Genomic DNA, 55,818 nt, shown 5'->3' on the forward strand with positions numbered 1-55,818 from the left:
ATGCTGACCTGAAGGGCATCAACATCAAGCTTGCTTTCAGATATCTCTGCCTGAGACTTTTCGCAATCTTGTTTAATTGATTCAATTTGGTCGAAAGACTGGGCGGATTCTTCGAGCTTTTGGGCGATTGAGGCGCTGGACTCGTCAATTTTACTAGTGGCTAGCTGGGCTTCTGCGATCGTTTCTTTCATCACTTCAAGCTCAGACTCCACCAAACTCTTAGTGTTTCTTAGCCGCTCAATCTCAGAGGCTAGGTCAAGAGCTTTTCGTTGCAGATGGTCCACATGATCTTCAAATGCAACCCTGCGCTCGTCCGAGTCGCGGACTCCATAGGCTCTTATTAGGGGTTTGATCTGCTCCAACACCGTCGCAGCGCTCGTCAGGTCCAAGTTCTTACAGTGATTTAGAAGATTGGCCAGATTCGAGTTGATCGAGCTTCGCTCTGAGTTGGTTGATTTCTTTAAAAATTTTGCTGGCGCGGAGCAGAGTGTTTGGAGATCTATCAAGATTGAATCTATGCCGCCAACAATTGACTTGGCCGTATATTCTGACTCAGCACCAACACGTTGCGTTCCGAAATCATGAGTGCGCATCCTTTTCAATGCTTTTTTTATCTCAGATGAGTGTTCCTTCATCTGGTTTATCGACTTAATTTCCATTTCAATCAAGGCCGAATATGTTTGGTATGTGTGGTTTTTTGCCTACATTGATCTTTAGGCTGTTCTGCTATGTTAGAAGAAAGGGGGCGGAGTGAATTTTCTATGTATTCATCCAGTTCCCCGACATTTCGGAAACTGGCTACAGCCCAGGAAGTTTTCGCCAGTTTGGCGGTTGGTCCGCTGTACTAAGTCGCTGCCGCACCGCTGGCAAACGGAAGCCTCAACGCGCGCAGCCGCAGTCGGTGCCTCAAAGGCAACCATCGCCGGATTAACACGTGGTGTCACCGACACAGGTGCAGCCCCAGCCTGCCGCTGTACCACCCGGATCATCTCCAGCAGCCGTATGCCACTAACCAACTCAATCGGTTTGCCTTGGGCGAAGCGCTCAGCGTCTTTGGTGTAGCTGCCGATGCAGACGATCTTCACTGCGTGGGCGTGGTGATGGGCGAGCAGGCCGGCCATTTCGCGCACGACGCTGACGCCGATTTGCTGGCGCTTCCATTGCTTGCATTGCACCAGCGTGCGACGGCCGTCCTTGCGCAGGATGAGGTCGATGCCGCCATCGGCACCGCCCAGGCCGGTTTCCTCCACGGCATAGCCCTGGCGGCGGAAGGCTTCGCCCACCAGCAGTTCGAACTGGCGCCAGCCGCCTTGGCTGAGGCTTTCCAGATCGGTGCGCGTGTCGAGTAGCTTGCGGCGATGGCGGCTGCCGAGGAAGGACGCCAGCGCGCCGATCCAGCAGATGGCCAGCACCATCCACGCCAGCGGCGAGAGCATGGTGCCCGAGCCCTGATAGAAACCTTGGGCGAGCGGCCCGCCTTGCCGAGCCATCCACCAGTCAAAGCCGTAGCGGACCCCGATAAAGCCGATCAGGCCAGCGGCGACACCTACTGGCCACGGCAAGGCCGCGAATACTTCGATGCCGTTCTGCTTGCGCCTGCGTCCCATGCAAGACCCCCAAGTCCTTGCCCGAACAATAGCCTCCGGCAGGCTTCCTGTCAGCGGTGAGCGGGATTGTCCCGGTGAGTAGACGGAGCGGTTAAGACGTCGCGGCTACGGAGATGTGCCGTGAGCAATCAAGCGCGGCGCCTCACCAAAAGCCACCTGTGGTCAGCCGGCCAGTGCTCGCTCGAACTTCGAAACGAATGCCTTGAGAGAGGTTCCACAGGCGGTGCAGAAATCACGCAGTTGCAGCAGATCCATCCGCCGCTCACCGCGTTCGACATCGCTTACGTAGGACTGGGGACGGCCTAGTGCGGCGCTCAGGCCCACCTGCGTCAGCCCTGCAGCCAACCGGATATCGCGCAGCTGTTGAAGCAGGATTGCGTACTCCGCCTTATGGATCGACTTGGTGGACATGGCAGGGAAAGTCGCGCGGGAGCAACGACGCTATATCCCCTTTTCAAATATCCGAAAAACAGATAAGTTCGGCTCATGGACGCTCTGTCCGCCCTGTCGAGGAAGGGTGCCGTGACAACTTCTAGGGCCTTGAGAAAATCCGCCAAAGCCCGGGCGAAGGCCACCGCGCCGCCTAGTGCGACCTATGCGTTCGGCGCGACACAGGCGCAGATCGATCGGTTCCACCAGCTGCTGCGCACCATCAGCGCGCACAGCGACATGGTGGCGGTGTGCGCGGGCGCGCAGATGGACGACGCCAGCCTGAGCACGTTAGGGGAGAGCATCTTCGCTGCGGCGCACGAGGTGCGTGTGCTGGTCGATACGATTTACGCGCAGCGGCTGCGGGGCGGGGAGCCGCTGGCCGAGGGGTGAGCCGCCTGTGTGTCGAGATACAAAGGGGTTGTCAGGGCTAGGGGTTGCCCGCACCGAGCCGCGCCACCACGCGCCAGAACGCGTCGGCGTCTTCTGGGGGCACGGCGTTGATCAGAGAGCGCTGCACAGCGGAGGCGTGGACCCGGCGGGCGGCGCGGACGGCGTCGCGTCCGTCGGCGGTGGCGACGATCTGCCAGTTGGCGGTCGAGCCTTCGCGGCGCAGCAGCCCGCGCGTTTCCATGCGGGTCAGTTGACGCGAGAGCCGGCTGCGCTCCCAGCCCAGATCATCGGACAGACGCTGCTGGCGGATCTGGCCCGCGGGCGTTTCGACCACGCGCGTCAGCACGGAAAAGTCCGCCGCCGACAGGCCCGTGTGTGCGGTGATCTCCGCGACGACCGCGGCCATCACGGCCTCGGTGGCGCGCTTCCAGGCGATCCATCGCTGCATGTCCTGTTCCGAAAGCCTGCTCATGCGCATCCCCGCCTTGTTGACATGGCAACAATAGCGGACGCATGCTGTTGACATGACAACACAACGCACAGTACTCATCACCGGCGGCACGTCCGGCATCGGCCTGGGGCTGGCCAAGCGCTATGCCCAAGGCGGCGCGCGGGTCGTGATCACCGGCCGCTCCGCCGAGCGCCTGGGGCAGGCGCGGGCCGAGCTGCCCGGCTGCGTGACCATCGCCGGCGACCTGGCGCGCGCCGACGCGCGCGAGCGCCTGGCCGACCGCATCGTCTCCGAGCTGGGCGGCCTGGATGTGCTGGTGAACAATGCCGGCATCCAGCGTCGGGTCGACATCGCCCACGACACCGCGGCCTGGCCCGAGCGTCAGGCGGAGATCGATCTGCTGTTCTGCGCGCCGATCCACCTGGGCACCCTGCTGGTCCCGCTGCTGCGCGAGGCCCGCCAGGGTGGGCAGCTGGTCAACGTCACTTCAGGCGGCGCCTTCAATCCGCAGACTTTCGCGCCGGGCTACAGCGCGGCCAAGGCGGCGTTGCACAGCTACACGATGAATCTGCGCCGGGCCCTGGCCGGGACCGGCGTGACGGTCACCGAGCTGATCCCACCGGCGGTGGCCACCGCCCTGGCGGGGCCGGGACAGGCGCACGGCGCGGATCTGGACGCGTTCTGCGATGCGGTGTTCCCGCGCATCGAGCGCGGCGAGGCCGAGGTCGGGTTCGGGCCCACCGACACGGCGGAGTTCCGCGAGCGTCTGTCCGCCGAGCATGCGCGGTTCGAGGCATTCGCCCGGCGCAACGGTTAGGCGCTCGGGTCGGCACGTCATGCGGGCGTCGGGTACGAGCGTCTGCTGAACACGATTGGCGCGGCGGTGCCTGGTGGTCGATGTTCCACAGGTGCCATGTCGGCATCGGCGCTCGTGAGATTGCGCTCCGCCCCGCAAGCGCCGGCTGCATCGAGGGTGCAGCGCCAGCCTCGGCGATCCGGCCCGGGCGGGAAAGGACATGGACGAGCGGGCCTGCAGTCCCGCGTCGCAGCAGCAGCACCGCGGCCTGGATGGCGCCGCGGGTGTAACGCTACTGGCCCGAATTGTTGTCGGGCATCATCAGCACCAGCGGCGTACACGCGCTGGCGGAACAGCCAAAGGTGCGTACCACGTTGCCACGGGCCCACGTCGCGGTGGCGGCGGCATTGATCGTATAGGACCAGGTCTTGCCTTCCGCCTGCAGCTGGCCGCTGATCGTGCAGGGCAGGGCGTAGAACGCATCGCCTGTGCCGTCCGGATATTCGCGGCTGGCGCCGAAGAAGCGCGCGACGCCTTCGCGATCCAGCTTCCACGCCTTGCAGGCCGCTTCCAGTCCCGGATCCGCTGCACGTCCCGCGTCCGGCGCGTAGACCGACGTGCCCACGCTCAGCACTTGGACGTTGCCGCTGCCTGCGGCGGCCGGCGCCGCGCCGGTGTCAGCGGGTCGGGCCTGCGGGCTGTTGCACGCCGCCAGCAGCGGCAGCGCCAGGCACGTACAGGCCATCGCCCTCGCCCGCAGTCTTGTAGGAAATGGTGTCGTGCTTGTAGATGTCATGGTTGTCCAATCCATACTGCTGCTGCAGCACGCCGACCAGACGATTGATCGAGGCGGTCTGCTCGGCGGTCGGCGCGTCCCAGGTCTTGGTCGTCGCGTTGTAGGCGCCCACGACCTCGATCCCGATGCTGTCGCTGTTGTTGGGATAGCGGATGGGATAGGGGTTCGCGTTCTCGTGGCTGTTGATGGCCGTGGGCTTGAAGCCGGTCTGCGCGTGCCAGGTCTTGTCCGGCTCGATCAGCGTGCCTTCCTCGGCCCCGCGCGAGCGGATCTTGCCCACGTGCCAGGTCTGGTGGTCCAGGCTCGCGGTCTGATAGATGGTGCCGTCCTTGTCGATCAGGAAGTGCGCGCCGGCAGGCTGGCCGCCGGCGTTGTAGCCATCCAGCGTGCTTTTCGCCGTGGAGGATTCGGTGCGGTGCATCACGATGGCTTCCGGCGAGGTCAGCGCGCCATGTTCGAGCGCGGTGACGCGCGCATTGCGGATCTCCGGGACCGTGAGCATGCCGTCCTTGTCCACCTGGGAGGCAGGCAATGCGAAGGGTCGCAGGCTGTCCGCCGCTGGCGTCTGCGCGCTCGAGGTCGGCGCGCTGGCCCGCATGGGGTCCGCCCCATAAGGCGGCGTGTAGGTAGCGAAGACGGAGGGGACCTTCGCGGACGGATCGCCCAGCACCACCTGGCTGATCTGCTCCGGGAAGCGCGGATCGGCCTTGACCTGCGCATAGAGCGCGGCGGCGACGTTGGCGTTCTGGTCGCCCTGCCAGCGGTGCAGCCCCTCGACGCCCCGCAGCAGTTGCTGATACAGCGCGTGGTCGGGGTGGGAGGGATCGCTGGGCATCCGGTTCGGATCTGCCATGTCAGCTCCTTTGCATGGTGGGGTGCGTCCCCTCTCGATACTAGCGCACGGGATCGAGCCCCCCGTTTTGTCCGGCGGCCAAATCGAGATGCGCATCCCTGATTCGCCGCGGTGCGATGCGACGCGGCGGGCCTGGCGCCGTCGGTGGCGACCGGCGCGCCGCGCAAGCGCTCGCGGCTGATGGCCTGCCGAATCCGCTGCCTGCCAGGCGTGTCGGCGACCGGGCGGCCGCTCGCGACATCAGGCCTCGGAGGGCGTCGCGCTGCGCACGTAGCGCTCCACCGGCTTGCCGTGCAGCTCGGTGTTGCCGTCGAAATGCAGGCCCAGGCGCTCGGCCACGCGCCGCGAGGCGATGTTGCCCGGGTCGATGAGGGCGTGGAACTGCGGCTCGCGGCGGGTCTGGAAAACGTAGTCGAGGACGGCTGAGGCGGCCTCGCCGGCCAGGCCCTGGCCCCAGAACGGGCGGTAGATGCTCCAGCCCAGTTCCAGGCCGTTGTGGCCCTCGCGCAGGAAGGCGCCGACATGGCCGGCCGGCTCGCCGCCCTCGCGCAGCGTCACCGACCACCAGCCGGCGCCGTACAGCTGCCACATGCCCACGTGCGAGCAGAAGAAGCGCCAGGCGGTGGGGCGGTCGACCACGCCGAGGAACTCGGCGCTGATCGGGTCGGACAGGTGCCGGGCGAAGGGCTCGAAATCGCTGGCGCGGTATTCGCGCAGGATCAGCCGCGGCGTCTCCAGCAGGGGAACGGTCACGGCGGCGGCGGGCGTGGCAGGCGACATGGAGGCGGGCCGATCGGGCGGGTGAGAAGCCGTATTGGGCCAGTCGGTGTCGATCCGGTGCAAGCGCGGTGCGTGGTGTTGCGGTCTTGCGCACGCGCGACCGAGGGCCTGCTCGCTTTCTCATCAGGCGAGGCGTTTGATGCTCTGCGCTCGTGCGCTAGTCACGTGAGTGGGTGTCGAAGCGAAGGCGCCGGCACCCCCACCTTCGGCCTGCCTCAGGCCGTCGGCCAACACCCAAGCGCAGGCCCCAATCATCCGCCTGAGCCCACCCGCCCCGCCCTCAGCGATACGGCCCCGGCCCCTTCCACACCAGCTCGCCGCGGTGGTACACGCGCTGCATGTTGATGATGTCGCGCGAGTCGCCGATGCCCTTGAGCTCGGGTGAATCCGGCGGCAGCGCGCGGCACGGGCCGGAGCCGTTGCGCAGCACGATCTCCAGCGGGCACACCATCAGGTATTCGGTGCCGGGCAGGGGGATGAAGAACTCCTTCATGCCCTGCGCCATCCAGGTGCGCACGCGTTCTTCCACGCGCGGTTCGTAATAGGCCTGGTAGCCGCCGACGGACAGGCTGGCGCCATCCATGCCGCTGTCGCGGCCGCGGCCCTGGTTGAGCGCCGGGCTGTCGTCGAAGCCGGCGTTCTCCGGCGCGCTGTCCTGGGCGATGTAGCCGGGCGGATGGCCCCAGTTGGGCGAGCGGCGGTCGGTCGGCGGCGGGTTGGCCGGCGGGCGCGTGGACGCCTGGGGCGGGGTCTGCGCCGGCGCGGGCACGGGCGGGCTGGGCGTGGCGCTGGGCGCGGGCGTGGTGTCGGCCTCGGTCAGCAGCGGGTCGGCCGCGTGGTCCACGCGCGTGGTCTGCAGGCGCGAGGCCGGCGGCGGCTTGCGCGCGACCTTCGGCTTGGGCGGGACCGGCGTGGGCGGGGTGGGCTGGCGCGAGGGCGGCGGGCTGGGCGGGGCCGGATCGGCCGGCGCGGTGCTCTCGCCGATGAAGTCCACCCGCGTGCGGCCGCCGGCCGGCGCGCCCTGGGTGGTCTGCACCATCGGCACGTCGGCATGCAGCAGTACCCACAGCATCAGCAGGTGCAGCAGCAGGCTCAGCAGCGCGCCGACCCAGGGGTCGACGCGGTCGTTCCAGGGCCGGGTCCGCGCACGCGCGGGGTTCGACGCGTCGCTCATGCCGTCGGTGCGTCGAGGGGGCGGGACTTCATGGCGCTCTGGTGCGTGCGGCGGTGGGGTGTGCGCATCGTAGCGCGCCGGCGCGCGGCTTCCGTGGCAGGCGTTGACGCAAGGCCGCGTGGGTCGGGGCGGGCGCGGGCGGCGCAATGGCGTTTGCGCCGGGCTGCCCGGCGCGCTTCGGGAGCCGGGCGTGGCGCGGCGCGGCGGGGCCAAGACACGCTCTGGACGCGCAGTGTGCGATCTACGGATCCGACAGCCGTTGGATCGATCCGAACCCCGGCGCGGAACGGCCCGGGTGTCGGGAGGAGCGGCGAGTGCAGAACGAAAGCGTGCAACACCAGGACCCCGCCAGGGGCCCCGACCTTGGGCAAGGTGCCGACCTGGCGATGGCGCGCCTGCACGGGCTGGCCTGCGTCACCGATCGCACCGGCCGCCCGCTGCAGCTGGGCCAGGACCTGCGGCGGCTGATCTTGGCCGATGAGGCCGAGATGCCGACCTCGCTGCTCGACCTGGTGGCGGTGCAGGGCCGGCCCGGGCTGCGCGACGCCCTGGATGCGCTGGCGTCCGACGCCGCGCCGCAGACGCTGGAGCTGCCACTGCGCACGCCGGCCGGCCTGCGCTGGTGCGCCTTCGAGGTCAGCGCGCAGCCGGCGCTGGGCGGCGGGACGCCCACCCTGCTGTGGCGGGGCACCGACATCCATAGACGCCAGCCACTTCCTACCGTCATTCCCGCGAAGGCGGGAATCCAGGGACTTTCGCGCGTTGGATCGAGGCGCTGGGTTCCCGCGTTCGCGGGAACGACGGGTTGGGTTTCCTCAGGAAGGAAAGTCTGACTTCTGGGTACAGCTGGGAGGACCGAGAAAGCGGGGAAAGCCCGTCGCCACGGGCGGCTCCCCTGTAGAGCGGAGCTTGCTCCGCTGCTTTTCGTTCAGTTCGTGGGAAAGGCCCCAGCGGAGCAAGCTCCGCTCTACAGGCAGACCGTCGCGAGATTTGAGGAGACAGTTGCTCCCGCAAGTGCAGTGACTGACAGCCGCCAGCCACTTCCTGCCGTCATTACCGCGAAGGCGGGAACCCAGGGACTTTCGCGCACAGCGCCCAAGGCGCTGGATGCCCGCGTTCGCGAGATTGACGGTTCTTTGCGCCTTCAGCGGCCGCTCGAGCGTTCCAGCACGGTCTTGACGGCGGGGTCGCGCGCCATGGCCTGCATGAAGCGGGCCAGGTTGGAGTACTTGCGCCAGCTCTCGCCGGCCTTGTCCGACCAGCGCGCCATGACGAAGGCGTAGGCGTCGGCCACGCTGCGGCGGCCGGCGTAGACGTGGTCGGTGTCGCCGATCAGCGCGTCCAGGTGGGCCAGCACGCGTGCGATGCGTGCGGGTGCGGCGTCGCGCACCGCCTGCAGCGCCGCCTCGCTGGCGTCGGTGGTGTAGCGCTCAGGGGTGAAGAAGGGCCAGAACGCCGGATGCATGTCGCCGGTCAGGAAGGCCAGCGTCTCGTTGAACACGAACTGCGCCTCGATGCCCGCGTCGGCGCCCAGCCCGGCCTCGGGATGGCGCTGGACGATGTACTGCAGGATGGCATCGGCCTGGGTCATCGCGCGTGCGCCGCCGATGTCCAGCGCCGGCACCGTGCCCAGCGGGTTGATGGCGCGGTAGGCGTCCGCGTGCGGGTCGACCTTCACCGCCTCGTAGTCGGCATCGGCCCATTCCAGGGCGATCCAACAGGCCAGGGCGCAGGTGCCGGGGGCGTAGTAGAGCTTCATCATGGGACTGTTCCTTGCGTATGTCCGGCGGGTGCGGGCCGCATGATTCCACGCGCCGGGTCGATCTGCTGTCGTCGGGTGCCCTGCGGCGTTGCAGGCCCGTGCCATCGAGCATGGTCGATGCGGATTCCGAGCTTCCTTCTGCCATGTCGTCCGCTCTCCCACTGTGCTGCTGGTCGGCGACGTCAAAAGCAGCAGCATCAATCGCCGCCGTGCCGGTCGCCTGCGCCGGGTGAACAGTGCCGCGTTCCTACGGCTCCCGGCATTGCGTCAGGACCAGTTCGCGCAGCCAGCGATGCGCCGCATCGCCGTGCAGGCGCGGGTGCCACATCTGCGAGACGGTGATGCCGGCCAGCGGCACCGGCAACTTGAAGGCGTGGAGCGAGGTCGCGTCTGCGGTGCCCTGGCTGGCGGCATAGGAGGCGGGCACCAGCGCGATCAGGTTCGAAGCGCGGGCCACGGCCACCGCGGCTGGAAAGCCGGGCACCACCGCGACGATGCGACGCCGCAGGCCGAGCCTGGCCAGGGCGTCATCGACCGGGCCGTGGTCGCGCGCATGGCGCGAGGCGACCACATGGCCATGCGCGACGTAGTCCTGTGCCGTGACCTCGCGCGGCCTGGCCAGCGGATGTCCCGCGCGGACCACGCCGACGAAGTGGTCGCGGAACAGCGCCTGCACGCGCACTTCAGGACCCATCGCGTTCAGCACGCCGATCTCCAGATCGGCCTCGCCCTCGCGCAGCGGCGCGGCGGTCTTCTGCGCCTTGGCCGCGAAGCGCAGCTGCACGCCAGGGGCCGCGTGCGCGACGGCGGCGATCAGGCGCGGGCCGAAGGCTTCGATGAAGCCGTCGTTGGCGCGGAGGGTGAACACGCGTTGCAGCGTGGCCAGGTCGAGTGTCGTCGGCGGCGGCTGCAGGACGGCGCGCGCATCCTCGACCGCGGTGCGCGCACGGTCGCGGAGCGCTTCGGCATAGGGCGTGAGCACCATCTGCCGGCCAGCGCGCACCAGCAGCGCATCGCCGGTGGTGTCGCGCAGCCGGGTGAGCGTGCGGCTCATCGCCGAGGGGCTCAGGCCCAGCCTGCGCGCGGCGCCGGCGACGCTGCCGCTGGCCAGCAGCGCGTCCAGGGCGATCAACAGGTTGAGGTCGGGGACGGACATGGCGTGCGGCGGCGGGTCGGGGACGCGTGCATGCCGTGCACTCTATCAATGCATGCCGTGCGCCTTCCGCATGCGTGGGGACGCCCCTAGCCTGAGGGGACTGGCGCACGGCGCCGCACGGGAGTCGCACCATGAAACCCTCATCCAACACCGTCCTGCTGATCGGCGCTTCGCGCGGGCTTGGCTACGCGATGGTGGAGCAGTACTTGGCGCGCGGCTGGCGGGTGATCGCCACGGCCCGCGCGCATTCCACCGAGCGCCTCGACGCGCTGTCGCGCCTGCGTCCCGGGGCGTTGCGCGTGGAGACGGTGGATATCACCGAGCCGGCGCAGATCGCCGCCCTGCGCGCACGCCTGGAAGGCGAGACGATCGACCTGCTGTTCGTCAATGCCGGCGTGGTCAACACCGATGACGAGGCGATCGTGGCGGACGTGGCCACCGACGAATTCCTGCGGGTGATGCTGACCAACACCCTGAGCCCGATGCGCGTGGTCGAAGCGCTGCAGGACCTGGTGCCTTCAGGCGGCACGATCGGGCTGATGTCCTCGGGCCAGGGCAGCCTGACCAACAACACCCGAGCCGGGCATGAGGCCTACCGGGCCAGCAAGGCGGCGCTGAACATGTGCATGCGCAGCTTCGCCGCGCGCCATGCCGAGGACCCGCGCACGCTGCTGCTGATGGCGCCGGGCTGGGTCAAGACCGACATGGGCGGGCCGGATGCGCGGCTGACCATCGAGGAGAGCATCCCGAACCTGCTCGACACCATGGAGGCGCAGCGCGGCCGCGCCGGGTTGCAGTATCTGGATTATCTGGGGCGTACGGTGCCGTGGTGAGGTGAGGTTGGGGGGGGCGGGTGTGCGGTGGCGGTGGATAGTTTGTGGATTCGGGATTCGGGATTCGGGAATCGGGATTCGGGAATCGGGAATCGGGAATCGGGAATCGGGAATCGGGAATCGGGAATCGGGAATCGGGAATCGGGAATGGCGCTTGGGCTCGGACTCGTGGGAAGCGTCAGCGCAGGTGATCTGCCCCCTCCCTTGCGCGTAGCGCAGGGGAGGGTTGGGGAGGGGTGCTCTTCGCGGTTAAGCAAGGAGAAGCGAAAACTCATCGGTAACGGCAGGCGCCGACAGCAACAGCTAACAGCAACGGCTAACAGCAACGGCTAACAGCAACCGCTAACAGCAACCGCTAACAGCAACCGCTAACAGCAACCGCTAACAGCAACCGCTAACAGCAACCGCTAACCCCTCCCCAGCCCTCCCCTGCGCTGCGCGCAAGGGAGGGGGCGGGTCATGCGACTTGCAGGGGAATACGCGCGCGGCAGCTTCGACATGCGACGCACTGGCCGCTGCGGTGCTAGGGTGCGCCGCTGTCCCGATCCCTTGCTTGCTGGAGCCTGTCATGCCCCTGGTTCGCCGCGCCGCCGCGTCCGCTTCGATCCTTCCCCGTGCCCGACTGGCCGCCGCGCTGGGCCTGGCGTTGCTGGCCGGCACGGCCTCGGCGCAGATTGTGCGCAAGGCTGATGTCCCGCCGCCACAGGACGTCGCCTATCCCGGCCAGATCCAGCTCAAGGTCGATGCCAGCGATACGCGCCAGGGCATCTTCCGCGTCCACGAGTCCCTGCCGGTGCAGGCCGGCCGGGTCACGCTGCTGTATCCGGAGTGGATCCCCGGCGCGCATTCGCCCAGCGGCCCGGTCGCGCAGCTGGCCGGGCTGAGCTTCAGCGCCAACGGCAAGCCGCTGCCGTGGAAGCGCGATCCCTATGACGTCTATGCCTTCCATGTCGACGTGCCGGCCGGCGCGACCACGCTGGAGGCGGACTTCCAGTATCTGTCCAGCCGCGGCGGCGGGTTCCAGATGACCGACCGCATGCTGATGCTGGACTGGGACCAGATGTCGCTGTATCCGGCCGGCTACTACACGCACGGCATCCAGGTGCAGCCCAGCGTGACGCTGCCGGCCGGCTGGCAGTTCGGCAGCGCCCTGCGCGCGGCGTCGAAGGACGGCGCCAGCACCACCTTCAACCCGGTGTCCTACGAGACGCTGGTCGATTCGCCGATCTACGCCGGCCTGCACTTCAAGCAGGTCGATCTGACGCCCACGGGCGGCGCGCCGGTGATGCTCAACATCGTCGCCGATGAGCCAAAGGACCTGGAGATTACGCCCGAGCAGCTGGCCGCGCATCGCGCGCTGCCGGTGCAGGCCACGCGCCTGTTCGGCTCGCACCATTACGACCACTACGACTTCCTGTTCTCGCTGTCCGACGAACTGGCCGGCAACGGCCTGGAGCATCACCAGTCCAGCGAGAACGGCCTGGACCGCAGCTACTTCACCGGCTGGAAGGACAACCCGACCGACCGCGACCTGCTGGCGCACGAGTTCACCCACTCCTGGAATGGCAAGTTCCGCCGCGGCGCGGACCTGTCCACGCCCAACTTCAGCGAGCCGATGGGCGATTCGCTGCTGTGGGTGTACGAGGGCGCCACGCAGTACTGGGGCTTCGTGCTGACCGCGCGCGCCGGGCTGTGGACGCCGCAGCAGTTCCGCGACGCGCTGGCGATGGTGGCGGCCAACTACGACCGCAACCGGGTCGGCTTCCAGTGGCGCACGCTGGAGGACACCACCAACGATCCCACCGCCGCCCATCGCGAGGCGCTGCCCTACCGCAGCTGGCAGATGAGCGAGGAGTACTACAGCGCCGGGCAGATGGTGTGGCTGCAGATCGACGCACGCCTGCGCCAGCTCACCGGCAACCGCAAGTCGCTGGACGATTTCGCCAAGGCGTTCTTCGGCGTGGACGACGGCAGCTACGTGGTCCATCCGTACACCTTCCAGGACGTGGTCAACGCGTTGGATGGCGTGGCCCACGACGACTGGGCGGGCTTCCTCAAGACGCGCGTGCAGACGGTGGCCCCGCCGCTGCTGGACGGCATCGCCGCCAGCGGCTGGAAACTGGTCTACACCGACACGCCCAGCGAGTACGAGGCCCAGTACAACCGCGCCGCGCAGTCGCCGCGGCATCGCTACAACTTCGCCTGGTCGATCGGCCTGACCATGAACCCGGACGGCAGCATCAACGACGTGCGCTGGAACGGGCCGGCGTTCAAGGCCGGGGTCAGCACCGGCGCCAAGCTGGTGGCGGTGAACGGGCAGGAGTATTCGACCGAGACGCTGGCCCAGGCGATCACCGCGGCCAAGGGCGGCCAGACGCCGATCACCCTGCTGCTGCAGTTCCAGGGCGGGCTGCGCACGGTGCAGGTGGACTACCACGATGGGCTGCAGTATCCGCACCTGGTACGGGTGGAGGGCACGCCGGATTACTTGAGTCAGATCATCCAGCCCAGGGGTTGAGCGCGGCTGGCGGGGCTGTGGTGGCCGGGGTGCGGATAAGCCACGGTCATCCCCGTAAACACTTTCATTCGTCCGCGTAGCCATAGCCGTCGTTCCCGCGAACGCGGGAACCCATGGACGTTTGCGGGAGGCGCTAAAGGCACTGGATTCCCGCTTTCGCGGGAATGACGGTAGAGGGGTCTGCGTGTGCTGAAGCGGCGTTGCGCCGCGCACGCGATCGTCCTTTGCCGGAACGACGGCGTAGGCCGCCGGCCCTGGCGCTCAGCCGCCGCGCGCCGCGGTCTCGACGATGCGGTAGAGCTTGAGGACGGCCTCCATCTCGGCGTCGCTCATGTCGCCGAAGGTCTTCTTGCGCAGGGCGTTCAACTGGGTCTCCAGCTGCTGGCGGATGGCTTCGCCGGCCTCGGTCAGCCAGAGCTTGTTGGCGCGGCGGTCGCTGACGTCGTTCTCGCGCCGGACCAGGCCGGCGGCGGCCAGCTTGTCCAGGATGCGCACCAGCGAGGGGCCCTCGACGCCGATCAGCTGGGCCAGCTCGATCTGGCGCACGCCGCCGCCGGCACGGCCGATCATCAGCAGGGGCGTGGTCATCGCGTTGGACAGGCCGTGGCCGGCCAGCGCAGCGTCCACCACCTTCTGCCATTGACGGCCGGCCTGCATCAGGCCGGAGGACATGCGGAAACGAAGCGGATCGGAGGCGGCCATCGGGGCGGTGGGGACGCGCGTGGAGTGATGAACATACTATCGATTGCGCGACGCTTGTCACGCCGAATTCACGCTCTTTTTGTCTGGGCGGCGCGGACGGCGATCGAAGCCGACCGCGGGGCGACGGGCGCCATGTGCTGACGCGACCTCGACAAGAGCGCCCACATGCTCCGTCCTCCCCACTGCGGCTCCCCACGATGCCCAACGCTCCAACCCCGAAGTACGCCAGCCCCTCGCGCGTGCGCGAAGGCCGCCCCTTCCCCCGCGGCGCCACCTACGACGGCAAGGGCACCAACTTCGCCTTGTTCAGTGCCAACGCCACCGCCGTGGAGCTGTGCCTGTTCGACGAGGCCGGCAACGAGACCCGCATCGAGCTGCCCGAGTACACCAACGAGATCTGGCACGGCTATCTGCCCGACGTCGGCCCCGGGCAGCGCTACGGCTACCGGGTGCACGGCCCCTACGCGCCGGCCGAGGGCCACCGCTTCAACCCCAACAAGCTGCTGCTGGACCCGTACGCGGTGGAGATCGAGGGCGACCTGATCTGGGCCGACGAGCTCTACGGCTACACCGTCGGGCACCCCGATGGCGACCTGAGCTTCGACGAGCGTGACAGCGCGCCGTTTATGCCCAAGGCCGTGGTGGTGCAGGACGACTACGACTGGGAGGACGACGAGCGGCTGCTCACGCCGTGGAGCCAGACCCTGGTCTACGAGACCCACGTGCGCGGCTACACCAAGCGCCATCCGCAGGTGCCGCAGGACCTGCAGGGCACCTTCGCCGGCCTGGCCCAGGCGCCGGTGCTGGACTACATCAAGTCGCTGGGCGTCAGCGCGGTCGAACTGCTGCCGGTGCACGCCTACCTGGACGACCAGCACCTGTTGGATCGCGACCTGCGCAACTACTGGGGCTACAACACGCTGGGCTTCTTCGCGCTGAAGTCGCGCTACCTGGCCAGCGGCCACCGCGACGAGTTCCGCGACATGGTCAAGGCCATGCACCGCAAGGGCCTGGAGGTGATCCTGGATGTGGTCTACAACCACACCGCCGAAGGCAACGAGATGGGGCCGACGCTGTCGTTCAAGGGCATCGACAACGCCAGCTACTACCGCCTGGCCGACGACCCGCGCTACTACATCAACGACACCGGCACCGGCAACACGCTCAACCTGAGCAACTTCCGCGTGGTGCAGTTCGTCAACGACTCGCTGCGCTACTGGGCGCGCGAGATGCATGTGGACGGCTTCCGCTTCGACTTGGCCACCATCCTGGGGCGCGAGCCCAGCGGCTTCGACCAGCGCGGCGGTTTCCTCGACGCCTGCGGCCAGGACCCGCTGCTGAGCCAGGTCAAGCTGATCGCCGAACCCTGGGACTGCGGGCCGGGCGGTTACCAGGTGGGTCACTTCCCGCCGGGCTGGGCCGAATGGAACGACAAGTTCCGCGACAACGCGCGCGCGTTCTGGCGCGGCGACGAAGGGAAGCTCGCCGAGTTCGCCACGCGCTTCACCGGCTCGGCCGATCTGTTCGACCGACGCGGGCGGCGGCCCTGGTCGTCGGTGAACTTCATCACCGCCCATGACGGCTTCACCCTGCGCGACCTGGTCAGCTACAACGAGAAGCACAACGAGGCCAACGGCGAGAACAACCAGGACGGCTCCAACAACGACGGCTCGTGCAACTACGGCGCGGAAGGGCCGACCGACGATGCGCAGATCAACGCGCTGCGCGAGCGGCAGATGCGCAACCTGCTGGCCACGCTGCTGCTGGCCAAGGGCACGCCGATGCTGCTGGCCGGCGACGAGCGCGCGCAGACCCAGGGTGGCAACAACAACACCTATTGCCAGGACAACGAGATCACCTGGATCAACTGGGACGCCGACCCGACCGAGGGCCGCCTGGCAGACTTCGTGCGCCAGCTCACCGCGCTGCGTCGTCGCTATCCCATCCTGACCCGTGGCCGCTTCCTCAATGGCCAGTACAACGAACAGGCCGGGGTGCGCGACCTGACCTGGCTCAACCCGGGCGGCAGCGAGATGGAGGACGCGCACTGGAGCGATGGTGGCGCGCGGTCGGTGGGCCTGCTGCTGGAAGGCAAGGCGCAGGTGTCCGGCGTGCGCGAGTACGGTCAGGACGCGACGCTGCTGATCCTGATCAACGCGTATCACGAGGGCGTCAATTTCAGGTTGCCCGATTCGGAGACGCATCTGAAGTGGGAGCTGGTGCTGTCCACCGACGATGCGCTCGGCACCGATGTAGTGCCCGAAGGGGCGCAGGATTTCCTTGCACCGCCGCGCAGCATCAGTGTGTTCGAGTGCAAGAGCTGAGGGCTGGGCGCGGACGCTGAGCGATCGGCGTCGCGCGCTTCTTCTGAAGATGCGAGGTGAAGCGTCGCTCGCAAGGGCGGCGCTTCTTGCGTTGTGCGCGCGCTGGGGCGTGGTACGGCCTGGCGCGCGCGTGGCCACCGTGTCGCAGTGCTTTGTCATGCCCGCATGACGAATCGCCGCGGATAAGTTCACGGTCGCTTTTTACGCGAGCCGTGAGGATGGGTCACTGCCGCACGCGCATCGCCGTGCCCCATCGACACATCGACCGCAGGAGTCTCGCCATGCCCGACTATCCCCGCCCGCCGTTCCCGCCGCAGCAGCAGAGCTTCCCGGGCAAGACCAGCAAGATGGATCCCAAGCCCGACATCGGTGAGGACAGCTATGAGGGTCACGGCCTGCTCAAGGGCAAGCGCACCCTGGTGACGGGTGGCGACAGCGGCATCGGTGCGGCCGTGGCGCTGGCCTTCGCGCGCGAGGGCGCCGACGTGGCCATCGCCTACCTGCCCAGCGAGCAGGACGATGCCGATGAGGTCGCCTCGCTGATGGAGCAGGCCGGCGTCAAGGTGCTCAAGGTTGCCTGCGACATCAGCCAGCCGAGCGAAGTCGAGCGTTTGGTCGGCGAGGTGAAGTCCGCCTTCGGCGGCCTCGACGTGCTGGTCAACAACGCGGCCTACCAGAAGTATTTCCAGTCCATCGACGAGGTCACGCTTGAGGAATGGCGCAAGACCTTCGATACCAACGTGCATGGCACGTTCTACCTAACCAAGTGCGCGCTCGAGCTGCTTGGCGAGGGTGCTTCGATCATCAATACGGCTTCGGTCAATTCCAAGGATCCCACGCCCAACATCCTGCCGTACTCGACCACCAAGGGTGCGGTGGCCAACCTCACTTTGGGCCTGGCGCAGTGGCTGGCCGAGCGCAAGATCCGCGTCAACGCGGTGCTGCCGGGACCGATCTGGACACCGTTCATTCCGGCCGGCATGGCCGAGGACAAGGTGAAGAACTTCGGTTCGCAGACGCCGTTCGGTCGTCCGGGTCAGCCGGCGGAACTGGCTTCGACCTACGTCATGCTGGCCAGCGACAGCTCCAGCTACACCTCGGGTGCGTTGATCACCATCGCCGGAGCGCAGGCGGTGCTGTAAGGCGCAGCGCCTCACCCGTAGAGCGGAGCTTGCTCCCCTGCTCTTCGCTTGGTTGGTGGGAAGCCCCAGCCGAGCATGCCCAGCTGCTTCTGGTTCGTGGGGAAGGCCTCAGCGGAGCAAGCTCCGCTCTACAGGTGGGCGCCGCCGTCGTGGCTTTTTCAGCCAATGGCGGCAATTAAGCGCTATCGGTAATGCCAGCGGGGTTGGTTTATTCGCTCTCGTCATGCTGGCCCGCGACAGGTCCAGCTGTGTCTCGGGTGCGTTGATCACCATCGCCGGGGCGCAGGCGGTGCTGTAAGGCGCAACGTCCCACCTGTAGAGCGGAGCTTGCTCCGCTGCTCTTCGCTTCGGTTCGTGGGAAGCCTCCAGCTGAGCAAGCTCAGCTGCTTCCGGTTCGTGGGGAAGGCCTCAGCGGAGCAAGCTCCGCTCTACAGGTGGGCGCCGCCGTTGTGACCTTTTCGGCCAATGGCGGCAATGAAGCGCTATCGGCATTGCGTGAGCGGGGTTGGCTTATTCGCTTTCGCCCTGCGCGCCGGCCGACAGCGAACGATCGTGCAGCGGGCAGCCGGACTTGCGGGCGCGGAAGTCCTGTGAGGCCTGGTAGGCGCGCTTGCGGATGCGCATGATGTCGCCCAGCGGGCGGTGGTCCTGCACGCCGTGCCAGGGACTGAAGCCCATCTGATCGTCGACCAGGCGGGCCCTGTCCTGGCTCCAGCCGACCTGTGGCGATGCGGTCAGGCGCGCCACCGTGCGGAACGGGCTCTCCTCTTCGTCCCAGACCACGGTGGCATCGTCGATGGGCAGGCGCTCCAGATCGGTGGACAGCTGCGCGCGCAGTTCCCACACGCCGCCCTGCGAGGCGAAGTGCGCACTGACCGCATCACGCAGTGCATTGGCCTGCTTGAGGTCGATCCGTTCGTCCTGGTGTGCCAGCAGCGCCGGATCCACCGGGACCAGCTGCAGCTTGGCCACGTGCGCGCCGTAGCGCAGCGGCAGCTGAGTGAAGAAGGTCTCGCCCAGGATGTGGTGCGGCGGCTCGCCGCCCATCGCCTTGAGCTTGGCGCTCTGGCCGCCGACCGCTTCGAGCGCGCGTTCGGTGCCACGCAGCAGGGCGGAAAGCACCTGCTTGGTGCGCTCGGCGCGGTCGGTGGTCGGCGCCAGCAGCTTTAGGCTGCGCAGGAAGGCCTTGGCGTTGGGCGCGTTGAACTGCGGGCCGTTGACCATGAGCAGGTCCTGGCAGTGCGCCGCTTCGCTGCCTTCCAGGCGCTCGCCCGGGACATCGAGGAACTTCAGCGCCAGCCCGCGCGGTGTGGATACGCGGTCGGGCAGCAGGTCGCCCGGCGTGGTGGAGAAGCGCATCACCGCCTCGTAGCGACCGGGCTGCGCGAACAGGCCCTGGGCCAGTTCCGGTGGCAGGCCGGGCAGCACCTCCAGCGTGGCGGCGAGCAGGCCGTGGCTCTTGGCGTGCACGCTGCGCAGCGCGTGGTGGCTGTCCTCCCAGGTCTGCTGCGAGATGCGCAGCAGGACCTCGCTCATCTCCTCGGCCAGCGCGGCCTCGTCCGGATGGGGGAGGGCCATCTGCGGTGAGTAGGCGGCATAGCGGCGGGCGTCTGACATGGCGGGGCGGTCCTGTGGCCGGCGAGGCGAGCGAGATCGCGCGAGCCTTGCCCGGGTGCGGTAAATGCGCTGCGAAGCAAGTGGCGGGCAGACCTCACCCGGCGTTACGCGAGCGCGGGGCTTTGGCGCGGGTAGAGACCCGCCGGATCTCCAACCGACTGCTTGTCGAACCGAACAGCACGGGACGCTGCCCCAGACCTGGCCTTCGTCGCGATCCAAATCCTCGTCGCTCCCGCGCACGCGGGAGCCCATGGACGTTGCGCCACCGGACCGAACGTCCATGGATCCCCGCGTTCGCGGGGATGACGTGCCGAGGTTGGCTGAGGCCGTTTCCTCGGCCGCGCGATGTACACGCCGTGCGAAGCCAACCTGCACACGCCCCACACCAGGCGGACGCAATGCTCGCGCTCCACCTCAACCGCCCCGGCCAGGCCATGCCCCAGCTCCAGCTGTTCTTCCTCCACGCGCTCGGCGCCAGTGCGGGCGAATGGGAGCGGGTGATCGCGCGGCTGGGCGACCGGGCCGATTGCATCGCGCTGGATATCCCCGGCTTCGGCGGCACGTCCGCGGGCGAATGCACCGATGTGCCGGCGCTGGTGGACTGGTTCTGCGCCACCGTGGCCGTGCGTGCGCCCTCGCGCTGGTGCGTGGTCGGCCACAGCATGGGCGGCAAGATCGCCACGCTCGCCGCCGCGCGCGCGCGGGAGGGCGCCCCGGGCCTGGCCGGCCTGTGCGGGGTGGTGCTGGTCGCCGCCTCGCCGCCGTCGCCCGAGCCGATGGAGGAGCAGCGCCGCCAACAGATGCTGGACTGGTTCGCCGGTGGCGCGCCCACGCCCGCGCAAGCCGCGCAGTTCGTCGACGACAACAGCGCGCGCCGTTTGGACGAGGCACCGCGCGAGCGGGCCATCGCCGATGTGCGGCGCAGCGATCCGCGCGCCTGGCGCGCCTGGCTTGAACAGGGCAGCAAGGAAGATGCCTCTGCCCAGGCAGGCCGGATCGCATTGCCGGCGCTGCTCCTGGCCGGCGCCGAGGACGGCGACCTGGACGCCGATGCGCAGCGGCGCCTGAACCTGCCGCACTACCCGGAGGCGGGCGAGGTCGTCGCCATCGCCGATGCCGCGCATCTGATCCCCTACGAACAGCCCGATGCGCTGGCCGCACACATCGACGCGTTGCTGCAGTGGGCGGAAGCCAGCGCCTTGCCGCCCGCGTTCATCGACCTGCTCAACCTGCCGCGCGTGCAGCCGCGCATGCGCGCCACGCTGCTGGCGCGCCATCGCGGCCCGCCGCGCGATGCGCCGCGCGTGCTGTCCGACGCGCAGCGCGCGGTGCTGGCCGCCGTGGTGGCCAGCGTGCTGGCGTTGGACGACGCGGCGCAGGCGGCCGACCTGGCCCGCCGCCTGGACGTGGGCCTGGCCACCCAGACCGGCGATGGCTGGCGCTTCGCCGATCTGCCGGCCGATGCGCAGGCCTGGCCGCTCGGGCTGGATGCGCTCGACGCGATGACCGGCGGCTGGTGCGCGCGCGATCCGCTGGCGCAGGAGGCGTGGCTGACCCGCATTGCGCGCGGTGACGCGCAGCCCGGCCCGCAGAACGCGCTGGATGGCGCACAGCTGGCGCGCTGGTTCGAGGACGTGCGCGCCGAGATCGCGCGCACCTGGGCCAGCCTGCCGGCGACGATGGCGGCGATGGGCTACGACGGCTTCGCCACCGGCAGCGCGCCAGGCGAGGGCGAAGGCTATGTCCTGGCCGGCGCCGACCAGCGCGAGCCCTGGCAGCGGCTGCCGGACCCGCGCGAATGACGGCGGCGCGGACGGACCGCGTCGAAGCGGTGATCGTGGGCAGCGGCGCCGGCGGTGCGCCGCTGGCTGCGCGCCTGGCGCAGGCGGGTGTCTCGGTGCTGGTGTTGGAAGCGGGTGCGGCGTTCGCGCCCACCGATCATCTGCCCGACGAGCTGACCACCGACCTGTACTGGATGGAGGAACGGCTGAGCGGCGGCGCCACGCCGACGGCCTTCGGGGCCAACAACTCCGGCCAGGGCGTGGGCGGCTCGACCCTCCACTGGGGCGCGTTCTGCCCGCGTCCGGATGCGGCCGAGCTGCGCCTGCGCCGCAGCAGCGGCCAGGGCTGGGACTGGCCGATCGCGCACGCCGAGCTGATCGACTACATCGCCCGGGTCGAGGCCTTCATCGGCGTGTCCGGCCCCTCGCCCTATCCCTGGGACCCGGCGCGCGCCTATGCGTACGCGCCGCCGCTGCGCAACGCGCCGGCGCAAGCCATGGCGCGCGGCTGCGCGGCGCTGGGCATCACCGCCACCGACAGCCCCGCCGCGCTGGTCACCGCCGCGCACGCGCAGCCGCACTGGGGCACGCGGCGCGCCTGCACCAACTGCGGCGGCTGCCATCAGGGCTGCATCTACGCCTCCAAGGCCGCCACCGACACCAGCTGGCTGCCGCTGGCGCGCGCGCACGGCGCGCAGGTGCGCGCCGACTGCCGCGTGGTCGATGTGCATCGCGACGCGCGTGGTCGCGTCGCCGGTGTGGTCTATCGCCATGACGGGCGCGAAGTGAGCGTGGGCTGCGACGCGCTGTTCCTGTGCGCCGGCGGCGTGGAGACCCCGCGCCTGCTGCTCAACCTGGGGCTGGCCAACTCCAGCGGCCAGGTCGGGCGCAACTTCATGGCGCACGTGGCCACCCAGGTGTGGGGCAGGTTCGACGCGGACATGCGCATGAACCGCGGCTACCCCTCGTCCCTGATCAGCGAGGACATGCGCGCGCCGGCCGATGCCGACTTCGCCGGCGGCTATCTGATCCAGAGCCTCGGCGTGCAGCCGCTGACCCTGGCCAACACGCTGGCGCGCGGCGCCGGGCTGTGGGGCCGTGCGCTGACTTCGCGGCTGCGCGACTACAACCAGCTGGCCGGCGTCGGCATCAACGGCGACTGCCTGCCGGCGCAGGGCAATCGCCTGACGCTGTCCGACGAGGTGGACGCCTTCGGCCTGCGCAAGGCGCGCGTCGACTTCAGCTACGGCCCCAACGAACGCGCGCTCGATGCCCATGCCCGGCGCACGCTCACCGCCATCTGGGAGGCCGCCGGCGCGCGCGACATCCTCGCCGCCGACCGTTCGGCGCACACGCTGGGCACCTGCCGCATGGGCAGCGATCCCGAGCACGCCGTGGTCGATACCGACGGCCGCAGCTTCGACATCGACAACCTCTACGTCTGCGACAACTCCACCTTCCCCAGCGCGCTGGCGGCCAACCCGGCCCTGACCCAGATGGCGCTGGGCCTGCGCACGGCCGAGCGCTTCCTGGCGGCCTGACCTACCCCCTATCCACCACGAGGAGCACAGCATGGATCTCGAAATCAACGGCCGCATCGCCCTGATCAGCGGCGCCGACTCCGGCATGGGCAAGGAGACCGCGCGCCTGCTGCTTCAGGCCGGCGTGCGGGTGGCCATCACCGATCGCGCCGACGGCACCCTGCCGCAGGCGCTGGAAGAGCTCTCGCCGCTGGGCGAGGTCATTGCCGTGCCTGGCGACGTCACCCAGGCGCAGGACGTCGAGGACATCTGGCAGCAGGTGCGCGCGCGGCTGGGCGAGCCGGACATCTACGTCAACGCCGCCGGCGTGACCGGCGCCACCGGCGACTTCCTCGAGGTGGACGATGCCGGCTGGCTGCAGACCCTGGACATCAATCTGATGGGCGCGGTGCGCATGTGCCGCCAGGCGATCCCGGCGATGCGCAAGCGCGGCTGGGGCCGCATCGTGCTGTTCGCCTCCGAGGACGCCGTGCAGCCCTATGTGGACGAACTGCCGTACTGCGCCTCCAAGGCCGGCATCCTCAGCCTGGCCAAGGGCCTGTCCAAGGCCTATGGGTGCGACAACGTGCTGGTCAATACGGTCTCGCCGGCGTTCATCGCCACGCCCATGACCGACGCGATGATGAAGAAGCGCGCCAAGGAGAAGGGCGTGAGCTTCGAGGAGGCCATAGCCAGCTTCCTGGACGAGGAGCGCCCCGGCATGGTGCTCAAGCGCCGCGGCCGCGCCGAGGAAGTGGCCGCGGCGGTGGCCTTCCTGTGCTCCGAGCGCGCCAGCTTCATCAACGGCGCCGGACTGCGCGTGGATTCGGGCTCGGTGTTCACCATCGCGGGTTGAGCGCGCGCGGAGGTACGCGGTCGACTTTTATCCCCCTCCAATCTCAAGCCGTCATCCCCGCGAACGCGGGGATCCATGGACGTCCGGCCGGGTCGCGCAATGTCCATGGACTCCCGCTTCCGCGGGAGCGACGAGCGTTTGAATGTCGGAGAGGGAAGCTGCGTCGCCCACACAGATCATTGATCCGTCATCCCCGCGAACGCGGGGATCCATGGACGTCCGGTCCGTTCGCGCAACGTCCATGGGCTCCCGCTTCCGCGGGAGCGACGAGCGTTTGGATGTCGGAGAGGGAGGCTGCGTCGCCCACACAGATCATTGATCCGTCATCCCCGCGAACGCGGGGATCATGGACGTCCGGTCCGTTCGCGCAACGTCCATGGACTCCCGCTTTCGCGGGAGTGACGAGCGTTTGGATGTCGGAGAGGGACGCTGCGTCGCCCGCGAAGCACTTGAATTCGTCATCCCCGTGAACGCGGGGATCCAGGGACTTTCTGTCCGATCGCGCGAAGTCGCTGGACTCCCGCGTTCGCGGGAGTGACGGTGGGTTGGATGACGAGGCGCGGTTAGATGGCCGCTGGGGGTTGGAGCGCCAAGCCGTGGATCGCGGGTTGCATCGCACCCGAAAACCAAGCACATGCGGCACATCCCACCCCCTCATCCCCTGCCTTCAATCTCCGCCAGCGTCGACAGCGCCATGACATGCGCCAGATGGCTCAACCCCTGCGGCGTGTTGCCCAGCAAGGCGCCGGTGCCCGGGTCGATCATCTCGCTCATCACCCCATTGCATGGCGTCAGCGCCTGGCCCAGGCGTTCCAGCCGGCGCCGCGCCTCCTGCGGATCGCCCAGGCGCGCGTAGCTCTCCGCGATCCAGAACGAGCACGCCAGGAAGCAGCCTTCCTCCTGATCCATGCCGCTGTAGCGATAGTGGAAATCGCCGGCGCCCAGCTCCCGGTCCAGCGCCGCCATCGTCAGCTTCAACCGCTCCGGTCCGTCGAAGCCGAAGCGCGCCGCCAGCGCGATGGCCGCGTCCAGCTTGTCGCTGCCCGGGTACATCGCGAAGGCCTGCAGGTCCTCGGACCAGCAGTGCGTCTCGATCCAGTCCTTGATGCGATCGCGCTCGCGGCCCCAGCGGTCGCGGCAGGTGGTCGGCAACTGGCCCTGGTCGGCCAGTTCGACCGCGCGCGCCAGCGCCTGCCAGCAGCTGACCTTGGACATGGTGTAGTCCTGCAGCTCCTGCAGCTCCCACATCCCTGAATCGGGCAGGCGCCAGCGGTCGGCGCATTCGTCGGCGATGTGCGAGAGCAGCTCGGCGCTGGCCGGGTCCAGGATGTTGCCGCAGTCGACGAAGCAGTACGCGGTCTCGAAGATGTCGCCGTAGATGCCGTGCTGGTGCTGGGCGCCGGCCAGGTTGCCTCTCACCACCGGCTGGCTGCCGCGATAGCCCGGTGCGCGCAGTTCCGACACGTCCGGCACCAGGGCGCCGTCCAGGGTGAAGACCACGCGCGAGCCATGCCGGCGCAGCTGGCGCAGCAGCCAGGTGAAGGCGGCCTTGGACTCGGCCTCCAGCCCCGCCGCCAGGAAGGCCTGGATGGTGTAGCCCGCGTCGCGGATCCAGGCGTAGCGATAGTCGTAGTTCTTGTGCCCGCCGATGCGCTCGGGCAGCGAGGTCGTGGCGGCCGCGGCGATCGCGCCGGAGGGCGAGTACAGCAGCAGCTTCAGCGCCAGGGCGCTGCGCACGAAGGCCTCGCGCTGGTCGCCGTTGAAGGACACGTTGCGCGCCCAGTCGCGCCACTCGCGGTCGGTCAGGTCGATGCGGCCGTCGATCTCCTCGATGGTCGGGGCCACCAGCGGCTCCTCCTCGCCGACCACCAGTGCCACGGTGATGCGCTCGCCGGCGCTCACCTCCACCATGCCGCAGGCGCCGGCGTCGGACCAGGCGATGTCGAGGCGGTCGTGGTGGATCATCAGTCCCAGCAGCCGCTCGACATGGAAGACGGTGTGCGGGCCGATGCGCGAGTGGTACGGGTTGGCGTTGCGCGCGCGCATGCCCAGCTTCATCTCCAGCCCGAAGCGCACCTGCCCGCGCAAGCCGTCGATGCGCCGGGCCAGCTCGGACCAGGGCAGGCGGCCGGCGTTGCCGCTGTTGAGCGACTCGGTCAGCGTCGCCTCGCCGGTGTCGGTGGTGAAGGTGGTCACCAGCACGTTGCTGTCCGGCAGGTAGCGGCGCCGGGCGGTGAACGCGCCCTCCGGCGCCAGGGTGAAGTGGCCGCCCTCCGGGCCGTCGAGCAGCCGGTCGAACAGCGGCGGGCTGTCCATGTTCGGCGCGCACCACCAGTCCAGGCCGCCATCGAGCCCGCTCAGCGCCACCGAGCGGCCCTCCCCCAGCGCGCCGTAATGCGCGATCGGCAGCACCCCCTCCACGCGCTGCGGCGCGCTGGCGCCGGTCTGGGCCCCGCGCGCGTCAGCCGACATGGCGCGGGCCGGTGCGGGAGGTGCGCGGGCACCGGGCAGGGGAGGGCGTCATGCCGGCATCTTTTCGTTGGGCGGGTGGGCCCTGGACGTTAGGGGCGCCGCTGCCCAGGCCGGGTGAAGGTGGCCGGGCAACACGGCGTTGCGCCGCGCGCGCGGGCGCGGCGCCGGCCGGTCCGGTACGATGCCCGCCCCCTTTGGTGGTGCAGCAGAAGGCTGTTCCGATGAGCGAATCCGACAACACCCGCGGCGGCGTCAGCCGCGACCAGGCCGAGGATGCCGTGCGCACCCTGCTGCGCTGGGCCGGCGAGGACCCGCAGCGCGAAGGCCTGCTGGACACGCCCAAGCGCGTAGCCAAGGCCTATGGCGACTGGTTCAGCGGCTACCAGCGCGACCCGCACGAGTACCTGGCGCGCACCTTCGAGGAAGTGGCCGGCTACGACGAGCTGATCGTGCTGCGCGACATTGAGTACGAAAGCCATTGCGAGCACCACATGGCGCCGATCATCGGCAAGGTCCATGTCGGCTACCTGCCCGACGGCAAGGTGGTGGGCATCAGCAAGCTGGCGCGCGTGGTCGATGCCTACGCCCGGCGCTTCCAGGTGCAGGAGAAGATGACCGCGCAGATCGCCCAGTGCATCCAGGACGTGTTGCAGCCGCGCGGCGTGGGCGTGGTGGTCGAGGGCGCGCACGAGTGCATGACCACCCGCGGCGTGCACAAGCGCGGGGTCAGCATGGTCACCTCCAAGATGCTGGGCGCCTTCCGCGAGGACGCGCGCACCCGCGCCGAGTTCCTGCGCTTCATCGAGGTCGGCGGCAAGCGCTGACCGGATCGTCAGCGCCGCATCGGCGCCGCGCTGGCTAGGATCGCGCTGGAGCCCCCACCGCCCAGGCAATCGCCATGACCCAGGTCGAGACCGCGCGCTACAGCCGGCGCGCCCGCATCTTCCACTGGACGACCTTCGCCCTGGTCGTCGCCGCCTACGTGACCATCAACCTGCGCAAGGCCTTCGAGCGCGGCAGCGACGCGCGCATGCTGGTGGTCGAGTCGCATTTCCTCATCGGCATCGCGGTGCTGCTGGTGGTGCTGCCGCGGCTGGCGGCGCGGCTGGGCGAGCGCGCGCCGCCGATCGTGCCGCCGCTGCCACGCTGGATGCAGCGCGCCGGCGATGCCACGCATGTGCTGCTCTATGCCTTCCTGATCGTGCAGCCGCTGCTGGGCATCGTCGCGCGCCTGGCCACGGGCCGGGGCATCGGCCTGCCGTTCACCGACTGGGCGATCCCGTCCTTCTTCGGCACCCACGAGCACCTGGCGCACACCCTGGAATCGGCCCATGTCTGGCTGGGCGAGGCGTTCTACTGGGTGATCGGCCTGCACATCCTGGCGGCCCTGTTCCACCTGCTGGTGCGGCGGGACAACGCCCTGCAACGCATGACCTGATCGGGTGTGTATACTGCGCGCCCCCGAAAGGCGCTCAGTGCGGCTGACGGGGTCTCCTTGGGGAGTAGCCAGCGTCCGCCCAACAGCGCACGCGTAGCCGTCAACACACTTGGCCTGTACCGGCCATGGCGGATGCAACCACACCGGTTGGCGAGACCAGCGAGCAGTCCAGCACGGCTGATGGCCGGCGTGTTGGGCGGTTCGTGTCGTCCGCATTCCCGGCCTGGTGTTCCAACCCCCATGAACCCGATTTCCATCCTCCTGCTCGGTCTGGCCATGTCCACCGATGCGTTCGCCGCCGCCCTGGGCAAGGGCGCGGCCATGGCCAAGCCCACGCTCGCCCAGGCGCTGCGCGTCGGCCTGATCTTCGGCGTGGTCGAAGCCATCACCCCGGTGATCGGCTGGCTGATCGGCTCGGCCGCCTCCAAGTACGTGGAGCGCTTCGACCACTGGATTGCCTTCGTCCTGCTCGGCGCGCTGGGCCTGCACATGATCTGGAAGGCGCTGCACGAAGACGACGAGGATGCCGCCGAGGCCGGCGAGAACCGCCACGGCAATATCGTCACCCTGGCCCTGACCGGCCTGGCCACCAGCATCGATGCGATGGCCGTGGGCGTGGGCCTGGCCTTCGTGCAGGTGCCGATCTACCTGGTGGCCGGCGTGATCGGCCTGTGCACCTTCACCATGGTCACCATCGGCGTGCTGGCCGGGCGCGCGCTGGGCGCGGTGATCGGCCGCCGCGCCGAGCTGGTCGGCGGCGTGATCCTGATCCTGGTCGGCGCGGCGATCCTCTACGAACACCTCAGCGGCGCGGCCGGTGGCTAAGCCGGCACCGAAGGCGTGCCCCTGCGACAGCGGCGCGCCCTACGCGCGCTGCTGCGGCCCGCTGCACGGCGGCGCGCCGGCAGCGGATGCCGCGGCGCTGATGCGTTCGCGCTACAGCGCCTATGTGCTGGGCGAGGCCGACTACCTGCGCGCCAGCTGGCATCCGTCCACGCGTCCGGCGCAGCTGTCGCTGGCCGACGCGCCCGGCCAGCGCACCGTCTGGCTGGGGCTGAAGGTGGAATCGCAGACCGTCACCGGCGCCGACACCGCCGAGGTGGTGTTCACCGCGCGGCTGCGCGTGGGCGGCGGCTCGGCCCAGCGCATGCACGAACGCAGCCGCTTCGTGCGCGAAGGCGGTCACTGGTTCTACGTGGACGGCGACGTCGGCTGAAAGCGGCGCGGCGCGCGCGCACGAAGTGGCGGTCAAGACCAGCCGCGCGCGATGCAGCGTTGCAGTGCTGCGGTGGGTTTCTCGCGCAACGGGTCTAGCATCTGTCGCATGACGTTGCGCCTTAGTGCGCGCGCTTTCTTCGACACTTCGCCAAGGAGACTCCCCCATGTCCCAAGCCCACGGCTATGCCGCGACTTCCGCCGATGCGCCGCTGGCGCCGTTCGTGTTCGAACGTCGCACCCCCGGTCCGCACGATGTGCAGATGGACATCCTGTACTGCGGCATCTGCCATTCGGACCTGCACACCGCCCGTAACGAGTGGCAGAACACGATCTTTCCCTCGGTGCCGGGCCACGAGATCGTCGGCCGTGTCACCGCCGTCGGCAGTGAGGTCAAGGGCTTCAAGGTCGGCGACCTGGCCGGCGTCGGCTGCATGGTGGACAGCTGCCGCACCTGCCCTTCCTGCGCGGCGGGTGAGGAACAGTACTGCGACAACGGCTTCACCGGCACCTACAACGGCCCGCTGTTCGGCGGCGGCGAGAACACCTACGGTGGTTACTCGGACCATGTCGTGGTCGACGAGCGCTACGTGCTGCGCGTGACCCACGGCACCGACAACCTGGCCGCGGTCGCGCCGCTGCTGTGCGCCGGCATCACCGTGTACTCGCCCATGGCGCACTGGCAAGTCGGTCCGGGCCAGTCGGTGGGCGTGGTCGGTCTGGGCGGCCTGGGGCACATGGCGGTCAAGATCGCCAAGGCGCTGGGGGCGCACGTGGTGTTGTTCACCACCTCGGAGAGCAAGCGCGAGGACGGCAAGCGCCTGGGCGCCGACGAGGTGGTGATCTCCAAGGATCCCGAGCAGATGGCCGCGCAGGCCGGCAAGCTGGATTTCATCCTCAACACCGTGGCCGCCTCGCACAACCTGGATCCGTTCCTCAATGCGCTCAAGCGCGACGGCGCCATGGTGCTGGTCGGCGCACCGGAACATCCGCATCCGACGCCGACGGTGTTCAACCTGATCATGCGCCGCCGGACCATCGCCGGCTCGCTGATCGGCGGCATCGCCCAGACCCAGGAGATGCTGGATTTCTGCGCCAAGCACGGCATCGTGTCGGACATCGAGATGATCGAGCCCCGGCAGATCAACGAGGCCTACGAGCGCATGCTCAAGGGCGATGTGAAGTACCGCTTCGTGATGGATCTGGCCAAGCTGGACAAGGCCGCCTAAGGCCTCATACGACAGGCGGCGAAGCGACGGGCGGCTACACTGGCCGCCCGTCTTCATGGGCGATGTCATGACCCACACGCTGACCGAGACCACGCTGCACGGCCTGCCCGTGCTGCGGATCGAAACGCCGCTGTGCACCGCGCAACTCTCGCTCTACGGCGGCCAGCTGCTGTCGTTCGTGCCCGCCGGCGGCGCCGATGTGCTGTGGCTGTCGCCGCTGGCGCAGGGCGCGCCCAAGGCGATCCGCGGCGGCGTGCCGGTGTGCTGGCCCTACTTCGCCCGCGAGCATCAGCCGGCCGACGCGATCCAGCATGGCTTCGCGCGGATCAGCGCGTGGACGCTGGCCGAGGCGCGCGAGGACGGCGACGGCAACGTGCACCTGACGCTGGACCTGCCGGCGCACGCCTCCACACCGCTGCGCCTGAAGCAGACGCTGGTGCTGGGCGCGGGACTGCAGCAGGCGCTGACCACGCACAACCCTTCCGCGGAGGCGGTCGCCTTCACCGATGCGCTGCACAGCTACTTCCACGTCGGCGACGTGCGCCAGGTCCGGCTGAGCGGACTGGACGGGCTGGAGTACGACGACAAGTTCACCGGGCGGACCTACCCCCAGTCCGGTGACTGGACCCTGTCCGACCCGCGCGATCCCGGCCGCAGCGACCGCATCTACCACGATGCCGGCGGGCACTACGTGCTGCACGATCCGGTGCTGTCCCGGCAGCTGCGCATCAGCACCACGGGCAGTCGCTCGGTGGTGGTGTGGAACCCCGGCCAGGCCGGGGCGCAGACCATGGCCGACGTGCCCGATGACGCGTGGCCGGCCTTCGTCTGCGTCGAGGCCGCCAACGCCGGGCGCGACGTCATCAAGCTCGCCCCCGGCGGAAGCCACACCCTCGGCCAGGCCGTGGAAGTGCTGCCCGCTTAGTCGGCGTCCGCCTCATGCAGGCCGCGCGCCCGAAGATGCGCGGCCTGGCGTTATGGAACAGCCGCCGTGGCGCAGGCCCGCCGCGCGCCGCACGCAGGCGCGACCAGGCTCAGCCGTCGACCCGCACCCATCGACACCGGCACGCCGGCCGCCGCGTCCGGCGACGGCAGCGCGCGCGGGATCCATTGGTGCGTGCCGGCCAGATCGGCCGCGCCGCTGGCTTCGCAGCCGACCTCGCCGAACCGCTGGCGCAGCAGGGCGACGCGTCCGCGTCCGGCCAGCGGCTCGGCCGCACCCAGCCCGGCATCGGTCGTCAGCGCGCAGACCAGGCTGTCGCTGGACGCACGGCTCGCCGCGGGTGACGTGCTGATCTGCGAGGGCGCGCGCACGTCCGCCTGGGGCCGGCAGCCGCACAGGCCGACGGCGATCAGCAGGCTGCCCAGAATGGCCCCTGCCTCTTTCCACTCCCTCATCCGAGCCTCCCGGCGGTCCACACTTCGGACCGCACAGCTGGAAGAACCTCGATTGCGTCGGGAACCGGCCATCGGCGGCCGGCGGCCCTCACAGCCTGGGATAGGCGAAGCGCCCCAGCTGCACCAGCTTGGCCAGCGCCGCCTGGCGCTCCATGCCCTCCAGGCCGTTGGTCAGGAACACCAGTGTCTGCCCGTCCCGGGCGATGGACAGCACCGCGATATCGGCCAGCACGCCGCGCTCGAGATCGCGCGGCTCGACCACGGCGGTGGCGTAGTGGCCCAGGCCCGGGGGCGAGACCAGGCGGACGCTGGCGCGCGCGCCGGGCTTGCTCGCGTCGATGAAACCGGTCACCAGGTCGCTGACCTCATCCTGCGGCGTATGGCCCTTGGAAGGCCACTGCTGTACCAGCAGGCGGCCGAAGTCGCCGTTCCACTCGCAGGCCTTGATGCCGAAGGTCTGATGGTGCTCGGGCGTGGCGGTGGAGGTGCCGCTGAAGACGGTCTCCAGCTCGTCCGCGGTGATCAGGTCGCACACCGTTTCGGCCTTGGCCGCGGCCACCGGCGCCGTGGACGGCGGCGCAGCGACGGGCGCGGCGGCAGGCGGCGGCGGACGCGAGCACGCCGCCAGGACCAGGGCCAGCGCGAAGGACGACGAACGCAGGGCATGCATCAGGGCAGGAGACACGCGGACCTCCGGCGTGGCGCCGGGCGGGGGAATCCCGGCTTGTCCCTGTGCTAACACTAAAAGCGGCCAATTCAGGACACCTGTCACGTTTTCGGCCCGTGGCACAGCCCGAGGTGGGGACGCAGGCACCGTCACCGGTTCTGTACATCTGCCGCGTTTGCCTGCCGACGTTGCAGCGCTGCAACGGACACGCCGCGGCGCGCACCTACACTGAACCACCGTCTCTGCGGCGTTCGATCAGATGGAAGACAGCGTGCGTTCCCCGTCCGGGGCGAGGGAACCGCAGGGCACGATGCGCGCCAAGGAGCGCATCGACATCGTCGATGCCGACGGCCGGGTGCGCCTGACCAGCGCGGCGCATCCCGATCCCCAGCCCGGCGATCTCTGGCTGGCGCGCTGGGACCAGGCGCAGCGCGCTCAGCTGCGACAGGCGCTGGACGCAGCCTGGGCCGGGGAGCCGGAACGCGGCGTCGCACCGCAGGCCCAGACCGCGGACGGCGAAGCGGACGGCTGGGAGATCCACATGGCCCCGCTGCGCGATGTCCACGGCGCGATCGACGCGGTGGTCGCGATCAGTCGCCGGATCAGCGAGGAGCGCCCCGACCAGGCTGCGGCGTACGCCCACGACGCCCTTCCATACGCGGGCACGCTTCTGCAGGCCGCAGCGGCGGCCGCCGAGGATGGCGTACAGCGCGAGCCCGACCCGCACAGGGCCGACCATCGGCTGCTGCGCGCCCGCGACGACATGGCCCTGGGCGTGCGCCGCGAACAGGCGCTGCAGGACCAGCTCGACCTGGCCACCGTGGCCCGCGACAGCGCCGAGCAGATCAGCCGCCAGGCGCAGAAAAGCGCGGCCATGGGCCAGCTGGTGGCCGGCATCGCGCACGACTTCAACAACATGCTCCAGATCGTGCAGACCACGCTGGACATGATGGCGCTGCAGGCCGCGGCCGATCCGCGCCAGGCGCGCCTGCTGGCCCGGTCGCAGGAGGCCGTCGGTCACGCGGTGGACCTGGCCCGGCGTCTGCTGGCGTTCGGACGCGAGCACCCCTATCGCGCCGAAGCCCTGGACCTGGCGCAGGTGGTGACCGACATGCTGCCGCTGATCGCGCACGGCCTGGGCGCGCGCATGGCGATGGCCCTGGCGCCGACCGAGGTGGCGCTGCCGATCCGCTCGGACCGGCATTCGATCGAGCAGGCGCTGATGAACCTGTGCGTCAACGCGCGCGACGCCTGCCAGGGGCACGGCCGCATCGACGTCGCGCTGGGCCTCGAAGACGTCGCCGCCGGGCAGGACGGCACGCTGCGTCGCGCCGGCGGCCGCTATGCCTACGTGGAGGTGCGCGACGACGGCTGCGGCATGGACGCGGCCACCCGCGCGCGCATCTTCGACCCCTTCTTCACCACCAAGCCCGAAGGCATGGGCACCGGGCTGGGCCTGGCCCAGGTGTCCGGGCTGATGCGCCAGTCCGAAGGCTTCGCCACGGTGTGGTCCGAGCCGGGCCAGGGCGCCTGCGTGCGGCTGTACTTCCCCGCGCTGCAGGCGTGAGTCTCGATGCGCTGCGACCACACGTCCGGGTATGGCGCCGCTGACCGCGCTGGTAGGCTTGGCGCGATGCCCTCCCACCCTCGTCCGACCCCGCATGCCCGCTGACGCCGCCCTTGCCCCCGTTCCCCTGGCGCGCGCGCTGCGTGAGGCGACCGCCCAGGCCCACGCCGCGGTCGAGGCGTTGCCGCACATGCACGCGCTCGCGCACGGCGCGCTGCCTTCCGATCAGTACGTGCGGGTGCTGCAACAGCATCTGGCCCTGGTCGAACCCTGGGAGCGCACGCATGCGGCCTGGCTGCAGACGCTGGCTGCGCAGGGCTGGCATTACCGTGCGCGCGGGCCGGCGCTGCGCGCCGACCTGGCCACGCTCGGCGTCGCCGCGCCCGCGGCCGCGCCGTTGACCGGGGCGGAGCCGGCGGCCGCGGCCTGGGGCCAGCTGTATGTGATCGAAGGCTCGCTGCTGGGCGGGCGCCTGATCGCGCGCGCCTTCCGCGCCGCCCAGCCGGCGCTGTCCGCCGCGCTGGCCTACTTCGACCTGGGCAGCGAGGCGCCCGGCGCCTGGCGCCAGTTCCAGGCCTGCCTGGAGGCGGCGCTGCCCTCCGCCGCGCAGCGCCAGGCCGCCATCGGCGGCGCGCAGTCGATGTTCGCCCGTTTCCATCAGCAGCTCGCCGCCGGGGTGGCCGCATGAGCCTGTCGCTGGACACCGTGGACATGGATGCCTGCGCGCGCGAGCCGATCCATATCCCCGGCTCGGTCCAGCCCTACGGCGCGCTGCTCGTCATCGAGCCTGCCAGCGGGCAGGTGCTGCAGGCCAGCGGCACCGCCGCCGACCTGCTGGGCGTGCCGCATGCGCAGCTGATCGGCCAGCGCTGGGACGCGCTGCTGACGCTGGAGGCGCGCACGCTGCCGGCGGCCGATGCGGTACGCGAGCCCCTGCACCTGGCGCACGAAGCCGTCGGCTTCCCCCAGCGCGCCGATGCGCCGTCGGAGGTCTACGTGGCGGCCTGGCATCTGGCGCCCAGCCAGTGGCTGGTGGAGATCGAGCCGCGCGACTCGCAGGCCTCCGATGTCGGCGTGCGCGACGTGCTGCCAGTGCTGCGTCTGGTCGAGCGCGACCGCCACATCCATGAGGCCAGCCTGCGCGTGGCGCGCGAGATCCACGCCCAGCTCGGCTACGACCGGGTGATGGTCTACCGCTTCGATAACGACTGGAACGGCGACATCATCGCCGAGGCCCGGCGCCCCGAGCTCGAGGCCTACCTGGGCTTGCACTACCCGGCCACCGACATCCCGGCGCAGGCGCGCGCGCTGTACCTGCGCAATCGCGTGCGCCAGATCGCGCACGTGGGCTACCGCCCCTCGCCGATCGAGCCGCCGCTGGACCCGCGCGATCACGCGCCTGTGGATCTGAGCGACGTCAGCATCCGCAGCGTCTCGCCGGTGCACCTGGAATATCTGGGCAACATGGGCGTGAGCGCCACGCTGGTGACCTCCATCGTGGTCAACGACGTGCTGTGGGGGCTGATCGCCTGCCATCACTACGCGCCGCTGTTCGCCAGCCACGCCATGCGCGATGTCGCCGATGCGCTGACCCGCGGCCTGGCCGCGCGCATCGGCGCGCTGCAGGCGGTCGAGCGAGCGCGCACCGAGGCCGTGCTGCTGACCGTGCGCGAGAAGCTGATCACCGCCTTCAACAATGCCGACACGCTCTCCACCGAGATGCTGACCGAGCTGGCGCCGGAACTGATGGACGTGGTCGATGCCGACGGCGTGGCGATCTACAACGGCGATGAGGTGATCGGCTACGGCACGCTGCCGTCGGTCGAGGATCTGGTGCGCATCCGCCAGCAGATCGAAGCGCGCGACGACGAGGTCCTGCGCGAGGGCGTGGTCGGCGCGCTGCACGTGGACGCCATCGGCAGCGCCTTCCCGGAACTGGCCGACCTGGCGCCGCTGGCGGCCGGCCTGATCTTCGTGCCGCTGATGCCGCAGGCGCGCAGCGCGCTGCTGTGGACCCGCCGCGAGCAGATCGAGACGATCAACTGGGCCGGCAACCCGGAGCTGGCCAAGCTGGTGGACATCCCCAACTCGCGCCTGTCGCCGCGCAAGAGTTTCGATCTGTGGCAGCAGACCGTGCGCGGCCAGGCGCGGCCGTGGTCGCTGCTGCATCTGGAATCGGCGCGCAGCCTGCGCGTGCTGATCGAGCTGATGGAGCGCAAACGCGTGCAGCAGGACTTCAGCCTGCTGGAAGCCTCGCTGGCGCGCCTGCGCCAGGGCGTGGCGATCATTGAGCGCGGGCCGACCGGGATCGGCCGGGTGCTGTTCGCCAACGACGCCTTCGCCCACCTGGCCGACGAGGACGCCAGCGGCATGATCGGCCGCGACATGCGCGCCCTGCTCGACCCCTCGGTGTCCGAGGCGCAGCTGCAGGCGCTCAAGCAGGGCCTGCACGCGCGCGAGCCCAGCAATGCGGTGCTGCCGCTGCGCGTGGCCAACGCCGACCCGGTGCTGCAGCAGTTCGACTTCGAGCCCCTGCCGGCCACGCGGGGTCAGGTCAGCCACTGGCTGCTGCAGCTGCGCGACCCGGACTGATCCCGGGCGTGAAGCGGCGCCGGCGGCTGGCCTCAGCGCCTGACCTTGATCTTGACCGGCCTGACCTTGGCCACCGACGACTTGCCGATGGATAGACGCGCCGCAACCGAGGCATCGAGCGCCTGGCGCGCACGCTCGGACAGGATCGCCATCTGCGGCTTGGCGCTGCCATTGTCGTTCGGCTGCACGCTGAACATGTAGTCGCCCCACCACGCACCGCCGGCCCAGTAGGTCCAGCCCAGCCAGACCTCGGCGTTGTCCTGTATGTAGCCCAGCATGCCGTCCAGCGCGGCCAGGCAGGTGGCGTTGGCGGCGGCGCCGAACTCGCCCAGGAAGCCGCGCTTGCCGTTGGCGCGCAGCCAGTCGGTGAAGGCCGTGAGCTTCTCGGCGCCGATGGTGGGGCTCACGCAGGTGGGCGAGGTGCCCGAGGAATCGCTGTCCAGATACTGGTGGACTTCGTAGGCCAGGTTGCCGGCCGGGTCGCGCACGCCGACCAGCGCATCGGCGTTGGACACGCCGCCGCCGGCCTCGGCACTGGTCCAGCTGTGCGCGCCGGTCCAGGCCACGCCCGGCACCAGGATGAGGTTGTTCGCTCCGGTGGCGCGGATGGCGTCGATGGCCGTCTGCGCCGCGCGCGCCCAGCGGGTCGCCTCGAGGCCCACCGGCTCGTTCATCAGGCCGAAGATCACCGTCTCATCGTTGCCGAAGGCCAGCGCGAGCCGCCGCCAGAGATCGGCGAAGGCCGAATCGGGCACCGCCTGCGAGCCGATCGCCTGGTCGTTGAACGCCGCGTAGTTGTGCGGATCCAGGATCAACACCTGGCCATGGTCGCGCGCGCGGGTGACGGCGGTGCGCAGCTGCGCCAGCTGGGCGCTATCCAACGCGCCGCCGAGCGCCGGCTGCAGGCGCTCCCACAAAAACGGCAGGCGGATGACGTTCATGCCGCGATCGGCGAAGTAGCCGAAGTCGCCGTCGGAAGGGTAGGTGTAGTCCTGGAACAGCACGCCGGGCTTCTTGTCCGAGGCGAACTCGGCGCCAGCCAGGTTGACGCCCACGTACGCGAGCGCGCGGGTCTGCGCGGTGGCGAGCGCCGGCAGGCAGGCCAGCACGACGGCCAGGGCGAAACGCATCAGGACTGGGAAGGCGATCGGGCGCATGGCGATGGCTCTGGTGTCGGTCACCGTCGGAGCGGACGCGGGCGACGGCAAACGGGCGAAGGAGCGGCGAGCACGAGGCAGGCCGATGGCGGCGTTGCGAAGAGGGCGAACTCGGCGGCGACCACGATCCTGCGCAGACGCTAAAGGCGCTCGATGCTGCGATCGTGCCGCGTCCTCACCGATGCGCTCGGTGGTTGGTCCCTGGGCTCGGGAGCCGAGCGCACGCACCCAGCATAGGCGCAAGCCGGATGCCGGATTCGATGGATCCTCGGGTCGTGTCGCGTTCTGGAACACGCCGCATGCTTCGTTCCGGACCGATCGCGCAAGCCGCGCGTGGCCTTGCGTTGTGCGCTATCCAGCTCGCGCCGTGGCCGTGCCTCCCGGCCGCGTGCGCCAACGCCGGACCGCCGCCTACACGGCGGCGATTCCGGCTGGGTGGCGCCGGGTCAGTCGTGCGCGGGCTTGCCGGTGACCTGCCCGGCGTACTTGCGCAGCGTCGGCAGCTGCGGCTTGGCGCTGCCATCGCGATTGGGCTGCACGTTGAACGGATAGCTCGGTGCCCACCACGCCCCGGCCGCCCAGTAGCTCCAGCCCAGCCACTGCTGCGGATGGGCCTGGATGTAGGCCAGCATCGCGTCCAGCGCCGGGATGCATTCCGCGCTGGCGCCGAACTCGCCCAGAAAGCCGACCTTCTTGTTGGCCTCCAGCCAGCGCGTGAAGCCCTCCAGCCGGCGCGCGCCGATCTGCGGATCGTCGCCGCACTCGGGCTTGGTGCCGGAGGAATCGCGGTCCAGATACTGATGCGCCTCGAAGGCCAGGCGGTTGGCCGGATCCTTCAAACTGGCCAGCGCATCGCCGTTGGAGACGCCGCGCCCGGCCGAGGCGCTGGTCCAGCTGTGCGCGCCGCTCCAGGCCGTGCCCGGCACCAGGATCAGGTTCTTCGCGCCGGTGCCGCGGATCGCATCGATCGCCGCCTGCGCGGCGGCGGCCCAGTCGTTGGCGCTGATGTCGTGCGGCTCGTTCATCAGCCCGAACAGCACCTTGTCGCTGTTGGCGAAGGCCGGCTCGCTTGCCAGCCGCCGCCACAGGTCGGCGAAGGCCGCGACCGGCACGGCGGCGCTGCCGATCGTCTGGCCGTTGTAGCCGCCGTAGTTGTGCACATCCAGCAGCAGGGTGATGCCGTGCTTGCTCGCGGTCTGCGCGGTCTTGCGCAGCAGGTCCAGCTGGGCGCGGTCGAACTCGCCGTTCAACGTCGGCTGCAGGCGTTCCCACAGGAACGGCAGCCGCACCACGTTCATGCCCTGCGCGGCGAAGTAGGCGAAGTCCGATTCGGACGGATAGGTGTAGTCCTTGTACAGCGTGCCGGGCTTCTTGCTGGACTGGAATTCGGCACCGGCCAGGTTGACGCCGGCATAGCGCAGGGCCTGTTCGGCGTGGGCCAGGGGGGCGAAGGCCAGGGCGGTCGCCAGCAGCAGGCCGGCGGGGCGATAGCGGATCGGGCGCATGGGACGTCTCCGGATCAGGCGCCGCCGGCCGTCGGCGGTTCCGCGCGGGCGCGGAGCACGACAGGCCACGATGCGAAAGACTCACGGCTGCGAGCAGCCATCGGCGGCAGGTGGGGGAACGGCCGCATCGTGATCCCGAGCCTAGGCGATCGTGTGCGACCGCAGCATGAAACCCGCGATGACTGACGCAGGTGTCATGCCTTGCGGGGTTTCAGGACGAGCAACGTCAGCACGCCGCCGACCAGGCCCCAGAACGCCGCGCCGATGCCGGCCAGGCTCAGGCCCGAGGCGGTGATCAGGAAGGTCACCAGCGCCGCCTCGCGGCTGCCCTCGTCCTTCACCGCCGTGCCCAGCGCGCCGCCGAGCGTGCCCAGCAGCGCGATGCCGGCGATGGCCATGACCAGCTCCTTCGGGAACGCCGCCAGCAGCGTCACCACCGTGGCGCCGAACAGGCCGACGACCAGATAGAACAGCCCCGCCCAGACCGCGGCCATGTAGCGCCGCGTGCGGTCCGGATGCGCCTCGGGGCCCATGCAGATCGCCGCGGTGATCGCCGCCAGGTTCAACGAGAACGCGCCCAGCGGCGCCAGCAGCGCGGTGAGCACGCCGGTCCAGCCGATCACCGGCGAGACCGGCACCTCGAAGCCCGAGGCGCGGATCACCGCCACGCCCGGCACGTTCTGCGAGGCCATGGTCACCACGAACATCGGCAACGCGATGCCCAGCAGCGCGGCCAGCGAGAACCGCGGCGTCACCCAGTCCGGCTGGGCCAGGGTCAGATGCGCCTGTTCCAGATGCAGGGTGCCGCTGGCGGCGGCCACCAGCACGCCGACCAGCAGGCAGGCGATCACCGCATAGCGTGCCCACCAGCGGCGCATCACCACGTAGGTGACCAGCATCGCCAGCACCAGCAGCGGCTGGGTCTTGAGCGCGACGAAGGTGTCCAGGCCGAAGCGCAGCAGCACCCCGGCCAGCATGCCGGCCGCCAGCGGCAGCGGGATGCGATGCAGCGTCTTCTCGAACAGGCCGGAGAACCCGGCCACGGCCACCAGCACCGCGCACACCACGAAGGCACCGATCGCCTCGGGCAGCGGCAGGCCGGTGTGGCTGGCCGCCAGCATCGCCGCCGCCGGCGTCGACCATGCGGTGACCACCGGCACGCCGTAGCGCAGCGACAGCGCGATGCAGCTCACGCCCATGCCCAGCCCCAGCGCCAGGATCCACGAGCCGATCTGCGCCTGACTGGCCCCCACCGCCTGCGCCGCCTGGAACACGATCACCACCGAACTGGCGAAGCCCACCAGCACCGTGACGAAGCCGGCCGCCATGGCCGAGAGCGAAGAATCGCGCAGCACGCGCGCAGGCAAGGCAGGCATGTTCGAGGCGAAACGAGGGGAAGGAAGCGTTGAGCTTAACGGGCGGCTTCAACGACGCCCAGTTCGGTTGCATTGGCAACCGGATGCAGGACGTGGAAGGCCGCTGGATTCCCGCCTTCGCGGGAATGACGAGGTGAGGTCATGCGCGGGCGGTGTAGCTCCCCGCTCCGGTAACCAAAGCTGCGCGATAGTCCAAACCCCGTCGCTCCCGCGCACGCGGGAGCCCATGGACGTTACGCGGTCTGCCAGGCCGTCCATGGATTCCCGCGTTCGCGGGAATGACGATGGGGGTCTCTGTTCGTCGGGTGCTGTCAGCCCAGCAGCAGCTCGGCGATGCTCTGGGCGGCGTCGCGGCCTTCGGCCACGGCGGTGACCACCAGGTCGGCGCCGCGCACGGCGTCGCCGCCGGCGAACAGCTTGGGGTGCGTGGTCTGGTAGGGCAGGCGCTCGTCGCCGCCGGCGACGATGCGGCCGTTGGCCTGGCCCTCAACGCCCACCGCCGACAGCCAAGTGGGCAGGGTCGGGGAGAAGCCGAAGGCGATGATCACCACGTCGGCGTCCAGCAGCGATTCGCTGCCCTCGATCAGCTCGGCGTTGCGGCGGCCGCGCGTGTCGGGCTCGCCCAGGCGGGTCTCGGCCACGCGCACGCCGACCAGCTTGCCGTCGGCGCCGGCCTCGATCGACAGCGGCTGACGGTTGAACAGAAAGCGCACGCCTTCCTCGCGCGCGTTGGCGACCTCGCGCGCGCTGCCGGGCATGTTGGCCTCGTCGCGGCGGTAGGCGCAGGTGACCTTGGCCGCGCCCAGGCGGATGGCGCTGCGCACGCAGTCCATGCCGGTGTCGCCGCCGCCCAGCACGACCACGCGCTTGCCGGTGAGGTCGGGCAGGGTGATCTTGTCCTCCCAGCCCGCGATCGGCCGGCCCCAGCCGTCGCTGCCGGTGACGATGCGGCTGTTCTGGACCAGGAAGGGCAGCGCCGGCAGCACGTTGGGCAGGTCCTGCCCGGGCAGACCGCCGTCGGTGTAGCGGTACGCGCCGGTGCCCAGGAACACCGCGTCGAACTCCTCCAGCAGCGCATCGAGGCTGACGTCGCGCCCGATCTCCACGCCGAGGCGGAACTCCACGCCCATGCCCTCGAGCACCTCGCGGCGCTGGGCGATCACGGTCTTGTCGAGCTTGAAGCTGGGGATGCCGAACTGCAGCAGCCCGCCGATCTGCTCATAGCGGTCGAACACCACCGCATGAATGCCGGCGCGCGCCAGCCGGTCGGCGCAGCCCAGCCCGGCCGGGCCGGCGCCGATCACCGCCACGCGCTTGCCGGTGGGCTGCACGCTGGACAGGTCCGGGCGCCAGCCGGTGGCCAGCGCGGTGTCGACGATGTACTTCTCCACCGCGCCGATGGTGACCGCGCCGAATTCCTCCAGCGTGCAGCTACCTTCGCACAGGCGGTCCTGCGGACACACCCGGCCGCAGACTTCCGGCAGCGGGTTGGTCGAGTGGCACAGCGTGGCGGCCTCGTGGATGCGGTTCTCCTGCACCAGCTGCAGCCACTGCGGGATGGCGTTGTGCACCGGGCACTTCCAGCTGCAGTACGGGTTGCCGCAGTCCAGGCAGCGGCCGGCCTGGTACTGCGCGTCGGCCTTGTCGAACTTGCCGTACAGCTCGCCCCAGTCGCCGGACGTGCGCAGCTCCACCGGGATGCGCGAGGGCATCTGCCGGGGCAGGTCGAGGAACTGGAAGGCGTGCTTGCGGCTCATTGTCTGGGGAATCGGGAATAGGGAATCGGGAATGGCAAAAGCAAAAGCGGCTCTGCCTGCGAGGTAGGAAACGGGGGGAACCAGGCTTTTACCACTCCCGATTCCCCATTCCCGATTCCCGGCGCCGCCGTCAGGCAGCGCGCCGCAACGCGTCGGTCAACGACTCGATGCTGGCGGCCTTGGGTTTGACCAGCCAGAACTTGCCGATGTAGTCGCGGAACTCGTCCAGGATCTGCTGGGCCCAGATGCTGCCGGTGAGTTCGCGATGGCGCTGGATCAGGGTGTGGATGTGCTGGCGGTAGCTCTCGAAGCCTTCGCCGCTGATGCGGTGGATGTCGATCAGCTCGTGGTTGTAGCGGTCCACGAAATCGCGGTCCACGTCCAGCACATAGGCCAGCCCGCCGGTGAAGCCGGCGCCGAAGTTCAGGCCGACCCGGCCCAGCACCATGACGATGCCATCGGTCATGTACTCGCAGCAGTGGTCGCCGGCGCCTTCCACTACCGCCAGCGCGCCGGAGTTGCGCACCGCGAAGCGTTCGCCGGCGCGGCCGGCGGCGAACAGCTCGCCGCCGGTGGCGCCGTACAGGCAGGTGTTGCCCAGGATGGCGGTGTTGCGCGCCTCGAAGCGCGCCCCGCGCGGCGGGCGCACCACCAGCCGGCCGCCGGCCATGCCCTTGCCCACGTAGTCGTTGGCCTCGCCTTCCAGCTCCATGTTCAGGCCGCCGGCGTTGAACGCGCCGAAGCTCTGCCCGGCCGTGCCGCGGAAGCGCAGCTGGATCGGCGCATCGCTCATGCCGTGGTTGCCGTGGGCGCGGGCGATCGCGCCGGACAGGCGCGTGCCGATCGAGCGGTCGGTGTTGTGGATCAGGTGGCGGTGGTCGCCGCCGGCCTTGGTCGCGATCGCCCGGGCCAGCTCCGAATCCAGCTGCGTGGCCAGGCTGTCCGGCGGCTCGTACATGCGCTGCGCGGCGCAGGTGCCGCCGTCGACCTGGGCGCCGGCCAGCAGCCGCGTCAGGTCCACGTGCACGCCCGGACGCGGGCTGTGGACGACCTGCTCGAGCAGGTCGGTGCGGCCGACGATCTCGTCCAGCGAGCGCACGCCCAGGCGCGAGAGCCACACGCGCACTTCCTCGGTGAGCAGGCGGAAGTAGTTCTCCACGCGCTCGGGCAGGCCGGTGAAGTGGTCCGCGCGCAGCCGCTCGTCCTGGGTGGCCACGCCGGTGGCGCAGTTGTTGAGGTGGCAGATGCGCAGGTACTTGCAGCCCAGCACGATCATCGGGCCGGTGCCGAAGCCGAAGCTGTCCGCGCCCAGCAGCGCGGCCTTGATCACGTCCAGGCCGGTCTTCAGGCCGCCGTCGGTCTGCAGCACGGTGCGCTCGCGCAGCTGGTTCTGCACCAGGGCCTGGTGGGCCTCGGCCACGCCCAGCTCCCACGGCACGCCGGCATAGCGGATCGAGCTGATCGGCGAGGCGCCGGTGCCGCCGTCGTGGCCGGAGATGGTGATCAGGTCCGCGCCGGCCTTGACCACGCCGGCGGCGATCGTGCCCACGCCGGCATGGCTGACCAGCTTCACCGACACCAGCGCCTTCGGGTTGACCTGCTTGAGGTCAAAGATCAGCTGGGCCAGGTCCTCGATGGAATAGATGTCGTGGTGCGGCGGCGGGCTGATCAGGCCGATGCCGGGCTTGGCGTAGCGCAGGCGCGCGATCAGCTCGTTGACCTTGTGCCCGGGCAGCTGGCCGCCTTCGCCGGGCTTGGCGCCCTGGGCGACCTTGATCTGCAGCACCTCGGCATTGACCAGGTACTCGGGCGTGACGCCGAAGCGGCCCGAGGCCACCTGCTTGATCTTGGAGCGCTTCTCGGTGCCGTAGCGGGCCGGATCCTCACCGCCCTCGCCGGAGTTGGAACGCCCGCCCAGCCGGTTCATGGCGCTGGCCAGCGCCTCGTGCGCCTCGGGCGAGAGCGCGCCCAGCGAGATGGCGGCGGTGTCGAAGCGGCGCAGCACGTCGCCGGCCTCGGCGACCTGATCCAGCGGCAGCGGCGTATCGGCCAGCTTGAGCTGCAGCAGGTCGCGCAGGGTCGAGACCGGGCGGTTGTGCACCGCGTCGGTGTAGGCCTGCCAGTCCCTGGCATCGCCGGTGCGCGTGGCGCGCTGCAGCGTCATGACCACGTCCGGGTTGTACATGTGGTACTCGCCGCCGTGGACGTACTTGATCAGGCCGCCGACCTCGGGCTTGCGCAGGTCGTTCCAGGCGTTGCGGGTCAGCTGCCGGGCCTCGGTGTCCAGGCGCTCGAAGGCCACGCCGCCCACGCGGTTGGCCGCGCCGGGGAAGCACAGCTCCACCACCTCGCGGTCCAGGCCGACCACCTCGAACAGCTGCGCGGCGCGGTAGCTGGCGATGGTGCAGATGCCCATCTTGGAGATGATCTTGGACAGGCCCTTGTAGACGCCCTTGCGGTACTTGCGGCCGATCTGGGCCACTTCGCCGCCGGCCTTGAGCAGCAGGATGCCACGCCGGCCCAGGTCGAACAGCGTCTGGTAGGCCAGGTACGGATACACCGCCGTGGCGCCCACGCCCAGCAGGCAGGCCATGTGGTGCGGATCGCGCGCGGTGCCGGTCTCGATGATCAGGTTGACGTCGCAGCGCAGGCCGACGTTGGACAGGTGGTGGTGCACCGCGCCGGTGGCCAGCAGCGCGTGGACCATCGGCCGGTCGGCGACCGGATAGCGGTCGGACAGCAGCAGCATGACCATGCCTTCGCGCGCGGCGGCCTCGGCCTCCCGGCAGATGCGCTCGATGCCGGCCTTGAGGCCTTCCTCGGGCGCATAGGACAGGTCGATCAGCCGGTTCTTGTGCGCGTACTGGTCCATCTTCAACAGCTGGCGCAGCTTGCGCTGGGACAGCACCGGCGAGTTGAGGATGACGTGGTTCACCGTCTCCGGGCCGGCGTGGAAGATGTTGGTCTCCCGGCCCAGCTGGGTGGACAGCGACATGGCGATGCCTTCGCGCAGCGGGTCGATCGGCGGGTTGGTCACCTGCGCGAAGGCCTGGCGGAAGTAGTCGTACAGCGGCCGGGTGTGCTGGCTCAGCACGGCCATGGGCGTGTCGTCGCCCATCGAGCCGGTGGCCTCCTGCTCGGTCTCGGCCAGCGGACGCAGGATCTGCTCCACTTCCTCGGTGCTGAGCTGGAACAGCTTGTGGTAGCTGCGCAGGGTCTTCTCGTCGAAGGGCTCCTCCACCAGCGAGGGGTCGATCAGCTCGGTCTGCAGATAGGTCACGCCCTGCTGCAGCCACTGCTTGAACGGCGCCCGGCCGCGGTTGATGCGATCGATGGCGTCCGAATCGAGCAGGTCGCCGCGCTTGAGGTCGATGGCCATCATCTCGCCCGGGCCCAGCTTGCCCTTGCGGGTGATGCGCTCGGCCGGCAGTTCCCACACGCCGGCCTCGGAGGCGACCAGGAAGTGGCGGTCGGAGGTCAGCATCCAGCGCGCCGGGCGCAGGCCGTTGCGGTCGAGCATGCACGCCGCATAGCGCGCATCGCAGGCGACGATGCCGGCCGGGCCGTCCCACGGCTCGGTGTTCAGGCCGTAGAACTCGTAGAACGCGGCCAGGTCGGCGTCCTTGAACTCCAGCGAGGCCGTCGCCGGCGGCACCAGGATGCGCAGGGCCTGGATCAGCTCCATGCCACCGGCGACCAGCAGCTCGAGCATGTTGTCCAGGCTCTGCGAATCCGAGCCGTGCATGGAGATGACCGGATCGAACTGGGCGATGTCGAACTTCGGCGTCTTCCACACCTTGCTGCGCGCCTGCGCCCAGGAGCGGTTGCCCTCGATGGTGTTGATCTCGCCGTTGTGCGCCAGCAGGCGGAACGGATGGGCCAGCGGCCAGCGCGGCATGGTGTTGGTCGAGAAGCGCTGGTGGAACACCACCGCGCTGGAGGTCAGGTCGTTGCGCTGCAGGTCCGGGTAGAACACCGGCAGCTTGTCGGGCAGCACCATGCCCTTGTAGCCGATCACGTGCGGCGAGAGGGTCACCACATAGAAATCGGGCGTGGTCTCGCGCAGGGCCTGCTCGGCGCGGCGGCGCGCCAGGAACAGGGCCAGGGCGAAGGTCTCCACGTCCTGCTCGGCACCGGCCTCGACGAAGATCTGCTCGATGCGCGGCAGGGTGGCCTTGGCCAGCTCGCCGCACACCGATTCGTCGGTCGGCGGCACGCGCCAGCCGCACACGCGCACGCCGGTGGCGGTGAGTTCGGCCTCCAGGCGGTCGCGGCAGTCGTGCGCGGCATCGCCGTCGCCCGGCAGGAACACCAGGCCGGCGGCGAAGCGGGCGCCGACCTCGAGATTCGCCTCGCGCGCCAGCGCCCGCAGGAAGCCTTCCGGTTTGCGAATCAGCAGGCCGCAGCCGTCCCCGGTCAGGCCATCGGCCGCCACGCCGCCGCGATGGGTCATGCGCGACAGGGCGGTGATGGCGGTATCTACGAGCTGGCGCGAGGGCTGGTCGTCCAGCTGCGCGATCATGCCGAAACCACAGGCATCGCGTTCGTCGTTGGGGTCGTACAGCCCGTGGCGGTTGCGGGGGGCCATTGGTGCTACCTCGAAAACGAAGGAGGGGCAGGCGGCACCCGAGCCCTTCGATGGGCGGCGCAGACGTGAAGAAGGTGTCACCGGACTTGCGATGACACCACAACTTGGTGCGCCGCCGCAACGCCTGCGCCACCTTGGTGCAGTGACGGTTTCAGGGGCAACGAAACCGCCGCTTTTTCAGGGGTTCCGCGCCCGGGGCCGACCCGGGCGCGGGCGGGCTGTTCAGCCGCAGCGCACCGACACCGCCACGCCCTTCTCGTCGACCTCGATGTTGAGCCGGCTCTCGTTGAATTCCAGCGTCACCGGCTGGTTGGGCTTGAGCGTGCGCGCGCTCTTGGCGCCGGCGTCCTTCTGCGCCTGGTCCACGTCGGCCTGGGCCGGCGTCTTGCCGACGATCCACTGCGCCTGGGTGGCGTCGCAGGCGCTGGCGTCGGCCGGCGGCGCGGCCTCCGGCGTCGGGGCGGCGGCGGCATCGGCGCGCTGCTCGGACTGGGCCACGGCCTGTTCCTGTTCGTCGGGATTGGGCGCGGCGCAGCCGGCCAGCGCGAGCAGCAACATCAGCGAGAAGGCGGAGAGGGGGGACATGCGAAGGCTCCGTGACGATGAGGGCCTCATGTTAACCAGCCGACGCGCCCGCGCATGCGTCGGTTGACGGCGCTTTCATGCACGAGCAGACAACGTGCCGCCGGCATGGCTGCCTCTCCCAATTCCCGCAAGCGCACCCCCGCCCCGCCCGTGGTCCCGCCGCCGATGGCCGACGTCGCCAAGCTGGCCGGCCTGGTCTATGTCAGCGATGCCGAGCCCGGTTACTCGCGGCGACGCGCCGGCAAGGGCTTCGGCTATCGCGACCCGGAGGGGCGCGCGGTGCGCGATGCGCTGACCCTGACCCGCATCCGCGCGCTGGCCATCCCGCCGGCCTATACCGAGGTCTGGATCTGCCTGCAGGAGCGCGGGCATCTGCAGGCCACCGGGCGCGATGCGCGCCGGCGCAAGCAGTACCGCTATCACCCGGACTGGATGCAGGTCACCGGCGAGGGCAAGTTCGACCGCATCGTCCAGTTCGGCGCCGCCCTGCCGCGCCTGCGTCGGCGCCTGCGCCAGGACCTCAAGCGCACCGGCTTCCCGCGCGAGAAGGTGCTGGCGATCGTGGTGGCGGTGATGGCCGAGACGCTGGTGCGCATCGGCAACGCCACCTACGCCCGCGAGAACCGCTCCTTCGGCCTGACCACGCTGCGCAACCGGCACGTGGCCTTCGCCCGCGACCGGGTGCGGCTGAAGTTCCGCGGCAAGGGCGGGCTGGAGCACGACATCGGCATCGACGATGCGCGCCTGGTCAAGCTGATCCGCGCGGTGCAGCACCTGCCGGGGCAGGCGCTGTTCCAGTACCAGGACGACGACGGCACGCTGCAGCCGGTCGACTCCGGGCAGGTCAACGCCTACCTGCACGAGGTGATGGGCGAGGACTTCACCGCCAAGGACTTCCGCACCTGGGGCGGCACGCTGGCGGCGTTCAAGCTGCTGGCGGCCACGCCGCTGCCCGAGCCGCCCAGCAAGGCCGCGCTGAATCGCGCCAAGAACGGGGTGATCAAGGAGGTCGCCCGGGCGCTGGGCAATACGCCGGCGGTGTGCCGCAAGGCGTACATCGACCCCTGCGTGTTCGTGGCCTGGGAGGACGGGCGGCTGCAGAAGATCGCCGGCGACGCGCGCGGCGAGCGGCAGTGGGAGCAGGCCGCGCTGAAGCTGATGGCCAAGGTCCACAAGGTCCCGCTGGGCAAGGCCAAGCGCGCGGCCGCGGCCTGATCGGATCCCGGACACGACGACGCCGGCGCGAACGCCGGCGTCGGGACAGCGGATGCGCCCGCGAAATGCTTACTGCATCGCCACCGTGGTGCCGCTGCAGCCGATGGCGGTGATCGCGTTGTGCTCGCCGACCTGCACGTGCACGGTCGAGCCGCCTTCGGTCGCGGTCGCGGCCTGATCACCGGTGGACAGCGCGGTGCTGTCGCTGTCCACGCGGATGCGCTCCAGCGTCGGCTGCGCGGCGGCCAGGCCGACCGCGCCCTTGACCATGTCGGTATGGCAGGTGCCGGAGACGGTGCCGTCCAGCGGCTGGAACGCCAGCGGCGCCGAGGCGCAGGCGGACAGGGCCAGGGACACGGCGGCGGCGGTCAGGGCAAGACGCATGGCAACTCTCTCCAGTGGGCAGCGGAGCCAAGCATTGCCGCGATCGTGTTGCGGCGTGATGAAGCCGCGTGTCATCGCATGTCAGAGGACCCGGCGTGCCCTAGAGCCGCGCCAGCGTGCGGATGCGCACTTCGGCGGCGCCCACGCCGTGGCGATCGGCCGCGCGCTGCTGCAGGTCGTGCAGCCAGGCCGCGTCTGCGCCGGGCAGCGGGTCGCCGGGCGGCCCGGCCTGGATTAGCTGGCCCCAGGCGATCGCCTGGCCGCCCACCCACACCTCGTAATCGACGAAGTAGCGCGCCGCGACCGGCGTGCGCGCCGGGCCCGGCTCAGGTGCCCACATGGACATCGTCCAGTTCGCTGCAGCCCAGATGTTCCAGCGCCAGCGACAGGGCCAGGGTGTAGCTGTGCGCGCCGTAGCCCTGGGCCCGGCCGACGCGCCGGCCGCTGGCGTCGGGCAGGCAGGCCTCGGGCTGGCCGGGCGGGTCGTCGTGCACTTCGATGTAGGGCAGGGGCTGCTGTGCGAGCAGCGCCTGCAGGCGCGGGCTGGCGCTGCAGGCGCCGGGATCGAGCAGCACCAGCTCGACCTGGGTGCGCCGGCACAGGGTGAGGGTCTGCAGCAGCTCGCGCTCGCTGGCGCAGCTGCGCAGGGCGATGGTCTTGCCGGCGCAGCAGGCCAGCTCGGCCAGGCCGTGCATCACCGGCGAGGGCAGGGAGGCCGGCGGTGCGGGTGTGGCATGGAGGCGATCGGGGCCGCGGACGATGACGATGGACATGGCGGCGGCCCTCAGTGCGCGTCGAGCGGTGCGGCGACCAGGCGCGTGGCCACGGCCAGCGCCATGGTCAGGCGCGCGGCGGCGTCGCGGTCGACGTTGAACACGGCCAGCGCCTCGTGCTGCGGACGGGCCCAGTGGGCGAATTCCTGGGCGCTGTGGTCGTGCAGTTCGATATACGGCGCGTCCAGCGCATCGAGCGCGTCGCGCAAGGCCGCGCCGTGCAGGGCGCAGTCGCGCGCGGACCACGCGCCGGGGTCGAGCACCACCAGCGGCGCGCGCTGGCGGCGGGCCAGGTGCAGGCCGCCGACCATGGCCGGCAGCGTGTCGCACTGGATCAGGTCGATGGACAGCACGGCATGCGGGGGCAGTGAGACCGGGCCGGCAGCCGGCCCTTGGAGCAACACGATGGACATGAACATGGCAGCTGACAGCGCACCACGGTGCGGGACGCGCATGGTTCGCGCCGAGGGCATCAACGCGCCATGCGCATTGGCGCCTGCGGCATAAATTCTTCGCAATCTCTGCGCCACGCAGCACGCGCGCCTGGCGATTTGATGCGGTTTTTATGTCAGAGGCAGCGGGCGCGGATGGTGTCTTTACGCCGCCCCTTCCTATCTTGCGCTGGCCTTGCAGCGTGGCGTGGCGAGGCCACCCACGCACCCAACCCAGCAGATCGACATCCCGTGTGAAGGCCACGGAATGTCGTCATACCGCGCGTCCGCTGATTGCCGGGCGACGCCAAGGAAGCTTCGTTTTGAACATCGAGACCTCTCTCAACGCGCCGCGTGGGCGCGCGCCGCTGGCCTCTGGCGCACTCGTGCTGCTCGGACTGGCCTGTGCGGCCCCGGCCATGGCGGCCGGCGACGACGCGCCGCTCTGCACCGATCGCCCGACCAAGAGCAATGCGGTCTGCACCGTTCCCGCCGGCGATTGGCAAGTGGAAGCGGATGTCACCAGCTACACCCGCGATACCCAGCCCGCGACCAGGACCGAAACCTTCGTCTTCGCCAATACCGGGCTGAAGTACGGACTGAGCGACAACACCGACCTCCAGCTGTACTGGTCCCCGCAGGTGGAAGTGCGGACGCTGGATCGCACCGATGGCGCCATGTCCCGCCTGTCCGGCGGCGGTGATGCGACCCTGCGCCTGAAGACCCGCTTCTACGAGGGTTCATCGGTGAGTGTGGCGGTGATTCCGTTCGTCAAGATGCCCACCGCCGCCGACGGCCTGGGCAACGACAAGTGGGAAGGGGGCGTGGCCCTGCCGATCAGCCTCAGCCTGCCGCGCGGCTTCACCCTGCTGCTGGGGCCGGAGCTGGATGCGCTGGCCGACAGCGACGGCAGCGGCACGCACCTGGATGTGACCAATCTGGTCAACCTCTCCCATGCGCTCACCCCGCGACTGGGCGTGGCGGTGGAGCTGTGGTCCTCGGTGAACAAGGACCCCGCCGGCACGATCAGGCAGGCCTCCGCGGACGTGGCGGTCAGCTACCTGCTGGCTCCCGGGTTCCAGGTCGATCTCGGCGCCAACTTCGGTCTGAACGACCGGACGCCCGATGTCCAGGGCTACGTCGGATTCGCGCATCGGTTCTGAGCCGCGCGGCCTGGCCGGGCGGAGATTTGATGAAGAATTTACGCAGGGCGGCGCATCGCGCCTAGCGCCTTTACCGGCACGCGCTCGACACTTTCGCCCGTTCCGGCACACCCGGGGCGGGCGCCGCATGCAGGGAGCTGCATGCCCCCTTCCCTCATTCCCCTGCGGATCGCGCGGCACGCATGGCCGCCGACCGCAGTCCATGGAGACACAACCAATGCCTGGCTGGCTAGCTTTGACCTGTGGTGCGCTGGTGATCCTCGCCGCCGCCTACCTGCTCTACGTCGTGCTGCGACCCGAAGACTTCTGAAGGAACCCACGACATGCTTGAGATCTTCCTGATCCTGTCCGCCGCGCTGCTGCTGGCCTGGCCGCTGGGTCTGTACCTGGCCCGGGTGATGCGCGGCGCGCCGATGCGCGGCGATGCGCTGTTCGGCCTCGTCGAGCGGCCGCTCTATGCGCTGCTGGGCGTGGACCCGGCGCGCGGCATGTCCTGGCGCGGCTATGCCGGCGCCTTCGTGCTGAGCAATGTGGTGGTGGGCGTGCTGGTGTGGGCGATGTTCATGACCCAGGCCTGGCTGCCGCTCAATCCCGACGGCGTGCCCAACATGCGCTGGGACCTGGCGCTGCACACCATGGTCTCGTTCCTGACCAACACCAACCAGCAGCATTACTCCGGCCAGGCGCAGCTGTCCTACCTGTCGCAGATGGTGGCCATCACCGGGCTGCAGGTGATCACGCCGATGATGGGCCTGGGGCTGGCGGTGGCCACGCTGCGGGCGTTCTTCGGCAAGGGCCGCGCCGCCGATGCCCAGGAAGGTGACGCGCGCGCGGTCGATGTGGGCAACTACTACAGCGATGTGATCCGCGCCTGCGTGCGCTTCATGCTGCCGCTGTGCCTGCTGTGGACGCTGCTGCTCGGCAGCCAGGGCGTGCCCTCCACGCTGCAGGCCGGTCCCACGGCGACGCCGATCGCGCACAGCGCGGACTTCAGCGCGCAGAAGCTGCCGCTGGGCCCGGTCGCGGCGATGGTCGCGGTCAAGCAGCTGGGCACCAACGGCGGCGGCTGGTACGGGCCCAACAGCGCGATGCCGCTGGAGAACCCGACCCCGTTGTCCAACGCGCTGGAATGCATCGCGCTGGTGCTGATCCCGATTGCGGTGGTGGTGATGGTCGGCGCGTTCACCGGCCGGCGCAAGCTGGCCGGGCTGATCTTCGGCAGCATGCTGGCGATGTCGGCCGCCTCCACCGCGGCGCTGGTGTGGGCCGAGGGGCATTCGGCCAGCGCCGCCAGCCCGCTGCTGATGGAAGGCAAGGAGGTGCGCTTCGGCGCCGATGCCTCGGCGCTGTGGGCGGCGCTGACCACGCAGACCTCCAACGGCTCGGTCAACGCCATGCACGACTCGCTCAGCCCGCTCAGCGGCGGCGTGGCCATGATCGACATGCTGATCAACGCCATCTGGGGCGGCATCGGCTGCGGCCTGCAGCAGTTCATCGTGTATCTGCTGCTGGGCGTGTTCCTGGCCGGACTGATGACCGGGCGCACGCCGGAGCTGTTCGGGCGCAAGATCGAGACCGCCCAGGTCAAGCTGCTGGCGCTGCTGATCCTGCTGCAGCCGATCGTGCTGCTGCTGTTCACCGCCATCGCGCTGGCGGTGCCCGCGCTGACCGCCAACTCCAATCCCGGCTTCCACGGCATCAGCCAGGTGTTCTACGAGTACGCCTCGGCCTTCGCCAACAACGGCTCGGGCTTCGAGGGCCTGGGCGACAGCACGCCGTGGTGGAACCTCAGCTGCACCCTGGTGCTGCTGCTGGGCCGCTACCCGGCGCTGATCGTGCCGCTGGTGGTCGCCGCGCAGCTGGCGGCCAAGCGCGCCGCGCCCGAGTCGCCGGGCAGCCTGCAGATCGAAACCCCCACCTTCGCCCTGACCCTGATCGCGGTGATCGCCGTGCTGACCGTGCTGCAGTTCATGCCGGTGCTGGTGCTGGGCCCGGTCGCCGAACACCTGGCGCTGATGGCGCACTGAAGGACGCTGAACATGAACTCCCAAGTCCATTCCCACCGCGCGCCGCAGCGCCTGCTCGATGGCGCGGCCATCCGTGCCGCGCTGCGCGATGCGGTGCTCAAGCTCAATCCCGCCAAGCTGGTGCGCAGCCCGGTCATGGCCGTGGTCATGGCCGGCACCCTGGTCGCGCTGCTGGTCACGCTGACCGGCAACGCGCCGCTGGGCTTCGGCCTGGCGGTCAGCGCGATCCTGCTGCTGACGGTGCTGTTCGGCAATTTCGCCGAGGCCATCGCCGAGGCGCGCGGCCGCGGCCAGGCCGCCTCGCTGCGCACGGCGCGGCAGGACCTGATCGCGCGCAAGGTCGATGCCATCCAGGGCCACGCCAGCGAACGCAGCCTGCCGGCCGCGCAGCTGCGCCCGGGCGATCTGGTGATCGTCTCGGCCGGGCAGCAGATCCCGGCCGACGGCGAGATCGTGCGCGGCCTGGCGACCATCAACGAGGCCGCGGTCACCGGCGAGTCGGCGCCGGTGCTGCGCGAGGCCGGCACCGACCGCAGCGGCGTGATCGGCGGCACCAAGGTGCTGACCGACGAGATCGTGGTCAAGGTCACCGCCGAGCCGGGCAACAGCTTCCTGGACCGCATGATCGCCCTGGTCGAGGGCGCCAACCGGCAGAAGACGCCCAACGAGATCGCCCTGACCCTGCTGCTGGCGGCGATGACGCTGACCTTCCTGATCGTGGTCGCCACGTTGCCGGCCATCGGTGCGTTCGTCGGCGTGCGCGTCGACCCGCTGCTGCTGATCGCACTGCTGGTGTGCCTGATCCCGACCACCATCGGCGGCCTGCTGCCGGCCATCGGCATCGCCGGCATGAACCGCGCCCTGGCGGCCAACGTGCTGGCCAAGTCCGGCAAGGCGGTGGAAGTTGCGGGCGACGTGGACGTGCTGCTGCTGGACAAGACCGGCACCATCACCCACGGCGATCGCCAAGCCACGCATTTCCACACCCTGGCCGGCATCGACGCGACCCAGTTGCGCGAGGCCGCGCTGCTGTCCTCGCTGGCCGACCCGACGCCGGAGGGCAAGTCGATCGTGCGGCTGGCGCGCGAGCAGGGCTGCACCGCCACCGAGCCCGACCAGGCCGAGTACCTGGCCTTCACCGCGCAGACCCGCATGTCCGGCGTGGACGTGGCCGGTCGCGCGATCCGCAAGGGCGCCTCCGATGCCATCGCCGCCTACGTGACCGCGCTGGGCGGCAGCGTGCCTTCCGAACTGGCCGGCCGCGTCGAGCAGGTCGCGCGCGGCGGCGCCACCCCGCTGGTGGTGGCCGAAGGCCGGCACGTGCTGGGCGTGATCGAGCTGTCCGACGTGGTCAAGCACGGCATCAAGGAGAAGTTCGCCCAGCTGCGTGCGATGGGCATCAAGACGGTGATGATCACCGGCGACAACCCGCTCACCGCCGCGGCCATCGCCGCCGAGGCCGGCGTGGACGACTACATCGCCCAGGCGCGCCCCGAGGACAAGCTCGCCCGCATCCGCGCCGAGCAGGCCGGCGGGCGGCTGGTGGCCATGGTCGGCGACGGCACCAACGACGCCCCGGCGCTGGCCCAGGCCGACGTGGGACTGGCGATGAACTCCGGCACCCAGGCCGCCAAGGAGGCCGGCAACATGGTCGACCTGGACAGCGACCCGGCCAAGCTGCTGGCGGTGGTGGAGGTGGGCAAGCAGCAGCTGATCACGCGCGGTGCGCTGACCACCTTCTCGCTGGCCAACGACGTGTCCAAGTACTTCGCCATCCTGCCGGCGCTGTTCGCCGCGGCGATTCCCTCGATGGCGGCCTTGAACGTCATGCACCTGTCCAGCCCGCGCAACGCGGTGCTGGCGGCGCTGATCTTCAATGCGTTGGTGATCCCGGCGCTGATCCCGCTGGCCCTGCGCGGCGTGCGCTTCCGCCCGGCCACGGCCACCGTGCTGCTGCGCCGGAACATGCTGATCTACGGCGTGGGCGGCGTGGTGCTGCCGTTCGTGGCGATCAAGCTGATCGATCTGGTCCTGGCCGCGATGGTGGGCGCATGAGCCGCGTCGACCTCGCCCAGACCCTGATGTCCCGCCCTTCCGGAAAAGGAGCTGCCATGTCTTCCCACGTTCTGCAGGATCGCGCCGCGTGGCGGCCGGCCCTGGTGCTGTCCCTGATCGCGCTGCTGGTGATGGGGCTGCTGTACGCCCTGGCCGGCACGGGCCTGGCGCGCGTGGCGTTTCCCGAGCAGGCCACCGGCAGCCTGCTGCGGCGCGGCGACACCGTGATCGGCTCGGCGCTGGTGGCGCAGCCGTTCGCGGGCGATCAGTGGTTCCAGCCGCGCCCTTCGGCGGCCAAGTACGACCCGATGTCGGCCGCAGGCAGCAACCAGGCGCGCAGCAATCCCGACGCGATCAAGCGCGTGGACGATGCGATCGCGCAGGTCGCCGCGCGCGAGGGAGTGACACCCGCGCAGGTGCCTTCGGACCTGGTGACCCAGTCCGGCGGCGGCCTGGACCCGGACATCTCGCCGGCCGCGGCGCGGATCCAGATCGCCCGCGTGGCCCGTGCGCGCGGCTTGCCGGTGGAGGCGGTGGCCGCGCTGGTGAAGTCGCATACGACCGGCAAGCAGTTCGGCGTGTTCGGGCAGCCGCGGGTGAATGTGGTGGCGCTGAATCTGGCGTTGGAGGACGCCTCCAAGCGCTGAGATCGAGGCCGGCGTCGGCTCCCCCAATCCGTCATTGGCGTCGGCTTCCCCCACTTCGTCATTCCCGCGAAAGCGGGAATCCAGGGA

50 protein-coding genes (1 of these 50 cut by a window edge) are annotated in these 55,818 nt (G+C 69.8%); 25 read left to right on the forward strand and 25 right to left on the reverse strand.

What is annotated here, in order from left to right; translation table 11 throughout:
- From EAT51_RS04385 to EAT51_RS04395, 3 genes are all read right to left on the reverse strand, one after another.
- On the reverse strand, positions 1-635 hold the 5' end (the start) of the coding sequence (locus EAT51_RS04385) for a hypothetical protein (RefSeq protein WP_130561356.1). It extends 664 nt beyond the left edge of the window; the window shows 635 of its 1,299 coding nt (coding positions 1-635); it begins with the start codon at positions 633-635; the stop codon falls past the left edge of the window.
- A 132-nt stretch (positions 636-767) separates the two neighbouring features.
- Complete coding sequence (locus EAT51_RS04390) at positions 768-1,607, reverse strand: restriction endonuclease (RefSeq protein WP_130520554.1); 840 nt, start codon at positions 1,605-1,607, stop codon at positions 768-770.
- A gap of 162 nt (positions 1,608-1,769) precedes the next feature.
- Positions 1,770-2,018 (reverse strand): helix-turn-helix domain-containing protein, encoded by a 249-nt coding sequence (locus EAT51_RS04395; RefSeq protein ID WP_130520555.1) that lies wholly within the window; start codon positions 2,016-2,018, stop codon positions 1,770-1,772.
- 75 nt (positions 2,019-2,093) lie between these two features.
- Here EAT51_RS04395 and EAT51_RS04400 point away from each other — a divergent pair, with 75 nt between their 5' ends.
- On the forward strand, positions 2,094-2,429 hold the full coding sequence (locus tag EAT51_RS04400) for a hypothetical protein (protein ID WP_228257812.1): 336 nt from the start codon (positions 2,094-2,096) through the stop codon (positions 2,427-2,429).
- Between the two features lie 37 nt (positions 2,430-2,466).
- On the opposite strand, the gene EAT51_RS04405 is transcribed toward EAT51_RS04400, so the two are convergent.
- Positions 2,467-2,901 (reverse strand): MarR family winged helix-turn-helix transcriptional regulator, encoded by a 435-nt coding sequence (locus EAT51_RS04405; protein WP_165421981.1) that lies wholly within the window; start codon positions 2,899-2,901, stop codon positions 2,467-2,469.
- A gap of 52 nt (positions 2,902-2,953) precedes the next feature.
- Between EAT51_RS04405 and EAT51_RS04410 the strand changes: the two genes are divergently transcribed.
- On the forward strand, positions 2,954-3,697 hold the full coding sequence (locus EAT51_RS04410; protein ID WP_130520559.1) for an SDR family oxidoreductase: 744 nt from the start codon (positions 2,954-2,956) through the stop codon (positions 3,695-3,697).
- Positions 3,698-3,968: 271 nt separating this feature from the next.
- Here the strand turns inward: EAT51_RS04410 and EAT51_RS04415 are convergent, their stop codons facing one another.
- From EAT51_RS04415 to EAT51_RS04430, 4 genes are all read right to left on the reverse strand, one after another.
- Complete coding sequence (locus EAT51_RS04415; RefSeq protein ID WP_130520561.1) at positions 3,969-4,421, reverse strand: hypothetical protein; 453 nt, start codon at positions 4,419-4,421, stop codon at positions 3,969-3,971.
- Positions 4,354-5,325 carry a peptidoglycan recognition family protein gene (locus tag EAT51_RS04420; protein WP_165421982.1) on the reverse strand — a complete coding sequence of 324 codons (972 nt, stop codon included), beginning with the start codon at positions 5,323-5,325 and terminating at the stop codon, positions 4,354-4,356. Before EAT51_RS04420 ends, EAT51_RS04415 begins: the two co-directional genes overlap by 68 nt.
- Before the next feature lie 240 nt (positions 5,326-5,565).
- Complete coding sequence (locus tag EAT51_RS04425) at positions 5,566-6,105, reverse strand: GNAT family N-acetyltransferase (RefSeq protein ID WP_130520565.1); 540 nt, start codon at positions 6,103-6,105, stop codon at positions 5,566-5,568.
- A 280-nt stretch (positions 6,106-6,385) separates the two neighbouring features.
- The gene (locus tag EAT51_RS04430) at positions 6,386-7,279 is read right to left on the reverse strand and encodes a type II toxin-antitoxin system RelE/ParE family toxin (RefSeq protein ID WP_130520567.1); all 894 of its coding nucleotides are present in this window, start codon (positions 7,277-7,279) and stop codon (positions 6,386-6,388) included.
- A gap of 314 nt (positions 7,280-7,593) precedes the next feature.
- Between EAT51_RS04430 and EAT51_RS20220 the strand changes: the two genes are divergently transcribed.
- Positions 7,594-8,112, forward strand: a complete 519-nt coding sequence (locus tag EAT51_RS20220; protein ID WP_165421983.1) for a hypothetical protein — start codon at positions 7,594-7,596, stop codon at positions 8,110-8,112.
- A gap of 311 nt (positions 8,113-8,423) precedes the next feature.
- On the opposite strand, the gene EAT51_RS04440 is transcribed toward EAT51_RS20220, so the two are convergent.
- Positions 8,424-9,041: a glutathione S-transferase family protein gene (locus EAT51_RS04440; RefSeq protein ID WP_205953610.1), complete on the reverse strand. Its 618-nt coding sequence runs from the start codon at positions 9,039-9,041 to the stop codon at positions 8,424-8,426.
- A gap of 247 nt (positions 9,042-9,288) precedes the next feature.
- On the reverse strand, positions 9,289-10,197 hold the full coding sequence (locus EAT51_RS04445) for a LysR family transcriptional regulator (protein WP_130520571.1): 909 nt from the start codon (positions 10,195-10,197) through the stop codon (positions 9,289-9,291).
- A gap of 131 nt (positions 10,198-10,328) precedes the next feature.
- Between EAT51_RS04445 and EAT51_RS04450 the strand changes: the two genes are divergently transcribed.
- Both EAT51_RS04450 and EAT51_RS04460 read left to right on the forward strand, forming a co-directional pair.
- On the forward strand, positions 10,329-11,030 hold the full coding sequence (locus tag EAT51_RS04450) for an SDR family NAD(P)-dependent oxidoreductase (protein WP_130561357.1): 702 nt from the start codon (positions 10,329-10,331) through the stop codon (positions 11,028-11,030).
- A gap of 568 nt (positions 11,031-11,598) precedes the next feature.
- The gene (locus EAT51_RS04460; RefSeq protein WP_130520577.1) at positions 11,599-13,548 is read left to right on the forward strand and encodes a M61 family metallopeptidase; all 1,950 of its coding nucleotides are present in this window, start codon (positions 11,599-11,601) and stop codon (positions 13,546-13,548) included.
- A gap of 261 nt (positions 13,549-13,809) precedes the next feature.
- Here EAT51_RS04460 and EAT51_RS04465 read toward each other — a convergent pair whose 3' ends face one another.
- Entirely contained in the window at positions 13,810-14,250 is a 441-nt protein-coding gene (locus EAT51_RS04465) for a MarR family winged helix-turn-helix transcriptional regulator (protein WP_130520578.1), read from the reverse strand.
- A 197-nt stretch (positions 14,251-14,447) separates the two neighbouring features.
- Between EAT51_RS04465 and glgX the strand changes: the two genes are divergently transcribed.
- Complete coding sequence (gene glgX, locus EAT51_RS04470; protein ID WP_130520580.1) at positions 14,448-16,574, forward strand: glycogen debranching protein GlgX; 2,127 nt, start codon at positions 14,448-14,450, stop codon at positions 16,572-16,574.
- Positions 16,575-16,855: 281 nt separating this feature from the next.
- Positions 16,856-17,716 carry an SDR family oxidoreductase gene (locus EAT51_RS04475; protein ID WP_228257813.1) on the forward strand — a complete coding sequence of 287 codons (861 nt, stop codon included), beginning with the start codon at positions 16,856-16,858 and terminating at the stop codon, positions 17,714-17,716.
- A 510-nt stretch (positions 17,717-18,226) separates the two neighbouring features.
- Here the strand turns inward: EAT51_RS04475 and EAT51_RS04480 are convergent.
- Positions 18,227-19,333 (reverse strand): catalase family protein, encoded by a 1,107-nt coding sequence (locus EAT51_RS04480; RefSeq protein ID WP_205953450.1) that lies wholly within the window; start codon positions 19,331-19,333, stop codon positions 18,227-18,229.
- 434 nt (positions 19,334-19,767) lie between these two features.
- On the opposite strand from EAT51_RS04480, the gene EAT51_RS04485 reads away from it, so the two are divergent.
- The 3 genes from EAT51_RS04485 to EAT51_RS04495 are packed head-to-tail and all read left to right on the forward strand — an operon-like array spanning position 19,768 to position 23,490.
- Positions 19,768-21,135 carry an alpha/beta fold hydrolase gene (locus EAT51_RS04485; protein WP_130516102.1) on the forward strand — a complete coding sequence of 456 codons (1,368 nt, stop codon included), beginning with the start codon at positions 19,768-19,770 and terminating at the stop codon, positions 21,133-21,135.
- Entirely contained in the window at positions 21,132-22,655 is a 1,524-nt protein-coding gene (locus EAT51_RS04490) for a GMC family oxidoreductase (protein ID WP_130561359.1), read from the forward strand. Before EAT51_RS04485 ends, EAT51_RS04490 begins: the two co-directional genes overlap by 4 nt.
- Positions 22,656-22,686: 31 nt before the next feature.
- Positions 22,687-23,490 (forward strand): SDR family NAD(P)-dependent oxidoreductase, encoded by an 804-nt coding sequence (locus EAT51_RS04495; RefSeq protein WP_130514531.1) that lies wholly within the window; start codon positions 22,687-22,689, stop codon positions 23,488-23,490.
- Positions 23,491-24,144: 654 nt separating this feature from the next.
- Here the strand turns inward: EAT51_RS04495 and EAT51_RS04500 are convergent.
- On the reverse strand, positions 24,145-25,962 hold the full coding sequence (locus EAT51_RS04500) for a glycoside hydrolase family 15 protein (RefSeq protein WP_130514532.1): 1,818 nt from the start codon (positions 25,960-25,962) through the stop codon (positions 24,145-24,147).
- 221 nt (positions 25,963-26,183) lie between these two features.
- Here EAT51_RS04500 and folE point away from each other — a divergent pair, with 221 nt between their 5' ends.
- The 6 genes from folE to EAT51_RS04530 all read left to right on the forward strand — a co-directional run bounded on the left by folE (position 26,184) and on the right by EAT51_RS04530 (position 30,769).
- Complete coding sequence (folE, locus tag EAT51_RS04505; RefSeq protein ID WP_130514534.1) at positions 26,184-26,786, forward strand: GTP cyclohydrolase I FolE; 603 nt, start codon at positions 26,184-26,186, stop codon at positions 26,784-26,786.
- Positions 26,787-26,860: 74 nt separating this feature from the next.
- On the forward strand, positions 26,861-27,400 hold the full coding sequence (locus EAT51_RS04510; RefSeq protein WP_130514536.1) for a cytochrome b: 540 nt from the start codon (positions 26,861-26,863) through the stop codon (positions 27,398-27,400).
- Between the two features lie 240 nt (positions 27,401-27,640).
- Positions 27,641-28,225, forward strand: a complete 585-nt coding sequence (locus EAT51_RS04515) for a manganese efflux pump MntP (RefSeq protein ID WP_130514538.1) — start codon at positions 27,641-27,643, stop codon at positions 28,223-28,225.
- The gene (locus EAT51_RS04520; RefSeq protein ID WP_130514540.1) at positions 28,218-28,616 is read left to right on the forward strand and encodes a YchJ family protein; all 399 of its coding nucleotides are present in this window, start codon (positions 28,218-28,220) and stop codon (positions 28,614-28,616) included. Before EAT51_RS04515 ends, EAT51_RS04520 begins: the two co-directional genes overlap by 8 nt.
- Positions 28,617-28,782: 166 nt before the next feature.
- Positions 28,783-29,844 (forward strand): NAD(P)-dependent alcohol dehydrogenase, encoded by a 1,062-nt coding sequence (locus EAT51_RS04525; protein WP_130514542.1) that lies wholly within the window; start codon positions 28,783-28,785, stop codon positions 29,842-29,844.
- A gap of 67 nt (positions 29,845-29,911) precedes the next feature.
- Positions 29,912-30,769 carry a D-hexose-6-phosphate mutarotase gene (locus tag EAT51_RS04530; RefSeq protein WP_130514544.1) on the forward strand — a complete coding sequence of 286 codons (858 nt, stop codon included), beginning with the start codon at positions 29,912-29,914 and terminating at the stop codon, positions 30,767-30,769.
- Positions 30,770-30,819: 50 nt separating this feature from the next.
- On the opposite strand, the gene EAT51_RS04535 is transcribed toward EAT51_RS04530, so the two are convergent.
- Positions 30,820-31,242, reverse strand: coding sequence for a hypothetical protein (locus tag EAT51_RS04535; RefSeq protein WP_130514546.1), 423 nt, complete (start codon positions 31,240-31,242; stop codon positions 30,820-30,822).
- Positions 31,243-31,330: 88 nt separating this feature from the next.
- Complete coding sequence (locus tag EAT51_RS04540; protein WP_130514548.1) at positions 31,331-31,927, reverse strand: hypothetical protein; 597 nt, start codon at positions 31,925-31,927, stop codon at positions 31,331-31,333.
- Between the two features lie 253 nt (positions 31,928-32,180).
- Here EAT51_RS04540 and EAT51_RS04545 point away from each other — a divergent pair, with 253 nt between their 5' ends.
- The 3 genes from EAT51_RS04545 to bphP all read left to right on the forward strand — a co-directional run bounded on the left by EAT51_RS04545 (position 32,181) and on the right by bphP (position 36,068).
- Positions 32,181-33,476 carry a sensor histidine kinase gene (locus tag EAT51_RS04545; RefSeq protein ID WP_165421904.1) on the forward strand — a complete coding sequence of 432 codons (1,296 nt, stop codon included), beginning with the start codon at positions 32,181-32,183 and terminating at the stop codon, positions 33,474-33,476.
- A gap of 94 nt (positions 33,477-33,570) precedes the next feature.
- Positions 33,571-34,164, forward strand: coding sequence for a biliverdin-producing heme oxygenase (locus EAT51_RS04550; protein ID WP_130561360.1), 594 nt, complete (start codon positions 33,571-33,573; stop codon positions 34,162-34,164).
- On the forward strand, positions 34,161-36,068 hold the full coding sequence (gene bphP, locus EAT51_RS04555; protein WP_130561361.1) for a bacteriophytochrome BphP: 1,908 nt from the start codon (positions 34,161-34,163) through the stop codon (positions 36,066-36,068). The genes EAT51_RS04550 and bphP overlap by 4 nt, the downstream gene beginning before the upstream one ends.
- A gap of 32 nt (positions 36,069-36,100) precedes the next feature.
- Here bphP and EAT51_RS04560 read toward each other — a convergent pair whose 3' ends face one another.
- The 6 genes from EAT51_RS04560 to EAT51_RS04585 form a co-directional block, all read right to left on the reverse strand.
- Positions 36,101-37,225 (reverse strand): glycoside hydrolase family 5 protein, encoded by a 1,125-nt coding sequence (locus tag EAT51_RS04560; protein WP_130561419.1) that lies wholly within the window; start codon positions 37,223-37,225, stop codon positions 36,101-36,103.
- Positions 37,226-37,671: 446 nt separating this feature from the next.
- A complete protein-coding gene (locus EAT51_RS04565) occupies positions 37,672-38,730 on the reverse strand; it encodes a glycoside hydrolase family 5 protein (RefSeq protein WP_130561362.1) in 1,059 nt (352 codons plus the stop codon).
- 194 nt (positions 38,731-38,924) lie between these two features.
- Positions 38,925-40,106, reverse strand: a complete 1,182-nt coding sequence (locus EAT51_RS04570; RefSeq protein WP_130514557.1) for a benzoate/H(+) symporter BenE family transporter — start codon at positions 40,104-40,106, stop codon at positions 38,925-38,927.
- Between the two features lie 311 nt (positions 40,107-40,417).
- The gene (locus EAT51_RS04575; protein WP_130514559.1) at positions 40,418-41,863 is read right to left on the reverse strand and encodes an FAD-dependent oxidoreductase; all 1,446 of its coding nucleotides are present in this window, start codon (positions 41,861-41,863) and stop codon (positions 40,418-40,420) included.
- 130 nt (positions 41,864-41,993) lie between these two features.
- Positions 41,994-46,451, reverse strand: coding sequence for a glutamate synthase large subunit (gene gltB, locus EAT51_RS04580; RefSeq protein ID WP_130561363.1), 4,458 nt, complete (start codon positions 46,449-46,451; stop codon positions 41,994-41,996).
- A gap of 222 nt (positions 46,452-46,673) precedes the next feature.
- Positions 46,674-47,036, reverse strand: coding sequence for an I78 family peptidase inhibitor (locus tag EAT51_RS04585; protein WP_165421903.1), 363 nt, complete (start codon positions 47,034-47,036; stop codon positions 46,674-46,676).
- 54 nt (positions 47,037-47,090) lie between these two features.
- Here EAT51_RS04585 and EAT51_RS04590 point away from each other — a divergent pair, with 54 nt between their 5' ends.
- Positions 47,091-48,251, forward strand: a complete 1,161-nt coding sequence (locus EAT51_RS04590; protein ID WP_205953452.1) for a DNA topoisomerase IB — start codon at positions 47,091-47,093, stop codon at positions 48,249-48,251.
- Positions 48,252-48,320: 69 nt separating this feature from the next.
- Here EAT51_RS04590 and EAT51_RS04595 read toward each other — a convergent pair whose 3' ends face one another.
- The 4 genes from EAT51_RS04595 to EAT51_RS04610 all read right to left on the reverse strand — a co-directional run bounded on the left by EAT51_RS04595 (position 48,321) and on the right by EAT51_RS04610 (position 49,821).
- Positions 48,321-48,635: a hypothetical protein gene (locus tag EAT51_RS04595; RefSeq protein ID WP_130514567.1), complete on the reverse strand. Its 315-nt coding sequence runs from the start codon at positions 48,633-48,635 to the stop codon at positions 48,321-48,323.
- A 100-nt stretch (positions 48,636-48,735) separates the two neighbouring features.
- Entirely contained in the window at positions 48,736-48,975 is a 240-nt protein-coding gene (locus EAT51_RS04600) for a hypothetical protein (RefSeq protein ID WP_130514569.1), read from the reverse strand.
- Positions 48,962-49,408, reverse strand: coding sequence for a 3-dehydroquinate dehydratase (locus EAT51_RS04605; protein WP_130514571.1), 447 nt, complete (start codon positions 49,406-49,408; stop codon positions 48,962-48,964). Before EAT51_RS04605 ends, EAT51_RS04600 begins: the two co-directional genes overlap by 14 nt.
- 11 nt (positions 49,409-49,419) lie before the next feature.
- The gene (locus tag EAT51_RS04610) at positions 49,420-49,821 is read right to left on the reverse strand and encodes a type II 3-dehydroquinate dehydratase (protein ID WP_130514574.1); all 402 of its coding nucleotides are present in this window, start codon (positions 49,819-49,821) and stop codon (positions 49,420-49,422) included.
- Between the two features lie 341 nt (positions 49,822-50,162).
- On the opposite strand from EAT51_RS04610, the gene EAT51_RS04615 reads away from it, so the two are divergent.
- The 5 genes from EAT51_RS04615 to kdpC all read left to right on the forward strand — a co-directional run bounded on the left by EAT51_RS04615 (position 50,163) and on the right by kdpC (position 55,731).
- A complete protein-coding gene (locus tag EAT51_RS04615) occupies positions 50,163-51,002 on the forward strand; it encodes a transporter (protein WP_425478176.1) in 840 nt (279 codons plus the stop codon).
- A gap of 217 nt (positions 51,003-51,219) precedes the next feature.
- Positions 51,220-51,312, forward strand: a complete 93-nt coding sequence (locus tag EAT51_RS04620; RefSeq protein WP_130514578.1) for a potassium-transporting ATPase subunit F — start codon at positions 51,220-51,222, stop codon at positions 51,310-51,312.
- A gap of 13 nt (positions 51,313-51,325) precedes the next feature.
- Complete coding sequence (gene kdpA, locus EAT51_RS04625) at positions 51,326-53,029, forward strand: potassium-transporting ATPase subunit KdpA (protein WP_130514580.1); 1,704 nt, start codon at positions 51,326-51,328, stop codon at positions 53,027-53,029.
- 12 nt (positions 53,030-53,041) lie between these two features.
- Complete coding sequence (kdpB, locus tag EAT51_RS04630) at positions 53,042-55,084, forward strand: potassium-transporting ATPase subunit KdpB (RefSeq protein WP_130514582.1); 2,043 nt, start codon at positions 53,042-53,044, stop codon at positions 55,082-55,084.
- Positions 55,085-55,140: 56 nt separating this feature from the next.
- Positions 55,141-55,731 (forward strand): potassium-transporting ATPase subunit KdpC, encoded by a 591-nt coding sequence (kdpC, locus tag EAT51_RS04635; protein WP_228257815.1) that lies wholly within the window; start codon positions 55,141-55,143, stop codon positions 55,729-55,731.
- The last annotated feature ends 87 nt before the right edge of the window (positions 55,732-55,818 follow it).

The sequence above is a fragment of the Pseudoxanthomonas winnipegensis genome, from assembly GCF_004283755.1.
Classification (GTDB): Bacteria; Pseudomonadota; Gammaproteobacteria; order Xanthomonadales; family Xanthomonadaceae; genus Pseudoxanthomonas_A; species Pseudoxanthomonas_A winnipegensis.

Excerpts from the sequence above, each read along its gene's own strand:
- kdpB (WP_130514582.1), top strand. The coding sequence starts at position 53,042 with ATGAACTCCCAAGTCCATTCCCACCGCGCGCCGCAGCGCCTGCTCGAT.
- EAT51_RS04440 (WP_205953610.1), bottom strand. The coding sequence starts at position 9,041 with ATGATGAAGCTCTACTACGCCCCCGGCACCTGCGCCCTGGCCTGTTGG.
- glgX (WP_130520580.1), top strand. The coding sequence starts at position 14,448 with ATGCCCAACGCTCCAACCCCGAAGTACGCCAGCCCCTCGCGCGTGCGC.
- EAT51_RS04495 (WP_130514531.1), top strand. The coding sequence starts at position 22,687 with ATGGATCTCGAAATCAACGGCCGCATCGCCCTGATCAGCGGCGCCGAC.
- EAT51_RS04610 (WP_130514574.1), bottom strand. The coding sequence starts at position 49,821 with ATGTCCATCGTGTTGCTCCAAGGGCCGGCTGCCGGCCCGGTCTCACTG.
- EAT51_RS04525 (WP_130514542.1), top strand. The coding sequence starts at position 28,783 with ATGTCCCAAGCCCACGGCTATGCCGCGACTTCCGCCGATGCGCCGCTG.
- EAT51_RS04550 (WP_130561360.1), top strand. The coding sequence starts at position 33,571 with ATGCCCGCTGACGCCGCCCTTGCCCCCGTTCCCCTGGCGCGCGCGCTG.
- EAT51_RS04515 (WP_130514538.1), top strand. The coding sequence starts at position 27,641 with ATGAACCCGATTTCCATCCTCCTGCTCGGTCTGGCCATGTCCACCGAT.
- EAT51_RS04500 (WP_130514532.1), bottom strand. The coding sequence starts at position 25,962 with ATGTCGGCTGACGCGCGCGGGGCCCAGACCGGCGCCAGCGCGCCGCAG.
- EAT51_RS04560 (WP_130561419.1), bottom strand. The coding sequence starts at position 37,225 with ATGCGCCCGATCGCCTTCCCAGTCCTGATGCGTTTCGCCCTGGCCGTC.
- EAT51_RS04405 (WP_165421981.1), bottom strand. The coding sequence starts at position 2,901 with ATGAGCAGGCTTTCGGAACAGGACATGCAGCGATGGATCGCCTGGAAG.
- EAT51_RS04410 (WP_130520559.1), top strand. The coding sequence starts at position 2,954 with ATGACAACACAACGCACAGTACTCATCACCGGCGGCACGTCCGGCATC.
- EAT51_RS04425 (WP_130520565.1), bottom strand. The coding sequence starts at position 6,105 with ATGTCGCCTGCCACGCCCGCCGCCGCCGTGACCGTTCCCCTGCTGGAG.
- EAT51_RS04620 (WP_130514578.1), top strand. The coding sequence starts at position 51,220 with ATGCCTGGCTGGCTAGCTTTGACCTGTGGTGCGCTGGTGATCCTCGCC.
- EAT51_RS04605 (WP_130514571.1), bottom strand. The coding sequence starts at position 49,408 with ATGTCCATCGTCATCGTCCGCGGCCCCGATCGCCTCCATGCCACACCC.
- EAT51_RS04530 (WP_130514544.1), top strand. The coding sequence starts at position 29,912 with ATGACCCACACGCTGACCGAGACCACGCTGCACGGCCTGCCCGTGCTG.
- EAT51_RS04415 (WP_130520561.1), bottom strand. The coding sequence starts at position 4,421 with ATGGCCTGTACGTGCCTGGCGCTGCCGCTGCTGGCGGCGTGCAACAGC.
- EAT51_RS04465 (WP_130520578.1), bottom strand. The coding sequence starts at position 14,250 with ATGGCCGCCTCCGATCCGCTTCGTTTCCGCATGTCCTCCGGCCTGATG.
- EAT51_RS04420 (WP_165421982.1), bottom strand. The coding sequence starts at position 5,325 with ATGGCAGATCCGAACCGGATGCCCAGCGATCCCTCCCACCCCGACCAC.
- EAT51_RS04400 (WP_228257812.1), top strand. The coding sequence starts at position 2,094 with ATGGACGCTCTGTCCGCCCTGTCGAGGAAGGGTGCCGTGACAACTTCT.
- EAT51_RS04430 (WP_130520567.1), bottom strand. The coding sequence starts at position 7,279 with ATGAGCGACGCGTCGAACCCCGCGCGTGCGCGGACCCGGCCCTGGAAC.
- EAT51_RS04395 (WP_130520555.1), bottom strand. The coding sequence starts at position 2,018 with ATGTCCACCAAGTCGATCCATAAGGCGGAGTACGCAATCCTGCTTCAA.
- EAT51_RS04485 (WP_130516102.1), top strand. The coding sequence starts at position 19,768 with ATGCCCCAGCTCCAGCTGTTCTTCCTCCACGCGCTCGGCGCCAGTGCG.
- kdpA (WP_130514580.1), top strand. The coding sequence starts at position 51,326 with ATGCTTGAGATCTTCCTGATCCTGTCCGCCGCGCTGCTGCTGGCCTGG.
- EAT51_RS04575 (WP_130514559.1), bottom strand. The coding sequence starts at position 41,863 with ATGAGCCGCAAGCACGCCTTCCAGTTCCTCGACCTGCCCCGGCAGATG.
- EAT51_RS04490 (WP_130561359.1), top strand. The coding sequence starts at position 21,132 with ATGACGGCGGCGCGGACGGACCGCGTCGAAGCGGTGATCGTGGGCAGC.
- EAT51_RS04390 (WP_130520554.1), bottom strand. The coding sequence starts at position 1,607 with ATGGGACGCAGGCGCAAGCAGAACGGCATCGAAGTATTCGCGGCCTTG.
- EAT51_RS04600 (WP_130514569.1), bottom strand. The coding sequence starts at position 48,975 with ATGTGGGCACCTGAGCCGGGCCCGGCGCGCACGCCGGTCGCGGCGCGC.
- EAT51_RS04595 (WP_130514567.1), bottom strand. The coding sequence starts at position 48,635 with ATGCGTCTTGCCCTGACCGCCGCCGCCGTGTCCCTGGCCCTGTCCGCC.
- EAT51_RS04450 (WP_130561357.1), top strand. The coding sequence starts at position 10,329 with ATGAAACCCTCATCCAACACCGTCCTGCTGATCGGCGCTTCGCGCGGG.
- folE (WP_130514534.1), top strand. The coding sequence starts at position 26,184 with ATGAGCGAATCCGACAACACCCGCGGCGGCGTCAGCCGCGACCAGGCC.
- bphP (WP_130561361.1), top strand. The coding sequence starts at position 34,161 with ATGAGCCTGTCGCTGGACACCGTGGACATGGATGCCTGCGCGCGCGAG.
- EAT51_RS04535 (WP_130514546.1), bottom strand. The coding sequence starts at position 31,242 with ATGAGGGAGTGGAAAGAGGCAGGGGCCATTCTGGGCAGCCTGCTGATC.
- EAT51_RS04460 (WP_130520577.1), top strand. The coding sequence starts at position 11,599 with ATGCCCCTGGTTCGCCGCGCCGCCGCGTCCGCTTCGATCCTTCCCCGT.
- EAT51_RS04585 (WP_165421903.1), bottom strand. The coding sequence starts at position 47,036 with ATGTCCCCCCTCTCCGCCTTCTCGCTGATGTTGCTGCTCGCGCTGGCC.
- EAT51_RS04590 (WP_205953452.1), top strand. The coding sequence starts at position 47,091 with ATGCGTCGGTTGACGGCGCTTTCATGCACGAGCAGACAACGTGCCGCC.
- EAT51_RS04480 (WP_205953450.1), bottom strand. The coding sequence starts at position 19,333 with ATGTCAGACGCCCGCCGCTATGCCGCCTACTCACCGCAGATGGCCCTC.
- EAT51_RS04445 (WP_130520571.1), bottom strand. The coding sequence starts at position 10,197 with ATGTCCGTCCCCGACCTCAACCTGTTGATCGCCCTGGACGCGCTGCTG.
- kdpC (WP_228257815.1), top strand. The coding sequence starts at position 55,141 with ATGTCTTCCCACGTTCTGCAGGATCGCGCCGCGTGGCGGCCGGCCCTG.
- EAT51_RS04510 (WP_130514536.1), top strand. The coding sequence starts at position 26,861 with ATGACCCAGGTCGAGACCGCGCGCTACAGCCGGCGCGCCCGCATCTTC.
- EAT51_RS04565 (WP_130561362.1), bottom strand. The coding sequence starts at position 38,730 with ATGCGCCCGATCCGCTATCGCCCCGCCGGCCTGCTGCTGGCGACCGCC.
- EAT51_RS04475 (WP_228257813.1), top strand. The coding sequence starts at position 16,856 with ATGCCCGACTATCCCCGCCCGCCGTTCCCGCCGCAGCAGCAGAGCTTC.
- EAT51_RS04570 (WP_130514557.1), bottom strand. The coding sequence starts at position 40,106 with ATGCCTGCCTTGCCTGCGCGCGTGCTGCGCGATTCTTCGCTCTCGGCC.
- gltB (WP_130561363.1), bottom strand. The coding sequence starts at position 46,451 with ATGGCCCCCCGCAACCGCCACGGGCTGTACGACCCCAACGACGAACGC.